The sequence below is a fragment of the Phocaeicola sp. RTP21198st1_B8_RTP21198_201120 genome, assembly GCF_040929485.1.
In the GTDB taxonomy this organism is placed as follows: domain Bacteria; phylum Bacteroidota; class Bacteroidia; order Bacteroidales; family Bacteroidaceae; genus Phocaeicola; species Phocaeicola dorei.
Map to the genome: position 1 here is coordinate 1 of NZ_JBCOCI010000034.1, position 48,823 is coordinate 48,823.

The window sequence follows — 48,823 nt, forward strand, 5'->3', positions numbered from 1 at the left end:
TTATCTGCAAATTCAGTAATGAGAGGACGTGTAAACGCAATAAGGACGTTCAAGGGCTTAGTTGCGGATTTGAGGTTCATATGGAGTTTATACTGAATGGTGTGCTTTCAAAATCTGTATGGTCTTTTCAGAACTTCTTGTGGATGAAAAGAAATTCTTATATTTATTGTTGTCTTTGCGGAATACAGAATTGAGCTGTTCTGCCTTTTCTCCATTATAATACCGAGGAACTGGCTTATTGAGTAGTTGCATTGTTAAGACATTATTAAATTCCTCATTTAGGAGAACGATAAATAAAGGGCATTGCAGCAGCCACTTCAGCATAGGAACTATTCAAAGCCCTTTCAATCCGTCTGTCTATCAGTTTACGTACTTTTTTAAGTTGTTTTTGATATATCATCTCATCTTTTTCGAAAGTTTTGGCATAGGTGCATTCGTCTACTATGATTTTAACTTTTTCATTTGGGGGATACAGGTTCTATGATATGCGATAGGGGTATAAGGTGGTTTTTCTACAAAATCAAAGCTTTATTTTTTTGAGAGCTTTTTTGATTCAAATAAATTAAAAGAAAGCGAGGAAAGAAGTATTCCGGTATGCGGAAACGTCTTTCCTCGCTTGGGAGAAGTTTATCTATATTCTAATATGAAGATATTACTATCTTTTTCATAGGATTAGATAAATTATTAAACTGCTGCATTTACTGTGATTTCTACAGGTACAGTTACATTCACAGTTTCACCCTTGGAATTCTTCACATTTGTGAATGTCAATTTAATGGTAACTTTTGTTGACTGAGAAATCATAGTATCCGCAGTTGTAATCTTGATATCATAACGTGTTACATTCTTCGGATTGTCTGCAGTTCCAATATTAACTGTACGTTCTACAAGTTCTGCACTCTTAATCAAGTTGTTCCCTTCTGTTATCGTTACAGTAGAATTGTTATCTACAGTGTAAGCATCTCCTGCGAAATCTACCAGTTTGTAAGTCAAAGCACCAGAAGCAGCGTTTCTGTAGTCATAAACAGTTACTGACTTGCCAGCACACATTACTGCTACATTACCGATAACGATGTCATCACCCTTAAGAGTAGCGAAGTTAACTTTCAAGTTTTCGATACCATAAGTACGGGATGTATTTTCTCCGCTTGCATTCTTAGCGTAAGAAGTATCAGTTCCCAAGAAGCTAATCTTCAGGTTTTTAATAGTATAAACTGTGTTCTTCTTACCGTCATCCTTTAAGGTTACAACACCATTTTCGATCTTAATCTTGTCATTACCTGTTGCCGGTGCGGCATTTTCTGTAACCAAAGTAGCGTTAGCACCTTTGAAGAAGGTATTCAATGTAATGCTATTTTGCTCTACAACTTTCAATACGCCATTGCTATAGTATTGAGCATCCCATGTAACGTGGCTGTTAATTTCTTCTGCAGTCGGTTTCGCGATAGTAAACGGAATTTCGACAGTCTGACGCAGATTGCCCTTCTTGTCCTTCATTTCGATAACAGCTTTCAATGTACCATTGCCCAAAGTAATACCTGCATATTCTTCATTAAACTGAATCTTCACTTTAGAGAAGTTAGACATATTAACCTTACCATTGTCATTGCTGTTGTTAGCATTCAAAAGAATAGCGGTCTTAAACAATTTGGCTGTTACATCGATTCCGTCTTCTTTTACTGATTCGCCATATTCATTCAGCTCATCCCAAATCAGTTTCACATTGTTTGTGAAGTTTGCCATATCATCATTCCATACCAGACGGTCACCGGCTGTAGGAGCAACTTTTGCAAAGTAAGGAGCAAAGTCTGCAATGATGAATTGGTTAGCAATCTTTTGTCCGGCCGCGTTTGTGTAAGTAGCAACTGCGTTATGAGCTTGTTCTGCTAATATGATTTCAGTTGTTTCAGGAGCTTCTTTACCAAAGGTTACAGTTACAGGGTCACTAATCACAACCATAGCCGTGTTTGTTACCTGGCGAACAGTAAATTTCACTGCTTGACCTTTGATAGTTTCCTTGTATGAGAAAGTCATACCATCAATAGAAATACCATATCTTACAGAGTCAGCTTTGGCTTTATCGTCTGCCATGACCAAATATGAATCGTAGATGTCTCCGGCTTTTTCAGGAACAATTGTTACAGGTTCTCCTATAGATTCAACAGGAATAGTTCTGTCTTCGAATGTAGCACTGTTTTTATTATTAGCTTGCTTCAATTCTACACCATAATTATAAATTGAGCGTACATTTTCGCTAGCAACCAGTGATAGTGCTTTTCCTTTAATGTTTTTCTCATAGGTTTTCATTTCAGCAGGAGTCATATCCTTTAATGAATAAGGAATTGCAAAAACGCCACTTTCTGAAATAGCTCTGCTGTTGCTGATGGCATCATTGGTAGGAACAGGAGTACCGAATACAACCGGAGCTTCGTCACCTTTCGTGTTAACCAACTTAAAGTTCAGTTTAGAGATGTCGTAATTAGAAGGAACGACTTGTACATAAACATAGTCTTGGTTGGCAGTCAACATATATTGCCCCTTAGCTGGCATAGCCTTGCTTCCATCCCATGTAGCTTCTTTAACTTGACCCTCTTTATTTGTGTGCAGACCATTGAAACGATGGTAATTAATGTCTAAATTTTCACCAAGGACTACAATCTGACCTAGATCGGCAGCCATCGGCAGGCGAATCTCCAATGGTTCTTTACCATTTTCATCATAAATCACCAAGATGTTGTAGTTTGGATCTGTAGGATCAGTATAGTAGAAAGGAATATTTGCAGCAGGAGCGGTAGCGCCGGCAAATTCTTCAAATTCTGTACCGTTCCACAAATACCACTTGCCGTTTTCCTTTTTCACTTCAGGCTGAGCATCCTTGCCCGGTTCACCCTGTGCGCCGTCCTGGCCTACAGCTTTAACGGTAGTCTTCTCACCGTTGCATACCCAAAAACCATCTTCCGAGATAGTCCATTCTGTACCTGCAGCACCTGCTTCACCGTCCTTACCGTTGGTAATGGTGTAGCTGCTACCGTCATTGAAAGCAACAGTGAAACCGCCTGTGGCAGGAGTTACAGAAGTAATCCAGTTGGCAGCATTGATTTTTGCTTCCAGGTCTTTGATTTGACTTTCGATGCCATCCACGCGTGAAGTCAGCTCGTCAATGTCATCATCGTAGTCTTTACAAGACACAAATGTTCCTGTTGACGAAACCATTAAGGCTCCGAACAGGATTGCACTTAAAAACTTTTTGTTCATAATAGAAAAACTTTAAATTTATAAATTTAAAAAACTAAAATTGATTATACATATTAATCTCATTATTAATATCTTAGTTCGTTTATTACCTGTAACTCCCGTTTCCTCCTTTCCCGTGACTGATAAGACAAAGGTGACACACCCACAACCTTACTGAAAGCTGAATAGAAAGCACTTTTAGAAGCGAAACCGCAACTACGAGGCAAGTCATTCAATGCACAACGACCGAAACTAAGAAGCTCCTTGGCATATTCCACACGATAGCCGTTCACAAGCTCCTTCAAGTTACAGCCAAAGTATTTGTTTACTACATTACTTAGGTAGGTCTGGTTTGTTTCAAGCAAATCGCTCAGTTTTTTCAGCGAAAGCGAAGTGTCAAGGAATATCTGACGTATCTCAAGCTGGTACAATATAGCTTTATATATACGGCAGTCCACTTTACGAATATTCGCTTCCTTGCCGACAAACTCCTCCTCCCAATGCCGCTGGGCGGCCTTGAAAAGCAAGTTCTTCTGCCGCTCGGAAACGGCGCTACTTCGTTTACGTCTTAGAAATAGATATTCCATCTGCTCTATGTTAATTTCATTCATTCTCATCGCTTCAAAGACATACTTTATCATATAATAAAGGAACTTAAAAACGACATTTTCTATAGATCTCTTACCAAGAGATCTATAGAAAGTAACTAACAAACAATATATCAACATATTATATCCTATTTCAAATAGGATAAAGGAGTATAAAAATGGACTTGGAAGCTTATTTTTTATATAAATTCCTATTTTTTTTGCCAAAAATGTATTAGTTCTCAAAACTTTGCTTATTTTTGCACAGAAAATGTATATCTCTTGGTAAGAGATATACAAATAAGCATATATAAAAGAAGGAAATAATCAATTGTTAATCAATTGATTACTATCACAAAAAAGAGATTCTCTCCTTAAAAAAGATTCACCGAAATAATTTGAACAAACTCTTTGAACGGAAATCGGTCAACAAGTTTCAGGCATCAAGCCAACTTAATCACTTTACGAAGTCAATTTCTCCAGAAAAGAACTTAAAGAAACATTATTTCCTGAGCCGATAAACCGGTAATCTGGGCAATTTACATCAAATGCAATACCGCCCTGTTTCATTTTTAGCATTCTTCCTTACGACCTGTTTCAAATCCTTCCTAAAGACCTTTTTCGAGTTCCTCTTTAGGGTCCTCCTCACGTCCTTTCTTCAATTGAGTAGACATTACGCTATACCAATCACGGAAGCTCTTCAAATTTTCCCAATGTTCACCAAACTCCCTAGAGGTGAATTTCGCAATCTCGGCAGCCTCGAAAAAACGGTCGAATACACGGCTCTGCAACGCACACAGACGCTCAAGAAGGGAAGATAGATTACGCAGAACGAACAGGCATTTGTCAAACATGCCCTCCACCTTATCTTCCTTCTTGTTGAACTTCAGGATTTCAAGAAAAAAGAACTTAAAGATAAGAAAAAAAATACTTAAGAGAAAAAGGATTTAGCATAAGTATAAACACAAATAAAGTTGCTTTGAACCATACATCAAAGCAACTTTCATAAAAGCCGGAACGAATGAAAACATTCCTTATTTTTTCTCTTCTTCGACAGAAGACAGTGGCGTACTGTTCTCTTTATAAGCAGCAAATCCTTTCACCTTTGTCCGTTCCTTATTAACACTTTCCGAAGCGGCACTACCCAGTTGCTGCAAATTTTGCTTGATAGCATCGTGAGTAACAAAGAAATGATCGAGCATAGCTTTCAGATATTCGTCCAACTGGCCTTCTTTGGGAGTAAAGACCGTATGGCACTTGGAATGAAGCCCCACGTTTTTCTCATCCTCATCCGCCGTAAAGACAGTGGTCACCAACGAATCCACATTGACCAGATTGACAATCTCTTTTAAGTAAGGTAAAGCCGGATTATCCACACTGATAGACGCCCACCACGGATTCCATATCATGATGAACCGGGCCTCATCCTCCACCGCAATATAAAAATCATCACCTTGATATTTAAAGACAATATGTCCTTCCTCATTGGTTTCCGGCTGACAGCCTATCTTTTTGAGCACAGCTATAACCAGCTCTTCCGTACCGATATCCTCCAAGTCTTCCTTTGTCATACGGTCCAAACGGTCTCTACGTTTTTTACGCTCATGACGGATGCGAAGAACTAAAAATGCAAGCGGCCACAATGCCAATGCAATAACAGCGATTAGAATGGTGAGGTCGGTCATATCTGTTTGCGATTTAAGGGTTCAACATCAAAATACAGATAGTTGCTACACTATGCTAAACAAATATAGCAATTATAATCTTAAAAACATCTATTTCCATCGATTTATTTCAAGTGTTTCTTTATCCAACGCAAATGCCCGTATTCTGTGTCTTCAGAAGTCCAGTGCTCGTTGACTGGAGTAATCAACGCCTCTTTCGGACAGTTCAGTACATTATAGACAATGTAACTGGTAGTAGGAGGACAAGTATTGTCATTGAATCCCCATGTCATATAAACAGGAACAGTAATCTGTTTGGCAAAATTCACCACATCATAATATGCAAGGGTCTTCATCTTGGCAGGTGTATCCATATCTACCGTATTCTTAAAAAGATGAGGATATCCCCCGGCACGGCCGGCTTTGTAACCTGCCATATCACTTAAAGCGGGATGGTTTGCCACACATGCCGTAACACGCTTGTCAAGTCCTGCCGTAATCAAAGCCAAAGCTCCCCCTTGGCTCCCCCCCTGCACAATAACATTTTTACCATCCCATTCAGGTAATGAAGTCAGCAAATCAATACTGCGGACACAAGCCAGATAAACCCGTTTCATATAATAATTTTCACGGCTATCCAAGCCGTTTACCAAATAACCGTTTTCCCGACTGCTGAAAGCGCGGCTTATCTCGCCGAAAGTATCCTCATCCAACTCCGGATTCAATCCGTGGATTTCTATCTCAAAGCGGATACAGCCTTCTTCCGCATAATATTTATGCCGCATAGGCCCTTTGATCGTCTTGATGCCAGCCCCTGGAGGACACAGTACTACCGGATACTTTCCTTCCGCTTTAGGATAGAACAGATAACCATAAATACACTGGTTCTGCTTATTCAGCTGAAGCCTGATCAAGTAACAGTCCATTTTGTCCGTAGAATATTTCTTTACATACTCTTTGGTATAAGTCAGAGGGAACTGAGCCGCTTCCGCCTTAGTCTTATTCCAGAATTCATTAAAATCAGAAGGCAACTGGGTATAGGGTTGAAGCTTCTCAGGAGAGAAACCGACTTTGATATGGTGGGAATAAGTTTTACCTCCTACTTTAGCCGTCAGACGACAATCACGGAAACCTGGCTCTTTCATTGTCCCCATAGAAATAACCGCTTTTCCATTCTTCAGTTTTACAGTTCCCTTGGTATCCGAAGGCATCATGTCGCCTCCCAGCTCATATAAAACCTCCACACCATCTTGCGGAACACCATATTTATAGAACTGAACCTCAATCTTCGCTTTCTCGCCTGTCTTGTACAACCAGTCGACATGATCGGGTACAGTTACCCAAAGCACATCACTCCGATAAGGATAATTTTCGGCCGCTACTGAAAGAACGAACAAGACAGCCCCAATAAGCATGCTTAAAAATCTGTTTTTCATTGTAATTCTATTTAATAGTTCTAAAAATCAGTATTAAATCTACGTAACTCCGCACGCAAGGCACGAGCTCTCCCTCCTGTCATACTATCCAGCAACTCCCAAAAACGAGGGCCGTGATTCATTTCCTTGGTATGAGACAATTCGTGTAACAGTACATAATCCATCAAATGGGGAGGCAACAACATCAAATAACAGGAAAGATTGATACTGCCTGTTCCCGAACAACTTCCCCATCTTCCCTTGCTGCCGGTAATCTTCACACGTTTAAATGGCAAATGATACAGTTCGGACAAAGCGGATAAAAGAGGTGGCAGATATTCTTGAGCATTTTTCTTCATGGCACGGATGATGGCATTACGTACCAGCCTTTGTACTTCAGGTAAAGAAAAATCCACATTCCGCGGACAGATAATCTTGACTCCCTCCTCGGTAAAACGTACGGAAAAGCAAGTAAAGTTACCTTGCTCCAGCCATAAACGGAAACAGGGAGTATGAATACGAAAATTTAAATCAATCGGTTTCTTACTCACTTTCCTCCAGTCCTCCAACAGACGTTGCTTGTATTGCTCCACCACCTCCAGCACTTTGCTGCTTAAACTATAAGGAGGAACAGTAACATGCAGTCCGTCGGGCTTTACCCGCATAGTAACATTACGCGCCAGCTTGTGTGTACGCACTATAATACGGTCAAAATCTTTATCCGGAAGTACTCTTTTAGTTGCCATACGGATACAAAGATACAGCTTTCCAATAAAAAAAGGCAGAGATTTGCAACTTTCCAGGAATCTTCACCGTCTAATTAACAGAAACCAATTAAATATATATATTACCATGAGAACAAAAACTATTTATTTTTTCAGTCTTTTTCTGGCAATCACAATGATGACAGGCTGTTTCCACATATCATCAGGTCCGAAACCCAGCAAGAGTAAAATGACCAAAAAATATAGCGTAACTCCTTTCAATAAGATAGAGAACAAAGCACCTGCTAACATTGTCTTTACTCAAGGGAATGTGACCAAAGTAGAAGCCGACGGTCCGGATAATTACATCCCCCAACTCATTGTCATGGTCAAAGACAGTACGCTGAGTATCAGTATGGATAAAGACAAATTCAAAAACTTCAAGAGTTCAAAAATCAATATCTCAATTACCAGTCCGGTCTTATGTAGTATCAAGCAAAGAGGTGTAGGAAGTATTTATCTGAAAGACAGCGTGAAAGTAACAGATCTTTCTATCAGTGCTGAAGGTGTGGGGAGTATTGAAGCAAATGCATTAATGGCACGTTCCATCAAAGTATCCCAAGAAGGAGTAGGCAGTATCAATTTAAAGGGGCAGGCCGGTCATGCGACATATTATTTGGAAGGAGTAGGTAGCCTGAAAGCAAAAGACATGATTGTTTCTGATGTTGTAGTTGAACAAAACGGTGTGGGAAGTGTTTCTTGTTATGCATCCGGGACGATAAATATCAGTGCCCAGGGAGTAGGAAGTGTAAACTACTACGGTGACCCTCAGGTTACCGGACTAAAAAAATCCGGAATTGGAAGCGTTAAGAGCAAATAACTCATTTCATAACTCTCTCTTTACATTAAATTATCTACCAAGCAAAAAAGGATTACTGCTCACGCGGTAATCCTTTTTAAAATTATTTAGTTAGTTAATTTAAAATTTGAGAGAATTGAAACTTCACAGCCTCGAATTAAAAAGTTGTTTTAATAAGCACTAACTATCATATTTATATAAAAGCAAATGAAAATGTTCTAGTTTGTTTTCCCTGTACCGGTATCATCAACGGTAATCTTTGCCACCGTATCTGTAGGCAATACAGGTTCGTATGCCACTTGGGGGTCGGTAGTAGAATTCTGATACTCATCGTGTACCGATACCGTATCACTATCACCACCTTCCATAGTGTGTTGCATCACTGTACCCATAAGAAACAACACGGCAATCATTGCAGCCGCTTTAAACAGAGGCATAAAGCGCGTACGCATAGTCAGACGTTGTGCTTTTACCACCGGTCTTTCTATCCGGGTCAGAATTCTGGTATCAAAATCATCTCCCAAACCTTTCTCCTTCTCCACATCCTGATAAGCAAACAACTGCTTGTACCGGAGTAAATGAGCAGGCACTTCCTTCTGACGAAAGAATGAACGTAATATTTGCTCTTCCTCCAATGAAGTTTCGCAATTCCAATAACGTTCCAAAAGCTGTTCAATATATTTATAATCCATAATCCTCTATTTCAGTGTATCTTTGTTTTATTTTCTGCCGGGCACGGAAAAGGGTTACTTTCACCTGTTCTTCCGTAATCTGCAAAATATCTGCAATCTCTTTATAACTCTTTCCTTCAACATCCCTCAACTGCATAATTGTACGCTGCCTTTCGGGAAGCTCATTGACCAGACGGTGAACCAACTGTATTTGTTCGTTCTGCGCCAACCGATCATAAGGCGTCAATGTATCAGGCATCTCCCGCACTTCAGAGGTCAGTTCCAAATTTTGCGCTTCCATCTTCTGACTGCGGTCAATTGCCAAGTTACGAGCAATGGTCAGGCAATATGCCTCAATGGATTCAAACTGCGGCCATTCATCCCGCTTGTTCCATACTCTGATCATCGTATCCTGCACCACATCCTCCGCTTCAGCACTATTCAGCGTAATACGAAGCGCCAACCTGTAGAGTTTGTCTTTCAGGGGCAGAATATCGTTTCGGAAACTGATCTCTCGCATTGCTCTGTAATAATGACGGGTGAGTTACACTAAAGTTACACTCACCCGCCTGTTTTTTTGAATTATTTTTTAATTACGGTTCCACTTCCTTCACTAATGGCTGATGCTAAGGTTATTACCACCTGACTGACGCCTGCATCAATAGCAGAAAAAGAATTTTCCAGCTTAGGAATCATCCCTCCTTGAATGATACCTTGCGCTACAAATTCTTTAAACTCCTCAGGAGTAATGACAGGAATTACACTGTCATCATCATTCTCGTCACGCAATACACCCTTTTTCTCAAAACAATAAACCAATGTCACATCAAACAAGGAGGCCAATGCTTTAGCGGTTTCTCCGGCAATGGTATCAGCATTGGTATTCAGCATGCTTCCTTTGCCGTCATGGGTCAATGGAGCCATAACAGGCACAATGCCCTGACGGATCAATGCCGCCAAAAAATTGGCATTTACTTTCTCTACATCACCAACAAAGCCATAGTCCACGTCTTTTACCGGACGCTTTACTGAACAGATCACATTCATATCAGCTCCGGTCAGTCCAATGGCATTCACACCTTTTGCCTGAAGACCGGCTACGATACTCTTGTTCACCAGTCCGCCATATACCATGGTTACCACTTTCAGCGTTTCTGCATCCGTAATGCGGCGACCATTCACCATCTTGCTTTCAATCCCTAGTTGTGCCGCCAGTCTGGTAGCAGAGCGCCCGCCACCGTGTACCAACAACTTATAACCTCCTATAGCAGAAAAATCAGCCAATAACTGATTAAGTGTAGACTCTTCCTCTACAATTTTTCCACCTACTTTTATGATAGTCAATTTCTCTTTCATGTTATTATTCCAAATAAGTATATCCGTACAACCCGGAACGATAATTAGAGAGGAATTCTTTTCCTTCCTCTACAGAAATTCGTCCTTCTTTTACTGATTTGGTCACCCACGTTTCCAGTGTACGCACCAGTTTCTTCGGATTATACTGTACATAATCCAAAACCTCGGCCACCGTTTCACCATCAATTACCTGATCAATGGAATATCCTTTGTCATCCACCGTGACATGCACCGCATTGGTATCTCCAAACAAATTGTGCATATCACCCAAAATCTCCTGATAAGCACCAACCAGAAACACACCTATATAATAAGCGTCTTTTCCTTTCAACGAATGTACCGGCAGGTCATGCGATACATAACGGGTAGAGATAAAATTGGCAATCTTTCCATCCGAATCACAAGTAATATCCTGCAAGGTAGCATTTCTGTCGGGCTTCTCGTCCAGACGCTGGATAGGCATGATAGGGAATATCTGATCTATCGCCCACGAGTCCGGCAACGACTGGAACAACGAGAAATTACAGAAATATTTATCAGCCAGCAGTTTGTCCAGTTTGCGGAATTCATCGGGCGCATGTTTCAACCCCGAAGCAATCTGATTGATCTCACGGGTCACCGACCAGTACAGACGCTCTATCTGGGCACGGGTCTTCAAATCCACAATACCGTGGCTGAATAAATCAAGTGCTTCCTCACGTATCTGCTGTGCATCGTGCCACGCCTCCACCATACGGCTCTGATTCAGATTATCCCATATCTCATAAAGTTCATGTACCAATTCATGGTCATTTTCACCTACTTCGAAATCCTCATCCATTTCGGGCAAAGTCGCCGTTTCCAGCACCTCGAAAATCAGCACGGAGTGATGGGCAGTCAGTGAACGTCCGCTTTCAGTAATAATATTCGGATGAGGAATTCCATTCTTGTCACTGGCATCTACCAGCGTAGAGATAGAGTCATTCACATACTCCTGAATAGAGTAATTCACACTACTTTCACTATTGGCAGAACGAGTTCCGTCATAATCCACCCCCAAACCACCACCGATATCCACAAATTCCACATTAAATCCCATCACATGCAACTGCACATAGAATTGCGATGCCTCACGCAGAGCAGTCTTGATACGACGTATTTTAGTAACCTGACTGCCGATATGAAAATGAATCAGTTTCAAACAGTCCTTCATGTCTTTCTTTTCCAAAAAGTCAAGCGCTTCCAGCAATTCACTGGATGTCAAGCCAAACTTACTGGCGTCTCCTCCGCTATCTTCCCATTTACCACTTCCCGAAGAAGCCAGCTTGATGCGGATACCTATGTTAGGCCGCACATTCAGCTGCTTTGCCATTTTGGCTATCAGGCGTAATTCATTCATTTTCTCCACCACCAGAAAAATGCGTTTCCCCATCTTCTGTGCCAGCAGAGCCAACTCAATATAACTTTCGTCCTTATATCCGTTACAGATAATCAATGAATCCGAATCTGTATTCACAGCTATCACCGCATGGAGTTCGGGTTTAGAACCGGCTTCCAGTCCCAAATTGAATTTCTTACCATGACTAATGATTTCTTCTACTACAGGACGCATCTGGTTTACCTTGATAGGATAAATGATAAAATTCTGGGCCTTATACCCATACTCATCAGATGCCTGCTTAAAGCAGTTCGCGATTTTTTCAATACGATTATCCAGAATATCCGGAAAACGGACCAGCATAGGAGCTGCCACATCCCGCAATTGCAACTCATCGACCAACTCTTTCAAGTCGACCTCAACGCCGTCCTTACGAGGAGTTACCACTACATGACCTTTGTCATTGATACCAAAGTACGAAGTTCCCCACCCGGTTATGTTGTAGAGTTCTTCCGAATCTTCAATACGCCATTTTCTCATTTCTTCTTCTGTACAAAGAGTGTGTATTTACTATATATAATTATTTATTCAATTGCTTTCTCAAGCTGTCAACAGAGGCTTGAATTTGTTTTTTATCCTCCAGCTCATCAGCTTTAAACAGATGTTTTGCCTTGGAATAAAACGGATGTCTTTTCTGTAACGCCTCACAGATAAAATCCATCAGTTCCTCATCACTTTTATTTGCTAACAATGGACGTTGCTGCTTGGCCACTCTCAGACGGCGAAACAACACAGCAGGTTCCACATCCAGAAATACCGTATCACCACAGTCATTCATATACTCCATGTTATCAAAAAAACAAGGTGTTCCTCCACCGGCCGAAACAACCACATCTTCAAATTCGGCCACCTCATGCAACATTTTCCGTTCCAGTTCCCGGAATCCGTCTTCTCCACGCTCCAAGAACAACTGTTGAACGGTTTTATGGAAACGTTCCTCGATATACCAGTCCAAATCAATGAAATTCAGACTCATTTCACGGGCAAACGCTTTACCTAGAGTCGTTTTGCCCGCACCCATATATCCTATTAGAAATATACGTGTCATTTTTTTGCTTTTGCAGTGCCCTTTACCTTGGGAGCCGCCTTACTTTTAGCGGATTCTTCGGTTTTTTCGGACTCCTCTTCCATATTTACGGTTCCCCTGTTTCTTGAAGCCGCTTTCGTTTTACGGGTTTCCGCCTTGCTTTTCTGCAATTCAATCACCTTAAAACAAGCCTCCAGACTTAAATCCGCCGGTTCTACATTCTCAGGGATCTTATAATTCTTTTTCTGATAGCTGATGTATGGGCCGTAACGTCCGTTCAAGACCTGCATATCAGGGTCAGCATCGAATACTTTAATAAACTTCTTCTCCTGCGCTTCTATCTTATTCTTGATCAGTTCGACCGCTTCATCCAAAGAAATCTCCATCGGGTCCGTTCCTTTAGGAATAGAAACAAACAGTTTGTCATAGCGCACGTATGGTCCGAAACGCCCTACTCCTACCGTCACCGTGTGACCGTCATAATCCCCCAACGTACGGGGAAGCTTGAACGCATCCAACGCTTCTTCCAACGTAATGGTTTCCATAGACAATCCCTTTGCCAACTGCGCAAAACGCGGTTTCTCTTCATCATCGGCAGTACCAATCTGAATAACCGGACCGAAACGACCTATCTTAACCGATACCGGCTTACCGCTTACAGGATCTGTCCCCAATACTCTTTCACCCACCTTATGCTCAGTCTTAGAGTGAATGGTCTTATCTACCAACGGATGGAAACCTTTATAGAAACTGTCCATCATACCAGTCCATTCCTTTTCTCCTTCAGCCACTTCATCGAACTCTTTCTCCACATTCGCTGTAAAGTTAAAGTCCATGATTTCAGGGAAGTATTCCATCAGGAAATCGTTTACCACGATACCGGTATCAGTAGGTAACAACTTGGCCTTTTCATTTCCCGTAATCTCTGTCTTGGTAATTTCCGTAATCTTGCCGCCTTTCAGTTTCAAGGTATCATACGGACGTTTCACACCTTCACTGTTTCCTTTTTCTACATAACCGCGTTGTTGCACAGTAGAAATGGTAGGTGCGTATGTAGATGGACGACCGATGCCCAACTCTTCCAGTTTGCGTACCAGGCTGGCTTCCGTATAACGGGGCGGACATTGGGTAAAGCGTTGAGTTGCCAAAATTTCTTTTCTTATCAGTTTTTCCCCTTTGCTTAGAGGCGGCAACAGACGACCCTCATCCTCCTGCTCATTGTCATCATCATATGATTCCTTATATACACGCAGGAAACCGTCAAAAGTAATCACCTCGCCGGTAGCGATAAATTTCTCGCTGCTGTTACTAATTACAATAGTAGCCGTTGTTTTCTCCAGTTCCGCATCTGCCATCTGTGAAGCGATGGTACGTTTCCAGATCAGTTCATACAATTTCTGTTCCTGACCGGTTCCGCTCACCGTCTCATTCTCCATATAGGTAGGACGGATAGCCTCATGCGCTTCCTGTGCTCCTTTAGTCTTGGTGGCAAACTTACGGACTTTGACATATCTTTCTCCCATCAGGGACAAAATAGTCTGCTTGCTAGTATTCAAAGCCAAATCCGAAAGGTTCACCGAATCCGTACGCATATAAGTAATTTGTCCGTTTTCATACAGACGCTGTGCCACCATCATGGTCTGCGCTACTGTAAATCCCAACTTACGGGCAGCTTCCTGCTGCAACGTAGAAGTAGTAAACGGTGCCGCCGGCGATTTCTTCACAGGGCGGGTTATTATATCTTCAATAGAGAACTGCGCATCCTTACAAGTTTCAAGGAAAGTCTGTGCTTCCTCCTTGGTCTTGAAACGGTTGGACAATTCTGCTTTCACTTCAACTTCATTTCCATCAACATCAGGAACTTCAAACACTGCTGTAACGCGATAAGACGGTTCACTGACAAAAGCATGTACCTCACGTTCACGTTCCACAATCAAACGAACGGCAACAGATTGCACACGTCCGGCAGAAAGAGCAGGCTTTACCTTCTTCCACAATACCGGTGAAAGTTCAAAACCTACAATTCTATCCAGAATACGGCGTGCTTGCTGGGCATTTACCAGATTTACATCAATGTCACGCGGATTTTCGATGGCCTTTAGTATCGCTGTTTTGGTTATCTCGTGGAATACAATGCGCTTGGTCTTCTCAGGGTCCAACCCCAAGACTTCAAACAAGTGCCATGAAATAGCTTCTCCTTCACGATCCTCATCGGATGCAAGCCATACCATATCAGCTTTCTTTGCCTCCGCTTTCAATTCGGCTACCAATTTCTTTTTGTCTGCCGGTATCTCGTAAGTCGGCTCAAACCCATTCTCTACATCGATACTAAACTCCTTCTTTTTCAAATCCCGGATATGCCCGTAACTGGAAAGGACTTTATAATCATTACCCAAGAATTTCTCAATGGTTTTAGCCTTAGCGGGTGACTCAACTATTACTAGATTTTTTTGCATAATACTATGTATTCCATTTTATTTTGGGGCAAAAGTAGAAAAAAAGCAGAAGCACACCTATATAATAAGGTATGTTTCTGCTTTTTTTTCTTAAAAAAGTCCTTTCCGAATGTCTATTTAACTAAAAAACCAGAGAAAGCCCGGCTAGAACATTCAGTTTTTCAGCAGGATAGCCGTACTCATAATAATATTGTTTATTCAACAGATTATTCACACGCCCAAAAACAGACAAGTCTTTCAGGAAGGTATAACTGGCTCCCACACTCAAATTGCTGATATTGCCCAAACCAAAATCCCTGCTGCTATTCCCTTCTTCTATTACATACTCTTTCCTCTGTACATATTCATAGCCCAAATAAACCTTCAATCCTTCAAAAACCTTAGCCTCAGCATAAAAATTCAATTCAAACTTAGGCTTGGTCATTAAATACAGCTCTTCATTTTCATTGTCTGTCTTCCAGCTATAAAATGTACCTTTCAATGAAGCGTCAAACCAGTCCTTATAACCATATTTCAGTTCAGCACCTCCATATGCGGTTTTTGCTTTATCCTGCAAGAAATGAGTAAAATAATACCCGTCCGCATCCACCAGATTGCAAAATAACTCATCTTTACTGATCCGATATCCACCAAAGATATTAAACCACAAACCATTTACCGGAGATGCTTTAAAACCCAATGTAGCATTCAGTGGCACATAGGTAGAAGGCATCCGGGCGTTTAAAGACCAATAAGGTGAAAAAGCATTCAACCGGCGATAATCATTCAGTTCACGCCCTCCCAACGCATGTAAATAAAGCACATAACTATCCGAGAACAAGTATTCGGCTTTCACGTCAGGAGACACATCAATGCCACTGTCCTCCCCCGACTGCCAATCCACATGAGCACCGACACGGACCCGCCAGTCATCACTTTCCAACATATAATAAGGATTCAAACCCAGTGAAGTATAGTTGCCCATTAAACTGTCCGAAGAATAAAACAGATTATCCATCTCGAAACGGATGCCTACCCGTTGCTCATTATCCAGCTTGCCCCATACATCTCCTTCGGTGTGTACAATCTTCTCCTTACCTGTAGATGCATTATCTGAATAATCCAGCGGATATTTGATACCAAAATACTTCAATCCGGTCTGCAAAGTGAATTGCAAAGGAAGCGATTCATCTCTGGAAGAAACACCGATGTGAAAATCGCCTAAAGTATGATGCTGTTTATCAGTAGCTCTGGCAGAAGCCGTATGCGCTTCGGAATCAGGCATATAGTTAAACACTTGTGATTGCAGGCCGCCACCTAAATTCAAAGTTACCTTGCTGAAATCATGAGAATAGTCCAAACGGAACTCAGTAGAATAAAAACGTGATTTCCAATCCTCAGCATTCCAATGCTTCAGCTTTCCGTTCATGCCATCCAGAGATGCTCCGACTTTCAGGCGGTCCTTTCCGGTGATATCCCACAGATACCCAGCCTTAAAATCCACATTCCCATAATTTCCATATCCGGCACGGACATACCCACGTTTCGCGCGGTTCATAGCCCATTCACGGGTTATAGGAGACATACTTTCATACGTCCAGGCCAAAACAGGGCGCAAGGCTGTAGCATATTCTATGCCTTTCTTCATTACAGCTGGCTCCTCCACCTTAGGCAGGACATTAATCTTTGAGGCATCCATGATATTGGGATTATACTCATTCTCTACCACCACAGTGCGGTTCAACGTACTATCTTGCTGCGCATATGCAACAGACAGAGGCAAAAAAGCCAATATAATGGACAATTGACAATGGACAATTGACAATTTCTTACTTATCATATTCAGCACTTATTTTTTAATTTTTAATTCTCAGTTTTCAATTTCTCAAGTCTGCTTTCAATCATTCCGGCAATATCATCATCAGCCTGATAGTTCTGCTTCAATGAAAGCAAATATTGTTTAGCATCCAAGTTACGTCCCAACTTCATATACACATCAGCCAATAACACAAAGCTGCGTGCCAGCCAATAGGTATGCGGTGTACTTACCTCGATGTAATTCAGCACCTCCTGCTCCGCCTTATCCGTTTGTCCGCCGTCAAAGTAAATCTGGGCGACTTTATATTTGGCCTCCGCTCCATATACATTACGGGTGTCTTTTGCCAAGATCTTCAGATCTTCCATAGCTCCATCCGTCTTGCCGGCATCCAAATAAGCTTTTGCACGGTAATAATGTGCCTCGTTAGACAATTCCGGCGCCAGTTTAGTATCGGCCAGCAAATCTGTTGCGGTAAAGATAATCTCTTCCTCATTTCCCAGCATATGCGCACTGCGTAACATTCCGGTTTTTGCAAGCTGGCGACGCTCCATAGAAGCAGCTTTATCTTTCAATTGCTTGTAAATATGCAAAGCTTTTTCATAATCCTTCGCCGTATAAGCCATTTCGGCACCCATCAACATGGCATCTTCAGAATATTTGTTGTTGGGATATTCCAATACTTTATCCAAATGCCGAGCTGCACTTTCATAGGCTTTCTGGTTATAGTCTATCAAACCGATATAATAGTTGGCATTCAGGCTGAAAGCACCTTCGGGGAAAGTCTGTAAATAACGGGTAAAGCTGTTGCGGGCTTCGGTGACCTCTCCTCGCATATATACCCTTTCGGCAGCCACATAAGTCAATGAATCACGCTCATTTACATCAAAGTTGGCACCGCCGGGGATAGTTGAAGCAAAGTTGGCATACTCATCCACCTTATTCAAATCAATATAGATAGATTTCAAATCACGCTGCGCCAAACGAGCCTCCTCACTGCCCGGATAACTGGCTATGACCTGCTTATAAGCCTGAATGGCTTCAGGATACTTGTCATCCTGATAGTACAGCAAACCGATCTCGTTAGCTGCCCGCCGTGCGACATTGCTCTCCGGGAATTTCTTCACCAAAATATTGAAACGGGCAATGGCATTGGCATTATCTTCCATCTGCACAAAAGCACGTCCCTGCTCGTAAAGGGCATCATCCATGTATTGTGATTCCGGATAATCCGAAATCAAGCGGTTCAACGTCTGCACTTTTCCATTATAATCACGTTGCAAACCACGTACAAACGCCTCCTGATACAAAGAGTAATCCCCCAGTGACGGATCAATCTCCACCGCACGGGCATAATCCTGACGAGCCTGTTCAAAACGGCGGTCATAGAAGTTACAGTCACCTATACGGTTATAGGCATCTGCCTGCATGGCACGTTCATTGGCACTTCCCCTGCCCACAAAACGGGTAAACCAAGTGCCCGCATTTCCATAATTTTTCTGTTTGAAATAAGTATATCCCAAGTTATAGAGAGCCAGACCGTATTCCTGTCCGTCCTTGCTGGTGGCAAATTCCAGATACAAGCGGTAATCGTTACCCGCCTGCGGAAAACGGTCCAAACGATAATTGGATTCCCCTCTCCAGAAATAAGCGTCCGCCTTTGTCGCCTGATTGTATTGCCCCACAGCAAGCGATTGGTTGAAGAACTCCAGAGCCTCCTGGAAACGAGCATTCGCAAACGCTTGTGTGCCCAGCCGGAACAAAATCTTCTGCTTGGCCTCCATAATACGTGTGCCCGGATGTTCAATCTTTGCTATAGATTTTAAAGCAGCTTCATAACTGCGGGTATTCATATACACTTCTATCAAATAATCATTGACACGCTCCGTATAAGGCGAGTTCGGGAACTCGTTCAGAAAACGCTCAAACACGGTAACCGACTCGGCAAATGGAGAATAAGAGGTTTCATGAATACACAAAGCATAATTATAAAGAGCCTGTTCCTTTACTTTCGGGTCAAAACTGAAATTGGCTGCCTGCTCGAATGCCATGCGTGCCCTGTTCCTCTCCTTCAAGTTCAAATAAGCCAGCCCCATGTGGAGATAAGCATTCTGTGACAAGGCATCATGTACCGAAGCCATTTCCCCCAAAGTAGCGGCAGCCTTGGAATAAACACCAGTATAATAATAACTCATACCGAGTTCATACAAAGGCTTACGCTGCGGGTGGGAGACACTTTCACGGTATCTTTCCAAAGGAGGTATCGCCGCTTGGTAATCATTCAATCCGAAACAAGCCTCTCCCCAAATCCGTTCCATCTGAGGAACATCCTTTTTAGCTGGATATTGCTCCAGATACGCTTTTGCCACAGTACGGGCCTGCTGATAATTTCCTTTCACCAAATAAATCTCTCCTATATAATAAGGAACCAATGCTGCATATACGGCATCATTCTGCAAAGACTGGAAACTTTTCAGCGCCTTGTCATAGCGTTTCTCCACATAATCAATATAAGCCAGATTATAGACAGCGTCATCCTGATACAATGGGCTTACCTCTTTCAGCAAGGTAAACCATACAGCCGCTTCACGCAGATTATCTTCTTTCAGATAAGAGGTGGCCAGACGCATGGCACAATCATCTCTTTCCTTATCAGGCAAAGCCTCCAGATCACACGACCGGAACAGGGCAATGGCCTCCTTGTATTTTCCCTCCATAAAATAAGCAGAGGCAATCAGTGACAGCACCCTGTTTTTATGACGGGAGTCAGGATATTTGTCCAGATAAGCCTGTAACAGTTCCATGCTGTCCCCGCCTTTCAACTCATATTCCCGGCATACCCGGTTATATTCCTTGTCACCTGCCACATCCTTGGGAGTTATCTGCTGCGCCATTCCCTGCAAGGAACAGCCTCCCATCAATGCGGCCATCAATAAGGTTTTTCTTTTCATATCTTATCATTAAAGTTTATGTTCTTTCAAAAAACGCCGGACTCCTTCACGCACAGAATCCAGCCCGAATTCTTCGGGATTCACTTCATCCAACGGAAGCCAGAAAGATTCCGCCACATCATCCATCGCCTTTATCCGACTGGTATCTTTCACTTTACAAAGAAAGAACTGATCCAATGTATGTACCAGAAATCCTGAATAAAGATAAGTGTTGGGCAATGAGAACTGATAAACAGCCTCCTCCACCTGCAAGCCGGTTTCCTCCAGCACCTCGCGTGCCACACCTTCCTCGCCGGTTTCATACATATCAATAAACCCACCGGACAGGTCCAATGTTCCCTTTGCCGGTTCTTTTCCTCTGCGGCACACCAACAACTCATTCTTATCATTCAAGATAAAAGCTACAGTAGCGGCACTGGAATTGAAATAATACACAAAGCCACAATCGGCGCAACGCTTTGATTTCTCATTGTTCACTTCAAAGTGCGGCGAACCACACTTCGGACAATATTTGAATAGTTCCAACGGATGCATAATTACTCCTTTCTAAGTATAGACACCGCAAAGATAGCGCAAATGACAGATAATTCATTAATTAAATCTAAAAGAAGAAAGAGAAAACACAATTCTTAGTACATTTGTTAGCAAAACAAAACGTAAATTCTTACATGGAAATTGCCATTATTATCGCACTTATCTTATTAAACGGGGTATTCGCTATGTCCGAAATCGCCCTGATCTCAGCGCGTAAAAGTAGTTTGTCCAATGATATCCGTCATGGAAGCTCTACAGCGCGTATCGCTTTAAAGCTTGCCAATGACCCGGACAAGTTTTTATCCACCATCCAAATCGGAATCACCCTGATTGGTATATTGACCGGTATTTACTCCGGCGACGTGCTGGCCACCGATTTTGGGAACATACTGACTGACGCCGGCGTACCCGCCACATATGCCTATTTATTGGCTCAAACCCTGATTGTCATTCTGGTCACTTACCTCACTATTATCTTTGGCGAGCTGGTGCCCAAACGCATTGGCATGAGTGCCTCCACCCGTGCTGCCAAGCTATTGGCACGTCCCATGTACTGGCTGTCCGTCATAGCCTCTCCTTTTGTATGGATACTTGCCAAAAGCACTTCACTTATCTTCAACCTGCTGCATATCAACACAGCTGAAGAAAAAGTGACTGAAGAGGAAATCAAATCCATGATAGACGAAGGGACTGAGAACGGCGAAGTGCAGGAAGTGGAACAGGATATTGTGGACCGCGTCTTCTCCCTGGGCGACCGTAGCATCAACACCATCATGACCTATCGCAGCGACATCGTATCCATTGACATAGACATGAACAACAAGCAACTGTATGACATCGTATGCCAACACCTGTACCAAGTTTACCCTGTAACTCAAGGAAACACCCTGGACAACATCATCGGAGTAGTTTACCTGAAAGACCTCTTCGGGAAGCTGAACAGTTGCGAATTCAATCTGCGTGATGTGATCCGTCCGGCACAATACTTCCACGAAAACATGGATGTATATAAAGTATTGGAACAAATACGCCAGCACAACATCAAATACGGATTAATCTGTGATGAATTCGGCAGTCTGCAAGGCATCATCACCATGAAGGACATTCTGGAAGCCCTGGTAGGCACCTTGCCCAGTGACTCGGAAGATCCCGATATCGTTCCCCGCAAGGACGGAAGCTGGCTGATAGACGGGCAATGCTCTTTCTATGACTTTCTGAGTCATTTCGAAATGGAGGATTTATACCCCGATTATAATTACAACACTTTGAGCGGCCTCATCTTGCAACAACTAGGTCACATTCCCAAGACCGGTGAAGCCATGGAATGGAATGACTTCACACTGGAAATAGTCGACATGGACGGAGCCCGGATAGATAAAGTATTAGTAACACTAACCCATAAAAACGAAGAGGACAATTAACATGCTGCAAAGAGATTACATTATGCGGTTGCTTCAACAGTTTTTCGAAGCATTGGAAAAGTTGGTAGAAGAAAGAGATAAAAAGGACGGTCCCGAGCTGCAATTGCAACTTCAAAGCATTTATCGTGCCTACTTCAATCATCCTTCCACCTTCTATTATGATCAGGATGCGGAATATATACTGAACGAGATGGGACAAAACTATGGTGGCGAGGAATTGCTCACGCGCATCGACATGTTATCCGAACTGCTCTATCAGGATGCTTTGTTGAAAGAGTCCGAAGAACAAAAATATTTGTTAAGAAAATCGCTATTCCTGTTGAACTATTTAGATACACATAGCGATACCTTCTCATTTGAAAGAAGAGGGAAAATCGGCGAAATAGAGAAGAAAATAGGTGATTAGCTCCTCTTCTTGCACTTTTTTTCAAAGAAATCCTGTTTTTTCTTGCAAAATAGTAGATAAATTAAAAAGTATTCCTATATTTGCTTACAGATTGATAACATTAAAATCGGTATATTATGGAGAAAATTGATAGTCTCGACAGACAAATTCTAGAAATTATATCCCAAAATGCCCGCATCCCGTTTAAAGATGTCGCAGCAGAATGTGGAGTTTCACGCGCAGCCATTCATCAGCGTGTGCAAAGATTAATTGATTTGGGAGTTATTATCGGTTCAGGATATCATGTGAACCCTAAGAGTTTAGGGTATAGAACCTGTACATACGTAGGAATCAAGCTGGAAAAAGGTTCCATGTACAAAAACGTAGTGGCAGAACTGAAGAAGATTCCCGAAATTGTGGAATGCCATTTCACTACAGGTCCATATACTATGCTGACCAAACTTTACTCTCGTGACAACGAACATTTGATGGACTTGCTGAACTCAAAGATTCAGGAAATTCCCGGTGTTACGGCTACCGAGACCTTGATCTCTCTGGAACAGAGCATCAAAAAAGAAATACCCATTCAAAGCTAAGAAAGAATGGAATGGCTGAATGAATACCATTTAGGCGGTATCGCCATCGGCATTTGTACCTTTTTAATAATCGGTCTTTTCCACCCCATCGTGGTCAAGGCCGAATATTATTGGGGTACACGGTGCTGGTGGATATTTTTGGTACTGGGCATAGCAGGCATTATAGGGACTGTGCTTATCAGTGACATCTTGATTTCCTCTTTATTGGGTGTCTTCTCTTTCTCTTCTTTCTGGACTATCAAGGAGATCTTCGAGCAACGCGAACGTGTGCTGAAAGGTTGGTTTCCGATGAATCCGAAACGGAAACACGAATATGAATAGAAACTATTCTTTCCGGCCAAACCCTTTGCAATTCAATTAAAGGGCTTTTATTTCTTCTTCAGAAAGCCCTGTAGCCTGTACTATGACATCAGATGACACTCTCAAGTTTCGTGCATTCCTCATGCGCTCTTCATAAACGTTTCCGCAATTCTAATATCATACGCATCCCGTGCCTGCAACATATCAAACAAAAATTATTTCACAACTTTATCCCCTGCTCCGTACTCTGCAAACTCTTCTTATTCCTATATTTGAAATTCTTTCCTTGCATATAATTGAACTAAGGCTGAATGGAGGAACCGTGTCTAAAATATACATAAACGGCAGAGAACTTCATGACCGCACAGAATTATCAAGTCTGCAAGCCACGGACATAGAAAATGTTGAAATCCTGCCGGAAGCTGATTTACAATATAATGCCACGACTAAAGGAGGAATCATATATATCTTTGAAAAAAAATGCAGATGGTGGAGGCAATGGTTCACCCTCTTTGCTAGGAGAAATGAGAAAAAGAAATAGTCATTGGGAACGCTTGGGTCTTCCATTAAGCCTTCGGCTTGGGAAATGGAATTTTTACAACAATCTAGTTCTTTCTAATGCAGGAGATCCTTATATCACGGAAAATATAACCCATAACAGCCACCAGAATACCCATATTGTAAACCAGAATATAGACCGTAAAAATATAAGAAGAATCAATGAAACATTCAGTATGTTATATGATATAACTACCCTGCAAAGCATCGGACTTAACTGTATGGTAAAACAAGCTGGAAGCACACTAAAATCTTCTTCTTTTTCCGAAATACAAGAAACAGAAAAGGAATATACCTCTTCCTACCATAGTAAAGGGAAAGGGGATGACAAAATATATCAGGCTAGTTTGAACTATAATTGGAAATCAAAAAACGGAAAGCATACTTTGCGAACAGTTCTTGATTATTTGAGAAGTGACGAAACGAAAGAACTGAATCACCATTATCTTTATCAGTATCCGGAGAAAAACGAAGAGGATAATAAATGTAGCAACACCGGGACTGTTTCTGATTTATGGAAAGCAGAGATAAATTATATCTTCTTGCTCAACAAACATTCCAGGTTGAAATGGGGTGGCGACTATTATAATAACCATACCGGCAACCAAATGTATTACACATATCAGAGTGAAGAAGGATGGCAGAAAGAAGATAAAAGCGGGCTATTTACCTATAAAGGTATAGGTTATGCAGGCTATGCAGAATATGTATGGCAATGGAAGGAATTTACATTAAATGGCGGTATACGGGTACAAGAGGATGAAGTGAAATGTATTTCCAATAACATAGCAGGTGACAAACGCACATATCGCAATCTGTTCCCCTCCATCAAGGTGGGTTACCTTTTCTCTGAAAAGAACCAAGCCTCTTTATCCTATTCAAAAAGAATGGGAAATATCCCTTATAAGAGCATGAATCCGGCTATTGTCTATATCTCTGAATATTCTTATGCTAAAGGGAATCCGGATTTAGTACCTACTACCGAACATCGTATCAGGCTATTGTTGAGTCTGTCAAATACTTGGAGTATAAGCTACGCTTACGCAAAGTGCAAAGATGATTTATTTCCCCTGATCTATCAAGATAAAGACAATCCGATCATCACCTATACTATGCCGACCAATATAGGGAAGTCTTATCGACATGCTTTTTCAATAGGTTTCACTAAGGCCTTGTTCAGCTGGTGGACTACCAATGCCTCCCTTGATGGCGACTACACTAAAGAAGTGTCGCCCAAACAGACCTACCATATAGTCCATTGCTTATTCTTTTGTGACAACAGTCTTCGTTTCACAAATACTTTCGGTGGAAGTTTTAACTTTATGGCAGAAAGAAGAGCACGTAGAAGCGAAACAATATATCACAGTGTATACAATATGAATGCCGGCCTTTACAAATATTTCCTGGATCAAAAGTTCTGCATAAATTTATCAGTTTACGCTATTTTGAATAAAAGAAGAAACCTGACCACAATTACCAATAACAATCTAAGCAGAATAGAAGAAAATAATAAAACCCCTTATCAAGGAGCGTGCTTAAACCTTATATATAAGTTTGACTTTGGCAAGAAAGTAAAGGTAAAACGTGCGGAAAGCATACAGACAACAAGTGATAGTTATTTGCGCAAATAATTATCGAAAAGTCTTTAATTTTAATATGTTGTAAGCGTCTCCGCGATTCTACCTAGTCTGTCTTTTTTCGTTCTTGTATCTTTGCAGCGTATAAAAACGAAGTATTATGGATTTAGAAGAAAGTAGATTTAGAGCCACTTGGAAACGTTTTCTGGAAGTATTGAAAGTAGACCACAATTGTTCTTTAGCCGATGTTTGCCGCAAGCAACATACCACTTTGGGGGATATGAGCTCCTGGATGTCCCGACGGGGCTATAGCGTTAAACAAGCTAGGAAAGATGTGGTTCGTGATTATTATAATGGTGTTGCCCACTCCCGAACGACAACCTCCTCTCCTTCGTTCACTCAAATAGTACCCATCATGTTGTCGGAAGAAGAGTTCAGCCTTTCCGGGATCACAATCACCTTCAATAGAACCGCAGAATGCAACCGAACACACCCCTTGAAAAATACAGGGAACTACTTCCTGATAAATGGGAAAAGGAAAATAGCTAAACAAGGCTAATTAAACTTTTTATTTTACCACACTTATAGAATCGCGGAAACGCTTACTCATATGCAGCTCGCAACATCCTCTATTTTCAGAGCATAACCGTCCTTCCCTACGGTAACTAATTCAATGCGAGTATCCACTGATAAGACCTTCCCCATTTTTGCAATCAAATTATAAAGGCTATGATTTTCCATTATCGCTCCTTCCCATAATTTACTTATTTCATCATGAGATACCATTCTATTATCAGACCGGAGCCTGATGAAAAATCTCTTGCCCACCGGTCTGTTCAAATAACTCCTGTTTCCATCTCTGTAACCGAGAACATACTCGCCGGCATAGAAAATGTAATACCGGAATTATTTCCGTCAAACCCTTCATCAGCACATTACCTACTGATTACAAGCAAGTTATTATGAATAATCCTTCTACGATTTCTTCATAATAACTTCATATTCTTTCAGCCCCGTTCCATCTCCAAAAACGCATCCCGATGTGATGACTGTCCGGCAAAATACTCACATTTCATCAAATGACAACAACCGGACGAATAAGGTGTATCATCCGGTCGAAGTCGTTGTATCTTCCCTTCAAGTAAATTATTTCACTTAAGTGATGATATTGTATCACCTAAGTGATGAACTTTCATCACTAGAGTGCTCAAACTTCATCACTTAAGTGAAACAACTAAATCAAAAGGAAGATATCGTGTAATCAACCGGACGAAACAGCTTGTTATTCAGGATGTTTACGCTTAGTCACTTTTCTCTAAAGCCCCACGAAAAACACTTGCAAAACGCTATTTTACACAGTATCTTTGTTCCAACGGAAACCTAAAACAACAAATAATGAATAAAAAGTTATTAAACAAAGTAATGAAGAAGCTTGCTTCCTCGAATGTAGTGATAAGTCCGACAGTGAAGAGTTCATCTCCCTCATTATCAATGCAGAAGAAACCTGAAATGGAGCAAATACAGCAAAAACTGGAACAATATTTGCTGAGCCGCTACCACTTCCGCTTCAACGTACTGACGGAACAAACGGAATGTTGCAAAAAAGACGCTGACACACCTATATATAAGGTAATAAGCCAACGCACCCTGAACAGCCTGTGTCTGGAAGCCCGTGCACGTCACATCAACTGCTGGGACAAGGATGTAAGCCGGTTCGTGAACTCGGAGCAGATGCCGGACTATCATCCGTTACTTTCCTATATGAACACCCTTCCCGAATGGGACGGCATGGACCGCGTGACGCCACTGGCACAACGCATATCTACGAAAGATTTCTGGGTGAACAGTTTCCACCGCTGGATGCTGGGTGTCACTGCCCAGTGGAGCGGACACATGGCGCGGTGTGCCAACGCCGTAGCTCCCATGCTGGTGAGCAGCGAACAAGGAAGATGCAAATCCACTTTCTGCGAATTGCTGATGCCCGATTCGTTGAAAGACTACTATACGGACAGCTTCGAACTGACCGGACAGGCAGGATGTGAGCAGAAGCTGGCTTTCTTCGGACTGATTAATCTGGATGAGTACGACCGTCTTTCACCACAGAAACTGCCATTGCTGAAAAATCTGATGCAGATGAAAAAACTGGATTTCCGCAAGTCGCACCGCACGTCCTACAGCCATCTGCCCCGGATAGCCTCGTTCATCGGCACCAGCAACCGGAAAGCGCTGCTCACCGACCCCAGCGGAAGCCGCCGTTATTTCTTTGCCGAGGTAAAAGAAAAGATAGACTGCTCGCCACTGGAGCACAAACAGCTTTTCGCCCAACTGAAAGCAGAACTGGACGAGGGAAAGCGTTACTGGTTCTCGGCGGAGGAGGAATCCGAGCTGAAACTGCGCAACCAGGCCTATTATGCCTTGCCCACCGAAGCGGAAATGATTCTCCATTGTTTCAGACTGCCGGAGAAAGGAGAAGACTTCAAACTTTACTCGGCAGTATGCTTGTTCAATATCCTACTGAAACGATATCCGGCAGCCATGCGCGGCATCACGATAAACAAAATGGGAAGAATCATGAATTCCCTGGGAGCGGAACGGATGCATACCACAACAGGAAATATGTATAAACTGGTAGCACTGGCCGGGTAAAAATATCCCTGAAGCTATTATGAAGGAATTTATAATAATTCCTTCATAATAGTCTTCTGTATATCAAAACATTACCCTTCCATGAGGGATTTGAACAATTTTATCGCTTATTCTAATTCCGATGTACCACCATCTTCTTATTCCGGCCGGTAAACCTGCAAAGGCAGTTCACCTTTCAAGGCTCCCAACGCATTATAAGCCAGTGACCCCATCTCGTCTTCACCGGGCATCAACACAACCGGCGCCAGATAATCAATCTGTTCCTTGAGAATCCCTACACAGTAATCACTATGAGCAATGCCTCCCGTCAGAATAATGGCATCCACCTGCCCACGGAGAGTGACATACATGGCCCCTACCTGTTTGGCCACCGTATAGAGCATCGCATCCAATACCCCTTTATAAGGCTCCTCGCCTTCGGAAGCTTTCCGGGCGATAGTCACCACATCATTCATACCCAGATGAGCCGTCAGCCCCCCTTTGCCATTCAGCATCTTTTTAACCTGTTTCAAAGTGTATTTGCCGCTGAAACACAGCTCTGCAAACTGGTCGGCAGGAATCGTTCCGGCACGCTCGGGCGAAAACGGGCCTTCACCGTTCAAGGCATTGTTGACATCAATCACCCGGCCTTTGCAGTGGGCGCCCACCGATATGCCACCTCCCAGATGCACCACAATCAGATTCAAATCTTCATAATGTTTCCCGATGGAAGCGGCATATTTACGCGATACCGCCTTACTGTTCAAGGCATGGAAGATGGAAATGCGCTCTATCTCCGGTATTCCCGTCAAACGGGCTACCGGTTGCAGCTCGTCTACCACTTCGGGATCGGCAATGTAGGCGGGACAATGACATTCCCGGGCAATTTCATCGGCAATCAACGCTCCCAGGTTACAAGCGTGCTCCATCCGGGCGTTCAGCAAATCATGTTTCATCTGTTCGTTAATGACATACACCCCGCCGGGCGTAGGCTTCAACAAACCGCCACGGGCAATGACGGCATCAAAATCCAACGGAATATCCGCCTCGGCAAGCAGTCGCAGTATAAAATTCTTACGGTACTCATACTGTTCGTTGACGTGGTGAAACTCCGACAAGTCATCCGCAGTATGATGGGCCCCTGCCACCCATACCGGCTTTTCATCGATGAAAAGGGCTATTTTGGTAGAAGTAGAGCCCGGATTAATCACAAATATCTTCATAATTTAAAGGTTTTATCCGGCCACGCAGGCCAATGCCAGACTATAATATTTCGAATTACCGGAATCGGCACGCGAAGGAACCACTACAGGAGAAGTAGTGCCTCGCAACATGCCTGCCATGTTGGCGTCACCAAACAACGACACCGTTTTATAGAATGTATTTCCCGACTCGATATTGGGAAAGATAAGCAGATCCGCATGTCCCACCACAGGAGAACTGATTCCCTTCACCTCACCGCTATGCGCATCACATGCCGTCTTCACATCCATGGGACCATCCAAGTACATGTTTCCGTAAACACCGGCAGCCGCACGCTCCTTCAAGGTCACATAGTCCAGCGTATGGGGAAATTTCTCGTTCACTTTTTCCGTACAATGAATCAAGGCTACCCGAGGAGCTTCTATCCCCATGCGCCGGCACACCTCCAGATCATACAGCAACATCGCCTCAAATTGTTCCAAGGTGGGACGGGGAATGACCGCTGCATCCGAGAAGAATAAAAGTTTCTTGTATGTAGGAATCTGTGCTACCGTGATATGACTCAACACATTCCCTTTCGGCAGGATACCATGTTCCTTATTAAGCACGGCCCGCAATAAATTATCCGTATTGATAATCCCTTTCATCAACACGTCCGCATGTCCCTCACGTATCAGCGAAACAGCTTCCTGCGCCGCTTTGTCGGGACTTGTCGCCTCGTATACTTTCACATGGTCCGGATATTGCATCCGGATATATTCCGAATTCAATAAATGGGGCGTATCCGCTACCAATAAGAAATCGGCAAAGCCTTCGTGCAAACTACGGGTTATAACGTATTCGGTATGAGGGTCATTAGGGCAAACAACCACAACCCGTTTCCGTTCTTTCAACGAGCGTAAACGGCTTATCAAGCTGGCGAAGTCCTGTATCGGTTCCATGGTCATTAGATTTTTAGCAAATATGAAAAATAAATCTGAATTTATCCCTATCTTTGCTCAGTTTCTATGAATAATTTAACTTATGAAAACGTTTCAAACATTTGACATTTCAGCCGAGTACGATGCCATACACCGCACATTTCCATGCCACAAGGACGCTCCTGTTATCGGACTTACCGGAAACTTCCAGGAGGGAGCCTGTACTTTACTGGAAGGATATTTCACTTCCATTCTGAAAGCAGGAGGGATTCCTTTCATCATCCCTCCAGTTGACGACACTGACAGTTTGATAAACTCATTGAATGCATTGGATGGCTTACTGCTGACCGGAGGTGCGGATATCAACCCTTTGTTCCTTGGAGAAGAGCCGGTAAAGGAATTACACAGCATCAATCCTCGGAGGGATCGTCAGGAGTTATTGCTTGCCAAACTGGCCGCAGACCGGCAAATACCGATTTTAGGGATATGCCGCGGCATACAGGTGATGAACGCCGCTTTTGGAGGCAGCCTGTATCAGGATATTCATGTACAAATGGAAGGGAAACGGATCAAACACGATCAGGATTTGGGACGGGGGTATGCCTCGCATACGGTTCGGATAGAGAAAGATTCCTTACTTTACAAATTGTTTGAAACAGAAGTTTTGCCGGTCAATTCGTTTCACCACCAGGCGGTAAAAGAGGTTGCGCCGGGTTTCAGGGTAACCGCCCGTTCATCCGACGGAGTCATTGAAGCGATGGAGTCTACCGAATGCAAGTCAATGATGGGAGTGCAATGGCATCCGGAATGTTTCATATTGGAAAACAACACATGCATGATGCCACTATTCGAGTGGTTTATAAGGGAATCTTCTTCTTTCAGAGAAGCCAAAAGACTTCACAGACGCATGATAACGCTGGATTCACATTGCGACACTCCCATGTTCTTCGATCAAGGAATAAATTTTGCCACCCGTGACAAGAAAATCCTGGTAGACCTGCATAAGATGACGGAAGGACATCTGGACGCAACCATCATGGTGGCTTACCTGAAGCAATTGGAACGTACCGATGAAGCCTTATCGGCCGCTACTGCCAAAGCAGACCGCATCCTGAACGAAATAGAGGAGATGGTTGCCAAAAACTGCACAGCCGTAGATATAGCATATACTCCCGCTGATCTGTCCCGTTTGAAAAAAGCAGGGAAAAAGGCTGTCATGCTGGGCATTGAAAACGGATATGCCATTGGCAAGGATATCACGAATGTAGAACGTTTCCGACATCGTGGCGTGGTGTACATGACACTTTGCCACAACGGAAATAATGATATCTGCGGCTCCGCCCGTTATAATGAGGAAGGACTGGGCATAAGCACATTCGGCGAACAGGTGATAAAAGAAATGAACCGTGTGGGAATGATGGTAGATATTTCTCATGCCGGAGAGAAAAGTTTCTACGATGCACTGGAAATCAGCAGAAAACCGATCGTGGCCTCTCACTCTTCGGCCCGTGCCCTTTGCGACCATCCGCGCAATCTGACGGATGACCAATTGAAAGCATTGGCAGCCAAAGGGGGTGTGGCACAGGTATGTATGTATGGCGGATTCCTTCGTAAGAACGGAGAAGCTACCATCAAGGATGCCATCGAGCATCTGAACCACATGGTAAATGTCATGGGCATAGAGCATGTAGGGATAGGAACCGATTTTGACGGTGACGGCGGTATCACAGGCTGTGCTTCGGCATCAGAATTGATAAACTTTACACGCCGGCTGCTGTTGGAAAGATATAGTGAAGAAAGTATCCGCCTGATCTGGGGAGGAAACTTCCTGCGCGTTATGGAAGAAGTACAAAGAAAATAACGTAACTTTGCGGCGCAGATTCTCTATCTTGATAAGGACAATGCACAATATGTACTTAAATAACAAGGAATAAGTATGAAGATAAAAAACGTTTTAGTAATCCCGGTCTTGCTGCTTGTATTGACGGCTGTAGCCTGTGGAAACAGTAAAAGCAGAAACGACCGGACAGAAACCGTAGACAAAGAAGTGATCAAGGCTCCCGAATTCAATGCGGACAGCGCCTACCAGTACATTCAGGTACAAGCTGATTTCGGTCCCCGTGTCCCTAACACGCAGGCGCACAAAGAATGTGGGGAATACCTAGCAGGACAATTGGAAAAATTCGGAGCCAAGGTATACAATCAATATGCTGATTTGATAGCTTATGATGGTACTATACTGAAATCACGCAACATTATCGGCGCTTACAAGCCCGAAAGTAAAAAACGCATCCTGCTTTGCGCCCATTGGGACAGCCGCCCGTATGCCGACAATGATCCCGACCCGAAAAATCACCACACTCCTATTTTAGGAGTAAATGATGGCGCCAGTGGTGTAGGTGTGTTATTGGAAATCGCCCGTCAGATACAGAAAGAACAACCTGCTCTGGGCATAGATATCGTGTTTTTTGATTCGGAGGATTATGGAATTCCTGAATTTTATGACGGTAGATACAAACAAGACACTTGGTGCCTTGGTTCACAATACTGGGCACGTACCCCACATGTTCAGAACTATAATGCACGCTATGGAATCTTGCTGGATATGGTAGGCGGAAAAGATGCCACGTTCTATTATGAAGGTTACTCGGCCCGCACCGCCCGTTCCGAGATGAAGAAGATCTGGAAAAAGGCACATGAGCTGGGATACGGCAAATATTTTGTAAAGGAAGACGGGGGCGAAACAGTAGACGACCATATCTATGTCAACAAACTGGCCCGCATCCCGTGTGTGGATATCATTAATTATGATGCCGGTAATCCGCAAAGTTCTTTCGGCTCTTTCTGGCATACGGTAAATGATACGATGGAGAACATTGACCGTAACACGCTGAAAGCGGTAGGACAGACGGTGATGGATGTGATTTATAATGAGAAATAAATGATAAACTAATGAAAACAATAAACGAACTTCAGGACGAAGTAATAGAAGAGTTCAGTGATTTTGATGACTGGATGGACAAGTATCAACTGCTTATAGACTTAGGTAACGAGCAGGAACCACTCGCCCCCGAATATAAAACAGAACAAAACCTGATAGATGGTTGCCAAAGCCGCGTATGGCTGCAAGCCGATATGGAAGACGGCAAAGTGGTGTTCCAGGCGGAAAGTGACGCCTTGATTGTAAAAGGTATCATTGCCCTGCTCATTAAAGTAGTCAGCGGACATACTCCTGATGAAATATTAAGCAGTGATTTATACTTTATAGAAAAGATAGGTTTGAAAGAACATTTGTCGCCCACCCGTAGCAATGGCTTGTTGGCGATGGTAAAACAGATGCGTATGTATGCGCTGGCTTTCAAGGCAAAAATGGCAAATTAGTGATTAGTGGTTAGTGATTACTAACCACTAAAAATCATCGCCCCAGCCGCTTGGTATCGACATCGGTACGTTTCTTCTCTTTGTATCCGCCGAATTTATAGAGGAATGAAAATGTAAAGCTACGATTGTCCCAATTCATTTCTGTCCGGTTCCGTTGCTGCCCCCACGCCAGCCGGGTGGTCATGTTCGATGTATTAAGAATATCATTTCCTTTCAATATCACCTTCGTCTTTCCATCCGGAGAAGTCCACTGAAGTGAAGTCGAAATATTACAAATAGGACTTAAGTTATACACCCCTTGTATGGCACGTGATTGGTAAAAGCCAGCCAACGTACCTATGATATTCGGTTTTTTCGATAAAATGAATGTGTTTGTGGTATTCAGGATGACGCTGAATTTATACCGGTCGAATGCAATATCATGGAAATGGCTGTTCTTGTCATGAGAGAACAGACCGAAAGCAAAAATGCGCCCGTTCCACCATGTACTCACTTTATAAGAAGCCATAGTCTGTATGGTCCATCTTTTCTGAAAATCATAATTCACAAACTGATTCATCTCCGCCAGACGGTCGGGCAATTGATAAGGAAGCTGCACAAAGTAATCGGGGGTGTAATTGTAATTCACCCCTATCATATATTTATTCTTATACAGATAATTCAAGTCGAGCGAATAATTGGAACTTGGCTTCAGGTCGGGATTTCCATGGGCCTCGGTATAGCTGTCCACATACTGTATAATAGGTTGCAACTGCCAGTAAGCGGGATATTTGCGATTACTGGTGAAGGACATTTGCAAGGTATGACCATCTGCCGGAGTATAAGTTGTGTTTACAGTGGGATACAGCATCCAGCTATGGCGTCCCTCAGCATGATAAAGCTCTGCGGCCAAGGAAACTTCGGCAGAAAACTTCTTCCCAAAACTATGTGAAGCACCGGTGTACATATTCAGAGTATATTCTTTTCGAAGCAGTTTCTCGGAATTATCGGGAGTCAAGGCTCCAGTTTCACCATCCCGATAGAACTGGTAGCTGTTATCGTGTGTGGTAGTATACTTTACACCATAATTGATCTCGGTTCCACCTTGCAAGGAATGAAGCTGGTTGGCATAGAACAACCAGCGGTTGATACGTTGGTTGCTGTCATAATTCAATGTCTGACGGACACTTTGCATATCTTTCTGTAAGAAGGTCTGTGACGGACTGGAGAAAAAAAGGAAATCCATTCCTGCCGAAAGGCCGAAAGAAGATTGATAATCGGCCGTCACATTATGTAACTGGCGGCTGCCGTCATCCGTTTTATCACTGTGGGCTGTTCCACGCATTTTTGTACAGTCCTGTCCATAGCGGTATTGTGTATTGTAAACCACACTCAACAAGTTCTTCTTCCCGAAATCATAATCCGCCCCCAAACGGAGGTTATGCCGGCCGCCATACCCTTTAGCCTCTGTTTTCAAATCCAACTCGTGTACTTCCCCCGCCATAGTGTGCCATGACTGTTTGTCCAATCCGAAAGTGGTATGTTTGAACCCGTATGAATACATCACATCCGCCGAAAAGCGCTGGGAAGTGTAAAGCAAATTTCCACGGCCTGCAATGTCCTCCCTGCGAGACTGTTCATACATAGCCGCTACTTCGCCGGACAAAGCAGGTTTCTGCCCGATATTCGATTTTAGAATCACATTCACCATGGCTCCACGAATCCGGTAACGGGCCGGAGCAGCATACATGATTTCCGCTTTCTCCAAACGACTGACAGGGGTATTTTCGAGTACTGTCCGTAGATCTTCCTTATCCAATGTACTGACCTTTCCGTTTATTACCACCGTTATACCGCGACCGCCCAATGTCAGATTACCGTCTTGTTCCACGATGCCGGGCAGTTCCTTTACCGCCTCGTAGGCGTTATTCACCGGAAGCCGTTCTACCATTCGGGGCAAATCGTAAATCAGTTTTCCCCGTTCTGCTTTTACTACAGGACGTTCACCTTTCACCAACACTTCCGGCAGTTGCTGAAAAAGACTATCCATATAGGTATAATTCACATCGTCCTGCGCCTGTACCGTGAATGTAAACAAGCATAAACAAAAGATAATCACTGTCCTCATCGTCGTTTTATTTTTAAGGTCTATGCAAAGTAAAGGCTAAAAGTGTTCCGTATGTGTTACCACCAGCTTACGAAGTCTTATTTAGTGTTATCAAAAGAAAGAAAATACTTATTTTGTGCCTATTTTTGCCAAACCATGAAGATACCGTTTAAAGCCATAGCCGCATTGATTATCCTTTCGCTGATAGGCGTCTTTGCCTATCAGGCATATTGGTTGACAGGACTATATACCTCGATGAAGAAGGATATGGACAATTGCCTGATAGAAACCTTACAGGTGAGCGACTACAATGAAATGATGGAACGATGCGACTCCGTAAAGCGGAGCAACGCAACCGTAAACGGTTACATTGAATCCAGTATCAATCTGGACAGCAGTGCATTGGTTACCAAGACTGTAGAAACCGAAGCCTTCAAACAGCAAAGAAAATTCGGATTGGAAATAAAAGAACCGGTATCTACCACCATCGACAAGAACGGTACACTGGAACTGCTCACCAAATACTTCCAACGGGGGATTCACAGCCAGCTGGATCTTTTCACGGAAATAAATCTGCATACTTTCGACAGCCTTTTCACAAGGACACTTGCCATGCGCGGCATCATCTATCTGCCTCACCGCATAGAAATTGTGAACTTGCACCGGGACAGTACTCTGGTACAGGGATTCAGCTCACCTCAAAAGTACAAGCCAAGCAAGGAAGCAGTGAGCTATTATTACAATTATGACTTGTACAACAAAATGGCATACCGGTTATGGGTAGAACCGACAAACACCATCGTCCTGCAGCAAATGAAAGGAATACTTTATACTTCTTTCCTTATCATTATTATATTAGGTCTGTCATTCTGGTTTCTTATCCGCATCATCTTAAGGCAGAAAAGCGTAGAAGAAATGAAAGAGGACTTCACGCATAACATTACTCACGAGCTGAAAACTCCGATAGCTGTAGCTTACGCCGCCAACGATGCGCTGCTGAACTTCAACGGAGCAGAGAATCTGACAAAACGACAGAACTATCTTCAGATTATCCAAGCCCAGCTGAAACAGCTCAGCGGACTGGTGGAACAGATCCTTTCCATGAGTATGGAACAACGGAAGAATTTCCGTCTGAACTATGAGCTTGTCGAACTGAGGCCTATGTTGGAAAATCTGATCAGCCAACATAGGCTGAAAGCTGATAAGCCGGCTGAGTTCAAACTTATTATGAAAGAAGACATAATCCTATGCGCAGACCGCTTGCACTTGTACAACGTGATCAGCAACCTGATAGACAATGCTATAAAATATTCCGATGAAAAGGCGTATATTTGCATTTCTGCAACACGCTGTAACGGTTCTTGTAACAGTAGTTGTAACGCTCATGTAACGCTAAAGATTCAAGACAAAGGAATAGGTATCCCTACCGACAAGCAGAAACACCTGTTTAATAAGTTTTATCGGGTTCCTACCGGCAATCTGCATAATGTAAAAGGATATGGACTAGGACTTTATTATGTAAAAACAATGATAGAACAACACAAAGGAACTGTTTCCGTGGAAAGCATCACAGGAAAAGGCAGTACCTTTACACTTCAAATTCCTGAATAAGCAAATGGAGAAGATACGCGTTTTATTAGTAGAGGATGAACAGACACTTGCCATGATTATCAAGGATACGCTGGAAGAACAAGAGTTCATCATCACTACCGCCGGAAATGGCGAAGAAGGCTTAAGGAAGTTCTTTGAACAGAAACCGGATGTGTTGGTGGCTGATGTCATGATGCCCCGTATGGATGGTTTTGAAATGGTACGACGTATCCGCCAGTCCGATAAAGTGACTCCGATCCTCTTTCTCACTGCCCGGTCCGCCATCAATGATGTGGTGGAGGGGTTTGAACTGGGAGCAAATGACTATCTGAAAAAACCGTTTGGAATGCAAGAACTGATTGTACGCCTCAAAGCCTTGATGCACAAAGCTTTTGTAGAAAAGGAAATTACAAATACCTATACCATTGGAGGATATCAGTTCAACTCCGTTACCCAACAGCTTGACTTTGCAGGAAACACACAAGAACTATCCCACCGGGAATCGGAAATATTAAAACGCCTGTGTGAGAACCGGAATGAAGTGGTGAGCAGCCAAAGCATCTTGTTGGAGCTTTGGGGAGATGACAGCTTCTTCAACTCACGCAGCTTGCATGTATTTATTACGAAGTTACGCCATAAACTATCCAAAGACAATAAAATACGGATTGTGAATGTCAGGGGAATAGGCTATAAGTTGATTATAAACTAGCACTTCCTCGCCCTAATCAAAACTTTCCGCTCGTCGGACAAGGTCGTGGCAAAGATATAATCATCTCCTCCCTCCTTCAGTTTCAAGCGTTTGCGAAGTTCCGCTACCGATAATGGAAAGTTACGAATCGTAATATTCGCCTTGTCCATATCCTTCAGAAACGCTTTCAATTCCTTTTTTCCAAAGCCCGATACGGACTCAACCCGGAAACGGCGTCCCGGAAAATCCGGAACCAAAGAAGCAGAGGTATATAAATGGCTGCTGAGGTGAAGTTTCATCACAGGATAGGTTTGTGTAAGGGAACGAAAAGCACCGGCTTTCAGTATAGCAACATTCGGTTCATATAAATAAGTTCCGACTTGATCAGTCAAGGGACAGGCCGATGCCTTTTCCTGCTTCAAGGTAAAGGTGTAATGCTGGCTCTCACCGTTGCCTGCAATATGCTCACAATGGATGCTTATTTCCGATGAAACGGGCTCTTTTTGCAATATCAACAATAACTCCTTACACTCGTTATTCACAGCGACAATGTGCACCGAACGAACTGTTTTCAACTCGTTCAATGCTAATGACATATCCAGCATAGGCGATAATTTCACCATCACCTTCTTTGCCTTGTCAACCAGCAAAGACTCCAAAGCACTTACATCCGGCTCGCAATCAGAGATGGCAACCGTCTTGCCACCGTGTCCGTCTCTTCTGGCAGGGTCTAGAAACAGGCAATCTACCGGAAGCATTTCCTGCAAATAAGCCACCCCATCCCGGTTATGTATCCGGATATGTCCCAACCCCAATAAAGGGAAATTATGCAAAGCCAGCTCACAGAGCTCCGTCTGCCTCTCCACATAATCAGCTTGCTTGAAATTCCGGGAGATAAAACTGCAATCAATACCGAAACCTCCGGTTAAATCGGCAAAAGTATCGCCTTCCAACAAAGAGGCCTTATACAAAGCAGTTGCTTCGGAAGAACATTGCTCCATAGACAAATGAGGAGGATACCACAATGCGGAAACCAGATGCCATGAAGGCAACTTGCGGGCCGCTACCTGCCGTCCGGCAATTTGTGTGACAGCTGCCGCCATGTCTACATCGGGATATTTCTTACTTTGCAAAGCCAGTGTACGCGTATCGTCCTCCCTATGCTCTTCGATGAAATGGAGTGTTTTTGCTGATATTTCCATCCTTTATCTAATTACTTTATAGTTCCGTTTTGCCTCTTCACGACTGCGGAAGTTAAAATGCCACCATTCACTGCGCAAAGGTTTATAACCCACATCCGTCATGACCCGACGCAACAACAAGCGGTTTCTCCGTTCCTGTGCTGTAATGACTCCCTGCTGTACCATTGCCGCCTCAGTATCTATATGGGCTTCCTTGCCCAAATGATCCACCTTGGTTCCCATAGACAAAGGATTTCCTTTTTCATCTGCAATACTTACGTCTACCGCCAAACCATAGTTATGCAATCCTCCTCCCCGAGCCGGATTGGATACATATATATTTTGGGAAGTACCTTTTACCACATTCCACATTTTCTGCTGCACGGACATGGGACGGGCGGCATCATAAATAATCAAAGAATAACCTGGATACAACTCTTTCAACCGCTTTTGCGCTTGCAATAAGGCTTTGGCGGCCTCGGGATGAAGATAAGCCTCCTGCAAATCCTCATAAAGGACTTTCCCGGTAAAATTGTCGGCACGGGTATACATCAAATCTATTTTCAATGTCGGGTCCATCCGGCCTACATTCACCAGTCCCAAGGAGTCAAGATAATGCTCCATCCTGCTTTGCGAGAAAGCGGGACAGAGCATTATCAGCAATGATATAAAAATAAAAACGGGCTTCATCTACAGCGATATCTTGTTTACTATTACAAAACAGACCTCAGTAACTCAGGAATCTCAATATTACAGCATTCCATCTCCTTCAGAATTTTCTTTCCTTCTGCCGTAAGCGAGAAATACATCTGTCGTTTGTCACTATCTCCCAGATTACGCTCTACATAGCCTTTATCTTCCACAGATCTGATGACTTTAGAAGTATTTGAATTAGTAAGGCCTAACAGTTCTGCAATCTCTCCCGAAGACAGGCGTTTCTTCCTGGAGAGACAGCATAACAACATTCCTTCGTTCAGACAAAGGTGATGCACCTTTTCAAACCGGGTTTCAAATTCTGCAATAGCGCGATAGAGGTCTCTTATTTTACATAAAGTTTCCATATTGATGCTTCTTCTTGAATGCTATTGCACAAAATTACTTATTTTTTCAATAAAAACTCATCAATAGCCTTTTTAAAAGATGCTTTGGGCATAGCTCCCTGTGCCATCTCCGGCTTTCCTTCCATGGGGATGAACAGAATGGACGGAATACTCCGTATACCGAATGCGCCTGCCAGTTCCTGTTCTTTCTCTGTATCCACTTTATAAATCACAATCTGTCCATCGTATTCTTTTGCCAATTCATCCAGAATAGGAGCTACCATTTTGCAAGGACCACACCAATCAGCATAGAAATCCACAATAGCCGGTTTGTCACCTTCATATTTCCACTCTTTCGGGTTTTTCTCGAAATTATATACTTTCGCCAAAAAATCAGCTTTAGTCAAATGTATGACTTTTCCATTTCCTTCTGTTGCCATAGTTTCTTCTTTTACAGGGTTATTATTACTGTTTCCTCTGCCGCAAGCTGTAGTGGTAACCAGCATAAGGGCTAGAAAAAATAAAATTGTTTTATTCATACTTATTCCTCCTTCTTTATTTCTTTACGTTCCGGTATAAATGAACTGAGCAATAATCCTCCCATTGCCGCCCCCCAAATGGAACTGTTGACAGGAGAAGAAGTGATAGGGCAAGTTCCCGTGGAACAACCCACATAACGCCAATATAAGTATCCTCCTACCATTCCTGCCACAATGCCAAGCAATGTCCATCCATACCTTCTTATAAACTCTTTTTTCATAATCTTCTCTTTTTATGATTAAAACCAGACTCTGTTACATCATCTTCTTTAATTATTTCCCTAGGAAACTTTTTCCAAATGTATATCATATTTTCCTTTATAACAAATTTCCATAGGAAAATGTTCAAATAATAACTTTCGTTCACGATTCGGTACCTATATTTACATAATATTCAGTAGCAAAAGAAGTCAAATCATTACATAACAGTTATTTTCCACCCTAAGACAGATTCGGATAAGCGTTAATCTATCACATTTTTCATGCTCGGTTTAAAATAAATAGGCTAATAAGATCATTATATTCAATGATTTACTATTTTTGTATTTATAATGCTTAACTAGACAAACACAACTATTATGAAATGTAAATTATGTTTTTTACTAACAGCCATGCTGCTGTATTCATCAGTGCTATACGCACAATTCGGCACTAGCGAACGTTCTATCCTGTCCCTCCAAACAGGGCCTACCTTTTACACCGGAAAACTGATAGGAGTAGCTGGACACTCTTCAAGTTTACGCAATGGCATAGGCTGGTCAGGAAGTTATACTTATCTGATAGGAAACAAGCCTGCCATACGGGTGGGATTCGGAGTACTTTATCAAGGCAGCCGGTATACTAACGACATGCCAAACAGCAGTGATAAAATTCAAACACATTATTTTGCTCCACAGTTCTCCCTGCATTGGCTGAAACAGCAATTCAGCTTGTATTTTACTACCGGAACCGGATATCAGTTATATCAAGATAACAGTACGGTATATGATAAGCCACGGAAAGTATCCATGAATAAATGGGCGGCGAACTTTGGCATAGGTGGAGAATACCGTGCTTTCACCCATTGGGGAGTCAGTGCAAGGATAAACTATATCCTGGCATATTCCGGCGAGTATTCTGTTCGTTATCATGATAAGGAATGGATGGTGCAGCCACACTATCCAATGAAGGGGGCGGACGACATTTCACAATTAGGATTCTCAGTAGGTATCAATTATCATTTTTAAAAATTCAAGCCATGATTAAATATCTTATTACAATAGTATTAACAATCGCATTATGCTGTTCCTGTGATAGAGAAGACTTTTCAGCAGATCCTACCATCATGCCCCCTGCCACTCAAACAGGAGCCAATACCTTTGGTTGCCTGATAGATGGCTGGGTATATACGGGACAGCGCTATGACTCAGATGATAAGGCTTCTTATTATCCTGCCCGCAACGAAGACGAGAAAGCGATAGTCAGCATAGATATCCGAGTGGACAACAATGCTTCCATTTCTTTCAACATCATTGACCCCAAAGAGAAAGACATCACTATTTACAGTATCTCAGAAGGAGCGAGTGACGATCAGACTATCTATACTGATGTTATATTCAAGAATGAGAATAATCAAGAAGAAAAACTGGAAGATGGAATAATCAATATCACCCGTTTCGATTTAAATAACAGAATAATCAGTGGCACTTTCGAGGGAGAAAGAATAAAAGAGGGTCGATTGGATTTAAAGTTCTGATATAGCCAAAAGACTGAAAAAAATATTTTTCATTATCATCAGGTTTACTGTAGGGGCGGAATGTTTCCGTCTGGCACCACAAAGAAGTGTATCCAGGCGAATCCAGTCCACCCCTACGGCAATTGTATTTTCTTGGTTCTATCTTTATTTTATCTTATCATACTGATCATTCGCACTAATTTCCGTATATTTAGGTGCATCAATCATTTCTACCAAAGCACGTAACACAGGCCCTTCACCCATCGGATCATTTTCCTGAGTAGGACGATTATAATAAAATACGGTGGAAGGCATGATACCTGTACCGACACAAATGGCCGTCACATCACCATTCTCTGAAATCTTTGACAACATACCTTTTAATCCCTGCCATGCTACATAAATGAAATCCGGATGCAGCCATCCTTCCTTCACACCTTTAGCTATACCAAATACAAACATGGAAGTACCGGTGATTTCTTCATAAGAATCTGCTTTATCCAATAGCTGATGCCACAAACCGTTTTTCCCTTGATACCGGGCTACCCCACTGGCCTGCATCTGGAAATTCTTTATCACATCATCACGCATGGGGTGATCTTCCGGCATTCTGGCCAGCAAATCGGCTGTCGCCATAAAAATCCATCCATTGGCCCGCGACCAATGCGCCACTCCATGCTCTTTATTATCCGTATGATAGCAATGATAATAAATCTGTTTCTCAGGACACCATAAATACCTTGTATAATTCAATATCTGATTGGCCGCATCATCAAAATACTTCTTTTCACCGGTAACCTCTCCCATTCTAGAAATAAAAGATACCGCCATAAACGCATCATCTGCCCAAACAGTATTTTCATGAGGCCACAAGCGAGCTATGGTTCCATCGGCCAAGCGGGGTTCCGAAACCATAAGATGATGATTTGTTGTTTCAACATATTGTTGGAAAGCCTCATCCGGATGACGCTGGTTCAAAGTTATCAGACTAGCCCCCATAGGACCGTTGTCATCCAAGCGCTTGTTTCTATAAATCATATGCCAAGTAAGACGGGGAACCGCCCTCCATCCTCCTTCACGGAAAGTTTTATCATACAGACGATGAAAATAAGACTGATTAGTCTTGTCAAAAATAAACTTCATATTTTTCAGCACATAATCCTCATATTTCCGGTTCTGTATTTTATCACCCAACTCCATCAAAGCCATATTCGTTACTCCGTTTGTATAATGCCAATTCAAATATTTACTATTGACACGTATATCCGGATTTAAAGCAACATTGTCCAAAGAAGTGTATACTTTACCTGTTTTTACATCTTTGAACTCATAAACCGTAGAAGCAATAATACGATCGGCTATCTTTATAGCCATCTCTTTGGCCACAGTGTTGTCCTGTGCCATTAAGGGGAATAATCCTATCGCAAACAATAAAATGCCTGCACAAGCATAACTTTTAACCATAAAACCTAAATTTAATCTTTTATTTTTATACTAACAATCTCTGTATTCCGTCAAAATAAAAAGTCCGGCCAGCTTTAATATTCTTCAAAGATAAAGTCATCTTTCTATTTCGTACAAATTTCCATCCTGTTTTTTTAAGGTAAAACCCACATTTGCAGTTTTAGAGTATATAATGTGCTCATGATTTTATACTAAGAGAAAGAAATTCTGTTCATGATTCCTATAACAAGAGCAACAAATGTAAAGCTACCTCGTTATCAATACATTAATTATCTCTGTGTAAATTCTGAAGCCAACAACTACCTTGATTAAATTCCAATGTTATCTAAAGCAACGGATTTATACCTGGAGAGTTTACAAATAAAAAAGGCTGTATTCCCTTAGGAATCAGCCTTTTTTATTTGTGGACCAGCCTGGGCTTGAACCAGGGACCTCCAGATTATGAGTCGCAAATAATTGATTTTCAGTAATTTGCTCTTCATTTCTTTTCAGGTTCATACTCCTTGATTTTCAAGCCTAAAGGTAGTATTTCTTTTTCAAATAATCTTTCTTGTTTTCTTCTATTTTCTGAAGATGCGTGCAAATTGCGTGCAATTAGATTTGCACGGTACATATAATTGGACTATTTTATTTCTCTTGATATTGAACTTTTAATAGAGTACAAATTAATATCGTGTTGATAAAATCCTAAAACAATAGCTTCATTGATATTATGTTGATGAGCAAATTGTTTTATTTTCATTTGCATTGCATGTGGAGAAATCATAGAATGTTGTTTTAAGAATGCACTCCATAAGTCTTTGCTAATTAAAGAATACTTGGCGAATTTATTTGCTTCTTCTTCACATTTATTTATTTCAGCTCCTTCGATGGAAATATATTTTTGTTCTCTATTGTTGAAAAGATGCATATAAACATGATATATTTCATGCAATAAAGCAAAGGCATAATTGTCAATTCTGTTTAATCGTAATGTTAATACAATAGTTGGGTTTTCTCCTTGCCAAAAAGAAAATCCATCAATGGGAGTTTTGTCAAATTTGGGCACTATGATAAATTTAATTCCATATCGTGATAGAATTTTTTTTGTTGTATCTATAGTATCCTTATTTATAACAAATAAATGATTTAATTCATCAATAAGATTATTTAAATTGTCGTTACTAAACTTCGTATCACACTGAATTTTCGAACTTTCATAAAAAACATAGTATTTCCATGAAAAAATATTTATAGGCTCACTTTTCAAACGCTCAGATTTCTTAAAATAAGAAACTTCTTTCTCTTGAGAGTATAATGTTATTAGTTCTTCAACAGAGGTAACACCAAAAATTGAATATATAGTTTTTATATTCTCTGATATTTTAGTTCCTATAATATTTAATTTCTCAAAACATTTAATAGAACAATATTGAGAAATGATTTTCCAAATCTCAATATTTCTTTTCCGTTCTATTATTTTTGTATTGATATTTGCTTTGTCTATATCATATTGATTTTGTAATGATAACCAATAAGAAGCGTCTATACTTAAAATTTCCTGTAACAAAACAGCAACTTCAGGAGTTATAGCACGACGCCCCTTTATTATATCATTGAGTACGGAAGTAGGCATACCCATAAATGAAGCTAATTCTTTTTGCTTCATCTCTCTTGCATCTAATTCATCCTTAATGATTTCTCCCGGATGAATTGCTATGCAAGGTACACAATCGTTTAATTTAAATTTAGTCGCCATAATGGTTGGATATTTCTATTAATTCTATATCTGTAATTATCAATGAACTGTCTATGGTAGAACTTTTAAATATTAGCCTCCAACGTCCAGTACATCTAACCGATTCAAAGTCCTTTAAATCTCCTTTTAACCGTTCATAATGCAAACTTCCAATTCTGAATAAATCTTCTATTCGTTTGGCTGCCCTTAAATGATTATATGCTTTTATATAACCTTTAATAACATCCTTAGGAAGTCTTTTGTATCTTTTGTCATTGGTGCAACCCACTTCCAACAACTCTATTAATGCTTCATCTTCTGTATAGATATTCATGCAATTTCATTATCTTTCTGCAAAGATAAGAATTTTATTTTTTGTGATAACAAATTTCATGGTATAAATTATCAAATTTGATAATTATACAGTATTGTATTATACATTAAATAAACGATAGAAAAGACATATTGTTTATTTATAAACGCTTTTTCAAATCATTAATGTACGAATTATTGAGAGGATATTGATTTTCTATTTCTTGAAAATAAGAATTTAGTTTCTTTGATAAAAAGTGTAGTATTATATCATATAATTTGCATCTTTGCTTAAACCTCTTGAAGAAAATATCTAAACTATTCAAAAGGCTTCAAAACGTTTCAAACCCGTCTATATTTCCCTCAAAAAATAGATATATAGATTATTGCAAGCAATTCCACTTGCATGTAATTACTAAAAATCATGTTCAATTATTCTAAAGATGGTGTCGTAGTTTCTACGGTACTGGGTGCACGTACAATCAACAAGGAGGGTAAATATCCTGTTAAAATCAAGGGTTATTATCAGAAGAGGCCAAAATATGATTCCATTGGCATTTGTATGACAAAAGAAGAATGGAACAAGCTGCCGGGCAGTAAATCGTTTGAATACAGAAAAATCAAACAAGCCATTGAAAGCTGTTTTTCTTTAGTCCGGATGAATGTTGAAGCACTGGCAGAAAAGGGAATATTCTCTTTCAATACGCTTAATTTACGTTTGGGAAAGGCAACCGGAGACACTCTAAATAGTGTCATAAGAGCAAAAATTGAGGAATTGAAAAGCGAAGATAGAATCGGAACAATGCAATTCTTCAAATGTACTTTAGTTATGGTTGAAGAAGTTGGAGGAAAAGATATTCCGTTCAGTGCCATTACTGTTGAATGGTTGCAGAAATGTGAGAAACTTTGGTCAAAGACAAGAAGCGTTTCTACAATCGGTATGCACATGAGGAATATTCGTACTTTGATGAATGAAGCAAAGAGAGCCGGAGTTATCAAAGAGTCGCAATACCCATTTGGAAAAGGCTTGTTTGAGATAAAGACCGGTATTAGAAGAAAGAAAGGCTTGACAAAGAAACAGTTGAAAGCTATTTTCGATTATAAGAGCGGAAATGAAACGACTAATAGGTATAAAGACCTTTGGATATTCATTTACTTGTGTAACGGTATCAATCCGACAGACATGCTGAAACTAAAGTTCTCGGATATTGTGGACGGTGAGATATGCTTTGTAAGGCAGAAAACAGAGCGCACAACAAAAAACAGAAAAGAGATACGAGCAACTATTTCAGTACAAATGCAGGCTGTCATTGATAAATGGGGAAATAAGCCTCTACCTGACAATTATATATTTCCATATATGAAAGGGAATGAAACGGCAATTGAAGCTAAAGCCATAACTCGTGATGTAGTAAAACGAATAAACAAGCGTATGAAGTTGATAGGTGAAGAATTGGGAATCGGCAACATTACCACATACACCGCAAGACACTCATACGCAACCGTATTGAAACGAAGCGGAGTCAATATCTCGTATATAAGCGAGTCTTTGGGGCATACCGACTAAGAACTACAGAAGCATATCTGGCGAGCTTTGAGAAAGAAGAGCGAACTAAGAACACCAACCTTTTGACCTCGTTTTTATAGCCTATATAGCTTATATGAGCTGTCTTCTCTCTTTGCCCGGTAATACCTACTCATTAGGATAACCGAGCTTTCTTTGTGCTAAATTACTGGTGCGAGGGCTTAATAATATAGTTAAAATACCCTATTCCCTTATATTCTGACAATATCGTGGATATATGTATTAACCGAAAATTCAATTACTCGGAAAATTATTAATGTCAAAATAAATAAAGTTATGACACGTAAGAAAAGAACCCAAGAAGAACAACCTTTGACTACTGAGGTTGTAGGAGCTAAAAAGAAATCTCCAAAGAAAAAGAAAGCAGTAGAAGAAAAGCCTGTTGTTGTTCAAGAACAGGAAGCGAGCGTAAACGAGCCTACTACCCAAGAAGACGTTGCGGAGAATACTCCAGAAAAAAGAGAGTATACCATTGACGAGCTTATCGATATGTTAGGGCCGGATATTGAGTGCGAGGATGAAACAGAGGTTGAAGATACTTCTTCACCAGAGAAAGAAGATAACGGGGAAGATATATTTGCCACTTTGGATGATTGGACCGAAGATGACGATGAAGAAGAATTTTCAGATGAAATCATTGATATGTTTGATAAAACACTTGAAGAGAAAGGACTCGGTGACGCTTACTTTGAGCGGTTGGAAAGGAATATCAAAGAACATGAGGAAGCTCAAAGGGAACGCGAACTTTATATTGATGAAGTCAAGTGGATATTACTTATTATTACAACGATTGGATTGCTATTGGCAATATCATTAAGAATATGTTTGATGAGGAAGGTAGGGCTTTATTCCATAAGGTTAGTAGTTTTTATCCCAATTATGACTATGATGAAACTGATAGTGAATATTCCGCTATGATAGTGGGGCAGTATCGATATAACAGTGACCGCTTATTTGAAATAGCCGCAAAATACGGGCTCATTCCTCCTATCAAAAAGTGATTTTGAGAATAAAAGGGATAACTATCGGTGTGTAGCTTATCCCTTTTATTTGTATTATACTATCGGTGAAAAACCTCAACCGGTAAGGCAATAGTTATGAAAGAAAGAAACGAGATGAAATGCGATGTAATTTACCGGTGTGTTTCGTTTATCATTGATTATCAGTACTTCTCGGAAGCTGTGTGCAAATTGTGGCTCACCCGATAAACCTGGGGGATTAAGCATACAGCTTTGTAAGTCTGAAAAGAAAGAATTTTATATCCGTTACTC

General features: G+C 41.7%; 43 protein-coding genes and 1 pseudogene. 17 read left to right on the top strand and 27 right to left on the bottom strand.

Annotation, left to right across the window (positions count from 1 at the left end; translation table 11 throughout):
• Positions 1 to 274: 274 nt before the first annotated feature.
• From AB5935_RS13310 to AB5935_RS13340, 7 genes are all read right to left on the bottom strand, one after another.
• Complete coding sequence (locus tag AB5935_RS13310) at positions 275 to 400, bottom strand: hypothetical protein (RefSeq protein WP_022185337.1); 126 nt, start codon at positions 398 to 400, stop codon at positions 275 to 277.
• A 284-nt stretch (positions 401 to 684) separates the two neighbouring features.
• Entirely contained in the window at positions 685 to 3,255 is a 2,571-nt protein-coding gene (locus AB5935_RS13315) for a PL29 family lyase N-terminal domain-containing protein (RefSeq protein WP_038608583.1), read from the bottom strand.
• Positions 3,256 to 3,320: 65 nt separating this feature from the next.
• The gene (locus tag AB5935_RS13320) at positions 3,321 to 3,821 is read right to left on the bottom strand and encodes a helix-turn-helix domain-containing protein (protein WP_032936083.1); all 501 of its coding nucleotides are present in this window, start codon (positions 3,819 to 3,821) and stop codon (positions 3,321 to 3,323) included.
• A 608-nt stretch (positions 3,822 to 4,429) separates the two neighbouring features.
• Positions 4,430 to 4,711: a PD-(D/E)XK nuclease family transposase gene (locus AB5935_RS13325; RefSeq protein ID WP_080597236.1), complete on the bottom strand. Its 282-nt coding sequence runs from the start codon at positions 4,709 to 4,711 to the stop codon at positions 4,430 to 4,432.
• A 144-nt stretch (positions 4,712 to 4,855) separates the two neighbouring features.
• On the bottom strand, positions 4,856 to 5,506 hold the full coding sequence (locus AB5935_RS13330; RefSeq protein WP_007834623.1) for a YbjN domain-containing protein: 651 nt from the start codon (positions 5,504 to 5,506) through the stop codon (positions 4,856 to 4,858).
• Between the two features lie 104 nt (positions 5,507 to 5,610).
• Positions 5,611 to 6,921 carry an acetylxylan esterase gene (locus AB5935_RS13335; protein ID WP_038608542.1) on the bottom strand — a complete coding sequence of 437 codons (1,311 nt, stop codon included), beginning with the start codon at positions 6,919 to 6,921 and terminating at the stop codon, positions 5,611 to 5,613.
• A 20-nt stretch (positions 6,922 to 6,941) separates the two neighbouring features.
• A complete protein-coding gene (locus AB5935_RS13340) occupies positions 6,942 to 7,646 on the bottom strand; it encodes a M48 family metallopeptidase (protein WP_038608545.1) in 705 nt (234 codons plus the stop codon).
• 106 nt (positions 7,647 to 7,752) lie between these two features.
• Between AB5935_RS13340 and AB5935_RS13345 the strand changes: the two genes are divergently transcribed.
• Positions 7,753 to 8,484 carry a head GIN domain-containing protein gene (locus AB5935_RS13345; protein ID WP_007834619.1) on the top strand — a complete coding sequence of 244 codons (732 nt, stop codon included), beginning with the start codon at positions 7,753 to 7,755 and terminating at the stop codon, positions 8,482 to 8,484.
• Between the two features lie 197 nt (positions 8,485 to 8,681).
• Here AB5935_RS13345 and AB5935_RS13350 read toward each other — a convergent pair whose 3' ends face one another.
• The 9 genes from AB5935_RS13350 to AB5935_RS13390 form a co-directional block, all read right to left on the bottom strand.
• Positions 8,682 to 9,155, bottom strand: coding sequence for a hypothetical protein (locus AB5935_RS13350; protein WP_007834618.1), 474 nt, complete (start codon positions 9,153 to 9,155; stop codon positions 8,682 to 8,684).
• On the bottom strand, positions 9,145 to 9,654 hold the full coding sequence (locus AB5935_RS13355; RefSeq protein WP_007834617.1) for an RNA polymerase sigma factor: 510 nt from the start codon (positions 9,652 to 9,654) through the stop codon (positions 9,145 to 9,147). The genes AB5935_RS13350 and AB5935_RS13355 overlap by 11 nt, the downstream gene beginning before the upstream one ends.
• Positions 9,655 to 9,716: 62 nt before the next feature.
• On the bottom strand, positions 9,717 to 10,490 hold the full coding sequence (argB, locus tag AB5935_RS13360) for an acetylglutamate kinase (protein WP_007834611.1): 774 nt from the start codon (positions 10,488 to 10,490) through the stop codon (positions 9,717 to 9,719).
• 4 nt (positions 10,491 to 10,494) lie between these two features.
• Positions 10,495 to 12,387, bottom strand: a complete 1,893-nt coding sequence (gene speA, locus AB5935_RS13365) for a biosynthetic arginine decarboxylase (protein ID WP_005838815.1) — start codon at positions 12,385 to 12,387, stop codon at positions 10,495 to 10,497.
• Between the two features lie 40 nt (positions 12,388 to 12,427).
• A complete protein-coding gene (locus AB5935_RS13370; RefSeq protein WP_007841945.1) occupies positions 12,428 to 12,955 on the bottom strand; it encodes a shikimate kinase in 528 nt (175 codons plus the stop codon).
• Positions 12,952 to 15,390: a type I DNA topoisomerase gene (topA, locus tag AB5935_RS13375; RefSeq protein ID WP_120053422.1), complete on the bottom strand. Its 2,439-nt coding sequence runs from the start codon at positions 15,388 to 15,390 to the stop codon at positions 12,952 to 12,954. The genes AB5935_RS13370 and topA overlap by 4 nt, the downstream gene beginning before the upstream one ends.
• A 121-nt stretch (positions 15,391 to 15,511) precedes the next feature.
• A complete protein-coding gene (locus tag AB5935_RS13380; RefSeq protein ID WP_038608551.1) occupies positions 15,512 to 17,209 on the bottom strand; it encodes a TonB-dependent receptor in 1,698 nt (565 codons plus the stop codon).
• Between the two features lie 23 nt (positions 17,210 to 17,232).
• Positions 17,233 to 20,136 carry a tetratricopeptide repeat protein gene (locus tag AB5935_RS13385; RefSeq protein WP_038608554.1) on the bottom strand — a complete coding sequence of 968 codons (2,904 nt, stop codon included), beginning with the start codon at positions 20,134 to 20,136 and terminating at the stop codon, positions 17,233 to 17,235.
• A gap of 9 nt (positions 20,137 to 20,145) precedes the next feature.
• The gene (locus tag AB5935_RS13390; protein WP_007834605.1) at positions 20,146 to 20,670 is read right to left on the bottom strand and encodes an NUDIX domain-containing protein; all 525 of its coding nucleotides are present in this window, start codon (positions 20,668 to 20,670) and stop codon (positions 20,146 to 20,148) included.
• A 134-nt stretch (positions 20,671 to 20,804) separates the two neighbouring features.
• Here AB5935_RS13390 and AB5935_RS13395 point away from each other — a divergent pair, with 134 nt between their 5' ends.
• The 7 genes from AB5935_RS13395 (at position 20,805) to AB5935_RS13425 (ending at position 28,153) form a co-directional block, all read left to right on the top strand.
• Entirely contained in the window at positions 20,805 to 22,091 is a 1,287-nt protein-coding gene (locus AB5935_RS13395) for a hemolysin family protein (protein WP_007834604.1), read from the top strand.
• Positions 22,092 to 22,113: 22 nt separating this feature from the next.
• Positions 22,114 to 22,497 carry a hypothetical protein gene (locus AB5935_RS13400; protein ID WP_005838801.1) on the top strand — a complete coding sequence of 128 codons (384 nt, stop codon included), beginning with the start codon at positions 22,114 to 22,116 and terminating at the stop codon, positions 22,495 to 22,497.
• Positions 22,498 to 22,613: 116 nt separating this feature from the next.
• Positions 22,614 to 23,072 carry an Lrp/AsnC family transcriptional regulator gene (locus AB5935_RS13405; protein WP_005838800.1) on the top strand — a complete coding sequence of 153 codons (459 nt, stop codon included), beginning with the start codon at positions 22,614 to 22,616 and terminating at the stop codon, positions 23,070 to 23,072.
• Positions 23,073 to 23,078: 6 nt separating this feature from the next.
• Positions 23,079 to 23,393, top strand: a complete 315-nt coding sequence (locus AB5935_RS13410; protein ID WP_005838797.1) for a DUF4491 family protein — start codon at positions 23,079 to 23,081, stop codon at positions 23,391 to 23,393.
• A 449-nt stretch (positions 23,394 to 23,842) separates the two neighbouring features.
• Positions 23,843 to 25,561 carry an outer membrane beta-barrel family protein gene (locus tag AB5935_RS13415; RefSeq protein ID WP_244057982.1) on the top strand — a complete coding sequence of 573 codons (1,719 nt, stop codon included), beginning with the start codon at positions 23,843 to 23,845 and terminating at the stop codon, positions 25,559 to 25,561.
• 106 nt (positions 25,562 to 25,667) lie between these two features.
• Positions 25,668 to 26,066, top strand: coding sequence for a hypothetical protein (locus AB5935_RS13420; protein WP_007841941.1), 399 nt, complete (start codon positions 25,668 to 25,670; stop codon positions 26,064 to 26,066).
• 836 nt (positions 26,067 to 26,902) lie between these two features.
• The gene (locus tag AB5935_RS13425; RefSeq protein ID WP_038608560.1) at positions 26,903 to 28,153 is read left to right on the top strand and encodes a DUF3874 domain-containing protein; all 1,251 of its coding nucleotides are present in this window, start codon (positions 26,903 to 26,905) and stop codon (positions 28,151 to 28,153) included.
• 137 nt (positions 28,154 to 28,290) lie between these two features.
• Here AB5935_RS13425 and buk read toward each other — a convergent pair whose 3' ends face one another.
• Together buk and AB5935_RS13435 are read right to left on the bottom strand one after the other, a co-directional pair.
• The gene (gene buk, locus AB5935_RS13430) at positions 28,291 to 29,355 is read right to left on the bottom strand and encodes a butyrate kinase (RefSeq protein ID WP_007834585.1); all 1,065 of its coding nucleotides are present in this window, start codon (positions 29,353 to 29,355) and stop codon (positions 28,291 to 28,293) included.
• Positions 29,356 to 29,367: 12 nt separating this feature from the next.
• Positions 29,368 to 30,276, bottom strand: a complete 909-nt coding sequence (locus tag AB5935_RS13435) for a phosphate acyltransferase (protein ID WP_007854935.1) — start codon at positions 30,274 to 30,276, stop codon at positions 29,368 to 29,370.
• Between the two features lie 82 nt (positions 30,277 to 30,358).
• On the opposite strand from AB5935_RS13435, the gene AB5935_RS13440 reads away from it, so the two are divergent.
• The 3 genes from AB5935_RS13440 (at position 30,359) to AB5935_RS13450 (ending at position 33,636) form a co-directional block, all read left to right on the top strand.
• Complete coding sequence (locus tag AB5935_RS13440) at positions 30,359 to 32,116, top strand: gamma-glutamyl-gamma-aminobutyrate hydrolase family protein (RefSeq protein WP_038608563.1); 1,758 nt, start codon at positions 30,359 to 30,361, stop codon at positions 32,114 to 32,116.
• 75 nt (positions 32,117 to 32,191) lie between these two features.
• The gene (locus tag AB5935_RS13445) at positions 32,192 to 33,196 is read left to right on the top strand and encodes a M20 family metallopeptidase (protein WP_007841936.1); all 1,005 of its coding nucleotides are present in this window, start codon (positions 32,192 to 32,194) and stop codon (positions 33,194 to 33,196) included.
• An 11-nt stretch (positions 33,197 to 33,207) separates the two neighbouring features.
• Positions 33,208 to 33,636 carry a SufE family protein gene (locus tag AB5935_RS13450; RefSeq protein WP_007841935.1) on the top strand — a complete coding sequence of 143 codons (429 nt, stop codon included), beginning with the start codon at positions 33,208 to 33,210 and terminating at the stop codon, positions 33,634 to 33,636.
• Between the two features lie 34 nt (positions 33,637 to 33,670).
• On the opposite strand, the gene AB5935_RS13455 is transcribed toward AB5935_RS13450, so the two are convergent.
• Complete coding sequence (locus AB5935_RS13455; protein WP_038608565.1) at positions 33,671 to 35,743, bottom strand: outer membrane beta-barrel family protein; 2,073 nt, start codon at positions 35,741 to 35,743, stop codon at positions 33,671 to 33,673.
• Positions 35,744 to 35,794: 51 nt separating this feature from the next.
• On the opposite strand from AB5935_RS13455, the gene AB5935_RS13460 reads away from it, so the two are divergent.
• Positions 35,795 to 37,333: a sensor histidine kinase gene (locus AB5935_RS13460; protein ID WP_038608568.1), complete on the top strand. Its 1,539-nt coding sequence runs from the start codon at positions 35,795 to 35,797 to the stop codon at positions 37,331 to 37,333.
• 4 nt (positions 37,334 to 37,337) lie between these two features.
• Positions 37,338 to 38,021 (top strand): response regulator transcription factor, encoded by a 684-nt coding sequence (locus AB5935_RS13465; RefSeq protein ID WP_007834572.1) that lies wholly within the window; start codon positions 37,338 to 37,340, stop codon positions 38,019 to 38,021.
• Here the strand turns inward: AB5935_RS13465 and AB5935_RS13470 are convergent.
• The 5 genes from AB5935_RS13470 to AB5935_RS13490 are packed head-to-tail and all read right to left on the bottom strand — an operon-like array spanning position 38,018 to position 40,981.
• Positions 38,018 to 39,202, bottom strand: a complete 1,185-nt coding sequence (locus tag AB5935_RS13470; RefSeq protein WP_038608571.1) for a class I SAM-dependent methyltransferase — start codon at positions 39,200 to 39,202, stop codon at positions 38,018 to 38,020. The genes AB5935_RS13465 and AB5935_RS13470 overlap by 4 nt on opposite strands.
• A gap of 3 nt (positions 39,203 to 39,205) precedes the next feature.
• Entirely contained in the window at positions 39,206 to 39,871 is a 666-nt protein-coding gene (locus tag AB5935_RS13475; protein WP_008655447.1) for a M15 family metallopeptidase, read from the bottom strand.
• Positions 39,872 to 39,894: 23 nt separating this feature from the next.
• The gene (locus AB5935_RS13480; protein WP_038608573.1) at positions 39,895 to 40,242 is read right to left on the bottom strand and encodes a winged helix DNA-binding protein; all 348 of its coding nucleotides are present in this window, start codon (positions 40,240 to 40,242) and stop codon (positions 39,895 to 39,897) included.
• Between the two features lie 38 nt (positions 40,243 to 40,280).
• Positions 40,281 to 40,760 carry a thioredoxin gene (trxA, locus tag AB5935_RS13485; RefSeq protein ID WP_007847518.1) on the bottom strand — a complete coding sequence of 160 codons (480 nt, stop codon included), beginning with the start codon at positions 40,758 to 40,760 and terminating at the stop codon, positions 40,281 to 40,283.
• Between the two features lie 2 nt (positions 40,761 to 40,762).
• Positions 40,763 to 40,981, bottom strand: a complete 219-nt coding sequence (locus AB5935_RS13490; RefSeq protein ID WP_007834555.1) for a DUF6132 family protein — start codon at positions 40,979 to 40,981, stop codon at positions 40,763 to 40,765.
• Positions 40,982 to 41,338: 357 nt separating this feature from the next.
• On the opposite strand from AB5935_RS13490, the gene AB5935_RS13495 reads away from it, so the two are divergent.
• Together AB5935_RS13495 and AB5935_RS13500 are read left to right on the top strand one after the other, a co-directional pair.
• Complete coding sequence (locus AB5935_RS13495) at positions 41,339 to 41,986, top strand: outer membrane beta-barrel protein (protein ID WP_032942935.1); 648 nt, start codon at positions 41,339 to 41,341, stop codon at positions 41,984 to 41,986.
• An 11-nt stretch (positions 41,987 to 41,997) separates the two neighbouring features.
• Positions 41,998 to 42,495 carry a hypothetical protein gene (locus AB5935_RS13500; RefSeq protein WP_007847524.1) on the top strand — a complete coding sequence of 166 codons (498 nt, stop codon included), beginning with the start codon at positions 41,998 to 42,000 and terminating at the stop codon, positions 42,493 to 42,495.
• A 144-nt stretch (positions 42,496 to 42,639) separates the two neighbouring features.
• Here AB5935_RS13500 and AB5935_RS13505 read toward each other — a convergent pair whose 3' ends face one another.
• From AB5935_RS13505 to AB5935_RS13515, 3 genes are all read right to left on the bottom strand, one after another.
• Positions 42,640 to 43,938 carry a glycoside hydrolase family 105 protein gene (locus tag AB5935_RS13505; protein ID WP_007834547.1) on the bottom strand — a complete coding sequence of 433 codons (1,299 nt, stop codon included), beginning with the start codon at positions 43,936 to 43,938 and terminating at the stop codon, positions 42,640 to 42,642.
• Between the two features lie 622 nt (positions 43,939 to 44,560).
• Positions 44,561 to 45,676, bottom strand: coding sequence for a HigA family addiction module antitoxin (locus AB5935_RS13510; RefSeq protein ID WP_007834545.1), 1,116 nt, complete (start codon positions 45,674 to 45,676; stop codon positions 44,561 to 44,563).
• The gene (locus AB5935_RS13515; RefSeq protein WP_007834544.1) at positions 45,666 to 45,989 is read right to left on the bottom strand and encodes a type II toxin-antitoxin system RelE/ParE family toxin; all 324 of its coding nucleotides are present in this window, start codon (positions 45,987 to 45,989) and stop codon (positions 45,666 to 45,668) included. The genes AB5935_RS13510 and AB5935_RS13515 overlap by 11 nt, the downstream gene beginning before the upstream one ends.
• A 402-nt stretch (positions 45,990 to 46,391) precedes the next feature.
• Here AB5935_RS13515 and AB5935_RS13520 point away from each other — a divergent pair.
• Positions 46,392 to 47,614, top strand: a pseudogene (locus tag AB5935_RS13520) (tyrosine-type recombinase/integrase).
• 759 nt (positions 47,615 to 48,373) lie between these two features.
• Positions 48,374 to 48,553 carry a hypothetical protein gene (locus tag AB5935_RS13525; protein WP_080549523.1) on the top strand — a complete coding sequence of 60 codons (180 nt, stop codon included), beginning with the start codon at positions 48,374 to 48,376 and terminating at the stop codon, positions 48,551 to 48,553.
• The last annotated feature ends 270 nt before the right edge of the window (positions 48,554 to 48,823 follow it).

Excerpts from the sequence above, each read along its gene's own strand:
- AB5935_RS13455 (WP_038608565.1), bottom strand. The coding sequence starts at position 35,743 with ATGAGGACAGTGATTATCTTTTGTTTATGCTTGTTTACATTCACGGTA.
- AB5935_RS13440 (WP_038608563.1), top strand. The coding sequence starts at position 30,359 with ATGAAAACGTTTCAAACATTTGACATTTCAGCCGAGTACGATGCCATA.
- trxA (WP_007847518.1), bottom strand. The coding sequence starts at position 40,760 with ATGAATAAAACAATTTTATTTTTTCTAGCCCTTATGCTGGTTACCACT.
- AB5935_RS13370 (WP_007841945.1), bottom strand. The coding sequence starts at position 12,955 with ATGACACGTATATTTCTAATAGGATATATGGGTGCGGGCAAAACGACT.
- AB5935_RS13495 (WP_032942935.1), top strand. The coding sequence starts at position 41,339 with ATGAAATGTAAATTATGTTTTTTACTAACAGCCATGCTGCTGTATTCA.
- AB5935_RS13320 (WP_032936083.1), bottom strand. The coding sequence starts at position 3,821 with ATGGAATATCTATTTCTAAGACGTAAACGAAGTAGCGCCGTTTCCGAG.
- AB5935_RS13505 (WP_007834547.1), bottom strand. The coding sequence starts at position 43,938 with ATGGTTAAAAGTTATGCTTGTGCAGGCATTTTATTGTTTGCGATAGGA.
- AB5935_RS13450 (WP_007841935.1), top strand. The coding sequence starts at position 33,208 with ATGAAAACAATAAACGAACTTCAGGACGAAGTAATAGAAGAGTTCAGT.
- AB5935_RS13475 (WP_008655447.1), bottom strand. The coding sequence starts at position 39,871 with ATGAAGCCCGTTTTTATTTTTATATCATTGCTGATAATGCTCTGTCCC.
- AB5935_RS13350 (WP_007834618.1), bottom strand. The coding sequence starts at position 9,155 with ATGGATTATAAATATATTGAACAGCTTTTGGAACGTTATTGGAATTGC.
- AB5935_RS13405 (WP_005838800.1), top strand. The coding sequence starts at position 22,614 with ATGGAGAAAATTGATAGTCTCGACAGACAAATTCTAGAAATTATATCC.
- AB5935_RS13525 (WP_080549523.1), top strand. The coding sequence starts at position 48,374 with ATGTTTGATGAGGAAGGTAGGGCTTTATTCCATAAGGTTAGTAGTTTT.
- AB5935_RS13385 (WP_038608554.1), bottom strand. The coding sequence starts at position 20,136 with ATGAAAAGAAAAACCTTATTGATGGCCGCATTGATGGGAGGCTGTTCC.
- AB5935_RS13310 (WP_022185337.1), bottom strand. The coding sequence starts at position 400 with ATGATATATCAAAAACAACTTAAAAAAGTACGTAAACTGATAGACAGA.
- AB5935_RS13355 (WP_007834617.1), bottom strand. The coding sequence starts at position 9,654 with ATGCGAGAGATCAGTTTCCGAAACGATATTCTGCCCCTGAAAGACAAA.
- buk (WP_007834585.1), bottom strand. The coding sequence starts at position 29,355 with ATGAAGATATTTGTGATTAATCCGGGCTCTACTTCTACCAAAATAGCC.
- AB5935_RS13465 (WP_007834572.1), top strand. The coding sequence starts at position 37,338 with ATGGAGAAGATACGCGTTTTATTAGTAGAGGATGAACAGACACTTGCC.
- AB5935_RS13445 (WP_007841936.1), top strand. The coding sequence starts at position 32,192 with ATGAAGATAAAAAACGTTTTAGTAATCCCGGTCTTGCTGCTTGTATTG.
- AB5935_RS13435 (WP_007854935.1), bottom strand. The coding sequence starts at position 30,276 with ATGGAACCGATACAGGACTTCGCCAGCTTGATAAGCCGTTTACGCTCG.
- AB5935_RS13410 (WP_005838797.1), top strand. The coding sequence starts at position 23,079 with ATGGAATGGCTGAATGAATACCATTTAGGCGGTATCGCCATCGGCATT.
- AB5935_RS13515 (WP_007834544.1), bottom strand. The coding sequence starts at position 45,989 with ATGAATATCTATACAGAAGATGAAGCATTAATAGAGTTGTTGGAAGTG.
- AB5935_RS13480 (WP_038608573.1), bottom strand. The coding sequence starts at position 40,242 with ATGGAAACTTTATGTAAAATAAGAGACCTCTATCGCGCTATTGCAGAA.
- AB5935_RS13315 (WP_038608583.1), bottom strand. The coding sequence starts at position 3,255 with ATGAACAAAAAGTTTTTAAGTGCAATCCTGTTCGGAGCCTTAATGGTT.
- AB5935_RS13420 (WP_007841941.1), top strand. The coding sequence starts at position 25,668 with ATGGATTTAGAAGAAAGTAGATTTAGAGCCACTTGGAAACGTTTTCTG.
- AB5935_RS13510 (WP_007834545.1), bottom strand. The coding sequence starts at position 45,676 with ATGGCGACTAAATTTAAATTAAACGATTGTGTACCTTGCATAGCAATT.
- AB5935_RS13345 (WP_007834619.1), top strand. The coding sequence starts at position 7,753 with ATGAGAACAAAAACTATTTATTTTTTCAGTCTTTTTCTGGCAATCACA.
- AB5935_RS13380 (WP_038608551.1), bottom strand. The coding sequence starts at position 17,209 with ATGATAAGTAAGAAATTGTCAATTGTCCATTGTCAATTGTCCATTATA.
- AB5935_RS13330 (WP_007834623.1), bottom strand. The coding sequence starts at position 5,506 with ATGACCGACCTCACCATTCTAATCGCTGTTATTGCATTGGCATTGTGG.
- AB5935_RS13460 (WP_038608568.1), top strand. The coding sequence starts at position 35,795 with ATGTGTTACCACCAGCTTACGAAGTCTTATTTAGTGTTATCAAAAGAA.
- AB5935_RS13500 (WP_007847524.1), top strand. The coding sequence starts at position 41,998 with ATGATTAAATATCTTATTACAATAGTATTAACAATCGCATTATGCTGT.
- argB (WP_007834611.1), bottom strand. The coding sequence starts at position 10,490 with ATGAAAGAGAAATTGACTATCATAAAAGTAGGTGGAAAAATTGTAGAG.
- AB5935_RS13395 (WP_007834604.1), top strand. The coding sequence starts at position 20,805 with ATGGAAATTGCCATTATTATCGCACTTATCTTATTAAACGGGGTATTC.
- AB5935_RS13425 (WP_038608560.1), top strand. The coding sequence starts at position 26,903 with ATGAATAAAAAGTTATTAAACAAAGTAATGAAGAAGCTTGCTTCCTCG.
- speA (WP_005838815.1), bottom strand. The coding sequence starts at position 12,387 with ATGAGAAAATGGCGTATTGAAGATTCGGAAGAACTCTACAACATAACC.
- topA (WP_120053422.1), bottom strand. The coding sequence starts at position 15,390 with ATGCAAAAAAATCTAGTAATAGTTGAGTCACCCGCTAAGGCTAAAACC.
- AB5935_RS13490 (WP_007834555.1), bottom strand. The coding sequence starts at position 40,981 with ATGAAAAAAGAGTTTATAAGAAGGTATGGATGGACATTGCTTGGCATT.
- AB5935_RS13390 (WP_007834605.1), bottom strand. The coding sequence starts at position 20,670 with ATGCATCCGTTGGAACTATTCAAATATTGTCCGAAGTGTGGTTCGCCG.
- AB5935_RS13340 (WP_038608545.1), bottom strand. The coding sequence starts at position 7,646 with ATGGCAACTAAAAGAGTACTTCCGGATAAAGATTTTGACCGTATTATA.
- AB5935_RS13335 (WP_038608542.1), bottom strand. The coding sequence starts at position 6,921 with ATGAAAAACAGATTTTTAAGCATGCTTATTGGGGCTGTCTTGTTCGTT.
- AB5935_RS13470 (WP_038608571.1), bottom strand. The coding sequence starts at position 39,202 with ATGGAAATATCAGCAAAAACACTCCATTTCATCGAAGAGCATAGGGAG.
- AB5935_RS13400 (WP_005838801.1), top strand. The coding sequence starts at position 22,114 with ATGCGGTTGCTTCAACAGTTTTTCGAAGCATTGGAAAAGTTGGTAGAA.